This window comes from Haloarcula sp. H-GB5 (assembly GCF_054850705.1).
In genome coordinates this window covers 1-41,748 of the sequence record NZ_JBTWBG010000009.1, presented here as the reverse complement: position 1 = coordinate 41,748, position 41,748 = coordinate 1, and the positions used below count along the sequence as shown (strand labels likewise).

Annotated in this window: 50 protein-coding genes and 1 pseudogene; 36 read left to right on the top strand and 15 right to left on the bottom strand. The window is 54.8% G+C overall.

Annotation, left to right across the window (positions count from 1 at the left end; translation table 11 throughout):
* Positions 1 to 84: 84 nt before the first annotated feature.
* The 15 genes from ACYJ11_RS20335 to ACYJ11_RS20265 all read left to right on the top strand — a co-directional run bounded on the left by ACYJ11_RS20335 (position 85) and on the right by ACYJ11_RS20265 (position 9,982).
* The gene (locus tag ACYJ11_RS20335) at positions 85 to 612 is read left to right on the top strand and encodes a hypothetical protein (protein ID WP_461649227.1); all 528 of its coding nucleotides are present in this window, start codon (positions 85 to 87) and stop codon (positions 610 to 612) included.
* Positions 613 to 876: 264 nt separating this feature from the next.
* On the top strand, positions 877 to 1,533 hold the full coding sequence (locus ACYJ11_RS20330) for a helix-turn-helix domain-containing protein (RefSeq protein ID WP_461649226.1): 657 nt from the start codon (positions 877 to 879) through the stop codon (positions 1,531 to 1,533).
* A gap of 71 nt (positions 1,534 to 1,604) precedes the next feature.
* Positions 1,605 to 1,958: a HalOD1 output domain-containing protein gene (locus tag ACYJ11_RS20325; protein ID WP_461649225.1), complete on the top strand. Its 354-nt coding sequence runs from the start codon at positions 1,605 to 1,607 to the stop codon at positions 1,956 to 1,958.
* A gap of 6 nt (positions 1,959 to 1,964) precedes the next feature.
* Positions 1,965 to 2,366: a response regulator gene (locus ACYJ11_RS20320; RefSeq protein ID WP_461649224.1), complete on the top strand. Its 402-nt coding sequence runs from the start codon at positions 1,965 to 1,967 to the stop codon at positions 2,364 to 2,366.
* Between the two features lie 246 nt (positions 2,367 to 2,612).
* Complete coding sequence (locus tag ACYJ11_RS20315; protein ID WP_461649223.1) at positions 2,613 to 2,903, top strand: hypothetical protein; 291 nt, start codon at positions 2,613 to 2,615, stop codon at positions 2,901 to 2,903.
* Positions 2,900 to 3,214, top strand: a complete 315-nt coding sequence (locus ACYJ11_RS20310) for a hypothetical protein (protein WP_461649222.1) — start codon at positions 2,900 to 2,902, stop codon at positions 3,212 to 3,214. Before ACYJ11_RS20315 ends, ACYJ11_RS20310 begins: the two co-directional genes overlap by 4 nt.
* Positions 3,205 to 3,411, top strand: coding sequence for a hypothetical protein (locus tag ACYJ11_RS20305; protein WP_461649221.1), 207 nt, complete (start codon positions 3,205 to 3,207; stop codon positions 3,409 to 3,411). Before ACYJ11_RS20310 ends, ACYJ11_RS20305 begins: the two co-directional genes overlap by 10 nt.
* Positions 3,408 to 3,647: a hypothetical protein gene (locus tag ACYJ11_RS20300; protein WP_461649220.1), complete on the top strand. Its 240-nt coding sequence runs from the start codon at positions 3,408 to 3,410 to the stop codon at positions 3,645 to 3,647. The genes ACYJ11_RS20305 and ACYJ11_RS20300 overlap by 4 nt, the downstream gene beginning before the upstream one ends.
* A gap of 57 nt (positions 3,648 to 3,704) precedes the next feature.
* Positions 3,705 to 4,070, top strand: coding sequence for a hypothetical protein (locus ACYJ11_RS20295; RefSeq protein WP_461649219.1), 366 nt, complete (start codon positions 3,705 to 3,707; stop codon positions 4,068 to 4,070).
* A 233-nt stretch (positions 4,071 to 4,303) separates the two neighbouring features.
* Positions 4,304 to 4,507: a hypothetical protein gene (locus ACYJ11_RS20290; protein ID WP_064287788.1), complete on the top strand. Its 204-nt coding sequence runs from the start codon at positions 4,304 to 4,306 to the stop codon at positions 4,505 to 4,507.
* A complete protein-coding gene (locus ACYJ11_RS20285) occupies positions 4,500 to 4,715 on the top strand; it encodes a hypothetical protein (protein WP_127015208.1) in 216 nt (71 codons plus the stop codon). Before ACYJ11_RS20290 ends, ACYJ11_RS20285 begins: the two co-directional genes overlap by 8 nt.
* 279 nt (positions 4,716 to 4,994) lie before the next feature.
* The gene (locus ACYJ11_RS20280) at positions 4,995 to 7,592 is read left to right on the top strand and encodes a PAS domain S-box protein (RefSeq protein WP_461649218.1); all 2,598 of its coding nucleotides are present in this window, start codon (positions 4,995 to 4,997) and stop codon (positions 7,590 to 7,592) included.
* 284 nt (positions 7,593 to 7,876) lie between these two features.
* Positions 7,877 to 8,563 (top strand): hypothetical protein, encoded by a 687-nt coding sequence (locus ACYJ11_RS20275; RefSeq protein WP_461649217.1) that lies wholly within the window; start codon positions 7,877 to 7,879, stop codon positions 8,561 to 8,563.
* Between the two features lie 57 nt (positions 8,564 to 8,620).
* Entirely contained in the window at positions 8,621 to 9,520 is a 900-nt protein-coding gene (locus tag ACYJ11_RS20270; protein WP_461649216.1) for a transcription initiation factor IIB, read from the top strand.
* Positions 9,521 to 9,595: 75 nt separating this feature from the next.
* Positions 9,596 to 9,982, top strand: coding sequence for a hypothetical protein (locus tag ACYJ11_RS20265; RefSeq protein WP_461649215.1), 387 nt, complete (start codon positions 9,596 to 9,598; stop codon positions 9,980 to 9,982).
* An 8-nt stretch (positions 9,983 to 9,990) separates the two neighbouring features.
* Here ACYJ11_RS20265 and ACYJ11_RS20260 read toward each other — a convergent pair whose 3' ends face one another.
* Positions 9,991 to 10,359 carry a hypothetical protein gene (locus tag ACYJ11_RS20260; protein ID WP_461649214.1) on the bottom strand — a complete coding sequence of 123 codons (369 nt, stop codon included), beginning with the start codon at positions 10,357 to 10,359 and terminating at the stop codon, positions 9,991 to 9,993.
* A 106-nt stretch (positions 10,360 to 10,465) separates the two neighbouring features.
* Between ACYJ11_RS20260 and ACYJ11_RS20255 the strand changes: the two genes are divergently transcribed.
* From ACYJ11_RS20255 to ACYJ11_RS20235, 5 genes are all read left to right on the top strand, one after another.
* Positions 10,466 to 10,906, top strand: coding sequence for a hypothetical protein (locus ACYJ11_RS20255; RefSeq protein ID WP_461649213.1), 441 nt, complete (start codon positions 10,466 to 10,468; stop codon positions 10,904 to 10,906).
* 53 nt (positions 10,907 to 10,959) lie between these two features.
* On the top strand, positions 10,960 to 11,232 hold the full coding sequence (locus ACYJ11_RS20250; RefSeq protein WP_008313478.1) for a helix-turn-helix transcriptional regulator: 273 nt from the start codon (positions 10,960 to 10,962) through the stop codon (positions 11,230 to 11,232).
* A 57-nt stretch (positions 11,233 to 11,289) separates the two neighbouring features.
* Positions 11,290 to 12,114, top strand: a complete 825-nt coding sequence (locus ACYJ11_RS20245) for an N-6 DNA methylase (protein WP_461649212.1) — start codon at positions 11,290 to 11,292, stop codon at positions 12,112 to 12,114.
* A 62-nt stretch (positions 12,115 to 12,176) separates the two neighbouring features.
* Positions 12,177 to 12,452 (top strand): DUF7389 domain-containing protein, encoded by a 276-nt coding sequence (locus ACYJ11_RS20240; RefSeq protein WP_461649211.1) that lies wholly within the window; start codon positions 12,177 to 12,179, stop codon positions 12,450 to 12,452.
* Positions 12,453 to 12,614: 162 nt separating this feature from the next.
* The gene (locus tag ACYJ11_RS20235; RefSeq protein ID WP_461649210.1) at positions 12,615 to 12,767 is read left to right on the top strand and encodes a DUF7837 family putative zinc-binding protein; all 153 of its coding nucleotides are present in this window, start codon (positions 12,615 to 12,617) and stop codon (positions 12,765 to 12,767) included.
* Between the two features lie 177 nt (positions 12,768 to 12,944).
* On the opposite strand, the gene ACYJ11_RS20230 is transcribed toward ACYJ11_RS20235, so the two are convergent.
* A complete protein-coding gene (locus ACYJ11_RS20230; RefSeq protein ID WP_461649209.1) occupies positions 12,945 to 15,458 on the bottom strand; it encodes a PAS domain S-box protein in 2,514 nt (837 codons plus the stop codon).
* 204 nt (positions 15,459 to 15,662) lie between these two features.
* Positions 15,663 to 16,694, bottom strand: coding sequence for a tyrosine-type recombinase/integrase (locus ACYJ11_RS20225; protein ID WP_461649208.1), 1,032 nt, complete (start codon positions 16,692 to 16,694; stop codon positions 15,663 to 15,665).
* Between the two features lie 447 nt (positions 16,695 to 17,141).
* Here ACYJ11_RS20225 and ACYJ11_RS20220 point away from each other — a divergent pair, with 447 nt between their 5' ends.
* Genes ACYJ11_RS20220 through ACYJ11_RS20205 form a run of 4 tightly spaced genes read left to right on the top strand, consistent with a single transcriptional unit; the run spans position 17,142 to position 19,156 of the window.
* Positions 17,142 to 17,468, top strand: a complete 327-nt coding sequence (locus ACYJ11_RS20220) for a hypothetical protein (protein WP_461649207.1) — start codon at positions 17,142 to 17,144, stop codon at positions 17,466 to 17,468.
* Positions 17,469 to 17,473: 5 nt separating this feature from the next.
* Positions 17,474 to 18,343: an FAD:protein FMN transferase gene (locus ACYJ11_RS20215; RefSeq protein WP_461649206.1), complete on the top strand. Its 870-nt coding sequence runs from the start codon at positions 17,474 to 17,476 to the stop codon at positions 18,341 to 18,343.
* Complete coding sequence (locus tag ACYJ11_RS20210) at positions 18,327 to 18,614, top strand: hypothetical protein (RefSeq protein WP_121513561.1); 288 nt, start codon at positions 18,327 to 18,329, stop codon at positions 18,612 to 18,614. Before ACYJ11_RS20215 ends, ACYJ11_RS20210 begins: the two co-directional genes overlap by 17 nt.
* Positions 18,614 to 19,156, top strand: coding sequence for a hypothetical protein (locus ACYJ11_RS20205; protein ID WP_461649205.1), 543 nt, complete (start codon positions 18,614 to 18,616; stop codon positions 19,154 to 19,156). The genes ACYJ11_RS20210 and ACYJ11_RS20205 overlap by 1 nt, the downstream gene beginning before the upstream one ends.
* Here ACYJ11_RS20205 and ACYJ11_RS20200 read toward each other — a convergent pair.
* From ACYJ11_RS20200 to ACYJ11_RS20185, 4 genes and pseudogenes are all read right to left on the bottom strand, one after another.
* Positions 19,153 to 19,674 carry a winged helix-turn-helix transcriptional regulator gene (locus tag ACYJ11_RS20200; RefSeq protein ID WP_461649204.1) on the bottom strand — a complete coding sequence of 174 codons (522 nt, stop codon included), beginning with the start codon at positions 19,672 to 19,674 and terminating at the stop codon, positions 19,153 to 19,155. The genes ACYJ11_RS20205 and ACYJ11_RS20200 overlap by 4 nt on opposite strands.
* A 3-nt stretch (positions 19,675 to 19,677) precedes the next feature.
* Positions 19,678 to 19,965, bottom strand: coding sequence for a hypothetical protein (locus ACYJ11_RS20195; protein ID WP_461649203.1), 288 nt, complete (start codon positions 19,963 to 19,965; stop codon positions 19,678 to 19,680).
* Positions 19,966 to 20,301: 336 nt separating this feature from the next.
* Positions 20,302 to 20,481, bottom strand: a pseudogene (locus tag ACYJ11_RS20190) (transposase); the annotation flags it as partial.
* Positions 20,482 to 20,533: 52 nt separating this feature from the next.
* Positions 20,534 to 21,700, bottom strand: a complete 1,167-nt coding sequence (locus ACYJ11_RS20185; protein WP_461649202.1) for an inorganic phosphate transporter — start codon at positions 21,698 to 21,700, stop codon at positions 20,534 to 20,536.
* A 143-nt stretch (positions 21,701 to 21,843) separates the two neighbouring features.
* On the opposite strand from ACYJ11_RS20185, the gene ACYJ11_RS20180 reads away from it, so the two are divergent.
* Both ACYJ11_RS20180 and ACYJ11_RS20175 read left to right on the top strand, forming a co-directional pair.
* Positions 21,844 to 22,098, top strand: a complete 255-nt coding sequence (locus tag ACYJ11_RS20180) for an adenine nucleotide alpha hydrolase family protein (RefSeq protein WP_461649201.1) — start codon at positions 21,844 to 21,846, stop codon at positions 22,096 to 22,098.
* A 63-nt stretch (positions 22,099 to 22,161) separates the two neighbouring features.
* The gene (locus tag ACYJ11_RS20175) at positions 22,162 to 22,830 is read left to right on the top strand and encodes an AIM24 family protein (RefSeq protein ID WP_461649228.1); all 669 of its coding nucleotides are present in this window, start codon (positions 22,162 to 22,164) and stop codon (positions 22,828 to 22,830) included.
* A 127-nt stretch (positions 22,831 to 22,957) separates the two neighbouring features.
* On the opposite strand, the gene ACYJ11_RS20170 is transcribed toward ACYJ11_RS20175, so the two are convergent.
* The 5 genes from ACYJ11_RS20170 to ACYJ11_RS20150 all read right to left on the bottom strand — a co-directional run bounded on the left by ACYJ11_RS20170 (position 22,958) and on the right by ACYJ11_RS20150 (position 28,165).
* Positions 22,958 to 23,848 (bottom strand): S1C family serine protease, encoded by an 891-nt coding sequence (locus ACYJ11_RS20170; RefSeq protein WP_461649200.1) that lies wholly within the window; start codon positions 23,846 to 23,848, stop codon positions 22,958 to 22,960.
* 663 nt (positions 23,849 to 24,511) lie between these two features.
* Complete coding sequence (locus ACYJ11_RS20165) at positions 24,512 to 24,721, bottom strand: TOBE domain-containing protein (protein ID WP_461649199.1); 210 nt, start codon at positions 24,719 to 24,721, stop codon at positions 24,512 to 24,514.
* Between the two features lie 310 nt (positions 24,722 to 25,031).
* On the bottom strand, positions 25,032 to 26,060 hold the full coding sequence (locus tag ACYJ11_RS20160; RefSeq protein WP_461649198.1) for an ABC transporter ATP-binding protein: 1,029 nt from the start codon (positions 26,058 to 26,060) through the stop codon (positions 25,032 to 25,034).
* Entirely contained in the window at positions 26,057 to 27,034 is a 978-nt protein-coding gene (locus ACYJ11_RS20155; protein ID WP_461649197.1) for an ABC transporter permease, read from the bottom strand. The genes ACYJ11_RS20160 and ACYJ11_RS20155 overlap by 4 nt, the downstream gene beginning before the upstream one ends.
* Positions 27,035 to 27,091: 57 nt before the next feature.
* A complete protein-coding gene (locus tag ACYJ11_RS20150) occupies positions 27,092 to 28,165 on the bottom strand; it encodes an extracellular solute-binding protein (protein ID WP_461649196.1) in 1,074 nt (357 codons plus the stop codon).
* A 64-nt stretch (positions 28,166 to 28,229) separates the two neighbouring features.
* Between ACYJ11_RS20150 and ACYJ11_RS20145 the strand changes: the two genes are divergently transcribed.
* The 3 genes from ACYJ11_RS20145 to ACYJ11_RS20135 all read left to right on the top strand — a co-directional run bounded on the left by ACYJ11_RS20145 (position 28,230) and on the right by ACYJ11_RS20135 (position 31,228).
* The gene (locus ACYJ11_RS20145; protein WP_461649195.1) at positions 28,230 to 28,910 is read left to right on the top strand and encodes a TOBE domain-containing protein; all 681 of its coding nucleotides are present in this window, start codon (positions 28,230 to 28,232) and stop codon (positions 28,908 to 28,910) included.
* 203 nt (positions 28,911 to 29,113) lie between these two features.
* Positions 29,114 to 30,790, top strand: a complete 1,677-nt coding sequence (locus ACYJ11_RS20140) for a transposase (RefSeq protein ID WP_461649194.1) — start codon at positions 29,114 to 29,116, stop codon at positions 30,788 to 30,790.
* Positions 30,791 to 31,027: 237 nt separating this feature from the next.
* Entirely contained in the window at positions 31,028 to 31,228 is a 201-nt protein-coding gene (locus ACYJ11_RS20135) for a hypothetical protein (RefSeq protein ID WP_461649193.1), read from the top strand.
* Here the strand turns inward: ACYJ11_RS20135 and ACYJ11_RS20130 are convergent.
* Positions 31,225 to 32,574 carry a sodium/calcium exchanger protein gene (locus tag ACYJ11_RS20130; RefSeq protein ID WP_461649192.1) on the bottom strand — a complete coding sequence of 450 codons (1,350 nt, stop codon included), beginning with the start codon at positions 32,572 to 32,574 and terminating at the stop codon, positions 31,225 to 31,227. The genes ACYJ11_RS20135 and ACYJ11_RS20130 overlap by 4 nt on opposite strands.
* Positions 32,575 to 32,799: 225 nt before the next feature.
* Positions 32,800 to 33,537, bottom strand: coding sequence for a sporulation protein (locus tag ACYJ11_RS20125; RefSeq protein ID WP_461649191.1), 738 nt, complete (start codon positions 33,535 to 33,537; stop codon positions 32,800 to 32,802).
* A gap of 285 nt (positions 33,538 to 33,822) precedes the next feature.
* Here ACYJ11_RS20125 and ACYJ11_RS20120 point away from each other — a divergent pair, with 285 nt between their 5' ends.
* Positions 33,823 to 33,993 carry a hypothetical protein gene (locus ACYJ11_RS20120; RefSeq protein WP_461649190.1) on the top strand — a complete coding sequence of 57 codons (171 nt, stop codon included), beginning with the start codon at positions 33,823 to 33,825 and terminating at the stop codon, positions 33,991 to 33,993.
* Between the two features lie 2,550 nt (positions 33,994 to 36,543).
* Here ACYJ11_RS20120 and ACYJ11_RS20115 read toward each other — a convergent pair.
* Positions 36,544 to 36,921, bottom strand: a complete 378-nt coding sequence (locus tag ACYJ11_RS20115) for a hypothetical protein (protein WP_461649189.1) — start codon at positions 36,919 to 36,921, stop codon at positions 36,544 to 36,546.
* Positions 36,922 to 37,062: 141 nt separating this feature from the next.
* Between ACYJ11_RS20115 and ACYJ11_RS20110 the strand changes: the two genes are divergently transcribed.
* The 6 genes from ACYJ11_RS20110 to ACYJ11_RS20085 all read left to right on the top strand — a co-directional run bounded on the left by ACYJ11_RS20110 (position 37,063) and on the right by ACYJ11_RS20085 (position 41,406).
* A complete protein-coding gene (locus tag ACYJ11_RS20110) occupies positions 37,063 to 37,743 on the top strand; it encodes an IS6 family transposase (protein WP_461649188.1) in 681 nt (226 codons plus the stop codon).
* A gap of 111 nt (positions 37,744 to 37,854) precedes the next feature.
* A complete protein-coding gene (locus tag ACYJ11_RS20105; RefSeq protein ID WP_461649187.1) occupies positions 37,855 to 38,433 on the top strand; it encodes a hypothetical protein in 579 nt (192 codons plus the stop codon).
* A gap of 125 nt (positions 38,434 to 38,558) precedes the next feature.
* A complete protein-coding gene (locus ACYJ11_RS20100; protein ID WP_461649186.1) occupies positions 38,559 to 39,149 on the top strand; it encodes a hypothetical protein in 591 nt (196 codons plus the stop codon).
* A 108-nt stretch (positions 39,150 to 39,257) separates the two neighbouring features.
* Positions 39,258 to 39,830, top strand: coding sequence for a hypothetical protein (locus ACYJ11_RS20095; RefSeq protein ID WP_461649185.1), 573 nt, complete (start codon positions 39,258 to 39,260; stop codon positions 39,828 to 39,830).
* A 308-nt stretch (positions 39,831 to 40,138) separates the two neighbouring features.
* Positions 40,139 to 41,014: a ParA family protein gene (locus tag ACYJ11_RS20090; RefSeq protein ID WP_461649184.1), complete on the top strand. Its 876-nt coding sequence runs from the start codon at positions 40,139 to 40,141 to the stop codon at positions 41,012 to 41,014.
* Complete coding sequence (locus tag ACYJ11_RS20085; protein ID WP_080510005.1) at positions 41,011 to 41,406, top strand: hypothetical protein; 396 nt, start codon at positions 41,011 to 41,013, stop codon at positions 41,404 to 41,406. Before ACYJ11_RS20090 ends, ACYJ11_RS20085 begins: the two co-directional genes overlap by 4 nt.
* The last annotated feature ends 342 nt before the right edge of the window (positions 41,407 to 41,748 follow it).

The window sequence follows — 41,748 nt, the reverse complement described above, 5'->3', positions numbered from 1 at the left end:
GCCGATTCGTGAACGGTATAAATGGCGGTTTCTCTGCCCCGTGGACACTGCTCGCGAGCAGTCAACACTTGCACGGTGGTCTCAGTGACCGACGTCCAGCCCGAGGCAACGGCTGAGTGCTGTCGGTTCTGTGGAGACAAGGCTGATATCTCCGGCGAAGCGTACACCTATGTCCGGTGGCCCGACGAGGTCGACCGAGAAGACGGCGTGTTCCGGTTCACCATTTGTCGGGAGTGTGCGCTTCAGGACCGAGACAACGTCGAGCAGGCCGCTTCGCTCTTCCACGAGGCAGATCGAGACCATCTGCTTACCTGCGATGTCTGTGGAGCTGTAGGGTGCCGGTCTGCCAGTTCTCGTCGTCCAGCAGCGGAGACGTATCGGCTCGCAAGTATCATCTCCTGGTCGGTGAGTATCAACGGCTTCGACGGGGCAACGCACTCTTGCAGTGAGTGTAGTCCTATCATCACGCTCGACTGTGTGAAACGCCCCGACCGGACATACGACGATGTACTGCCGTGTCTCGTCGAGCCTCCGTTTGACTCAGCTCCGAAGACAGCAGGCGATGCTCCGGCAGACAGTACACAGGTCGAGATTGGCGGGTGGATTGGGTAGCCGGCGGTAGTTCCACGAAACCGGCAGGTCTGGTCCGCTAATGAGCAGTACAGATGACTCACTGACTGACCCCGAGCGCCAACCTACCGACACGGCGTTAAAAATACGGTGCGAAATACAGAGAGTGTATCGTCACAGAGTTTCGGTTGGTTAGACCTGTTTCATGCTGATTTCACGGGTTCTGTGCGTGTCAATCGAAGCCGATAGAACCGAATTCCGTCTCTTGAGTTGTCGCTTATCAGGTATCAGCGCGTAGTCCATTGCATGTCGACGATAGCCAAGTTCACAGTTCAAGCAGACACGTTTCCGCTGGGTACACTCTTTCGAGGGTATCCAGAGGCAGACATTGAGCTTGAGCGCATCGTTCCCACTCAACCAGCACTCATTCCCTATATTTGGATCAGAGGGCTGAGTCAAAGCGACATTTCGTCAGTTCTCACTGGCGTGAACCAAGCATCTGCTGTCAAAAGCATCGAACAACTCGACGAGGTCAACGGAGCGTACTTGCTCCGTATTGAATGGGAGTCAGAGAAGTACGGGCTCCTCCGAGCCATCAGTGAGATGAACGGGACGCTTGTTTCGGGAACCGGGACAGCCGACTCGTGGACCTTTGAAGTCCGTGGTGAGACCCATGCCGCCATCACGAGACTCCAAGACTACTGCCGCGACCACGATATTCTAATTTCACTTACGTCTATTCAGACCCTCTCCTCGGCCACAGTTGGACAGGAATACGGCTTGACTGACGGGCAACAAGAGGCACTGGTCTTGGCCCACAATCGCGGCTATTTTCAGTCACCACGAGAGGTGTCACTGGCTGACCTTGCAAGCGAATTCGAGATTACTGGCCAAGCATTCGGGTCCCGCCTCCGCCGGGGCGTCAACCAGCTTATCAAAAGTACACTAATCAATACTGAGTGACCTCCCTGTTATCAATATGTTTCACATGAAAAACCAAGACTGATACAGTCACTTAATCTTCAGTATACTGAATGGACTCACCAACAAAACAGAGCGAGTCGCCGGGCGGAGAGCCGGTTGCGCACGGCCACATGACATTTAATAGGGAAACTGGAACCTGCTGGGCAGAGTTCGATGGTTGTGCGCTGCAACCCGCGGTAGCGGTGGTCTACGCCGTTGCAGAAGCAAGCCAGACAGATCCACTCAGCCTTCCTCCCCTCCAGTCTGTTTTGGATGCCGAGGCACTAAATGCGCTCGTCGAGACCAACACGAACAGTCAGTCTCAGACCGAGATAACCGTCTCCTTCGAGTATGCTGACCATCATGTAGTTCTCAAGGAAGACGGGAGAATCGTGATTACACCACCATCCGCCGAGAAGCGGTAGGCAGTCGTGTCAGACTCATCATCAGATGTAGTATTAGTTTTGTACCTCGACGATGACAGTGAATGGCTTTCACTTGTCGAGACTTATCTTGAACGCGAGCGAGACTGCCTCTCTGTGCGAGGAGTGACCAATCCCGAAGTCGCCCTTGATATTTTGAATACTAGGCCTATTGATATGGTTTTGAGTGATTTTGAGATGCCAGACATCAACGGTCTTGACTTCTTAGATCAGGTCCGGCTTGACCACCCTAATATCCCATTCATACTGTATACTGGACACGGGGGCGATGAGTTTGCGGGTGAGGCCAGATCCCGTGGGGCAACCGAATACTTTCAAAAAAGGTCGGATACAGACCATTTTTCCATTCTGGCTAATCGTATTCTTACAATCTGCAAAGAACGGAAGTAACCGAGTAAGTCCTGATCGCATCGCGGCACAAATTCTATCGATTTCTCGCGGAAAGATGGTAGATTCACGTCCCCAATTCAGCAGGCCCGTGTGAATAATACCGAAATCTGATAGCATCTACAGCGGTACATTGGCAGTTTTATTGAGCAGGTATTTCAGCCAACGCAGTAAGTAGAAAGCCTCACCCACAGCAACAACGAGCCCCAATTTTGTGTTCCCCTGGCGGGTGAGAGGATGTCTCGAAATATGTCCTGCCGTCGTTCGGAAGACCTGTCGCAGCCACCCACCTCGCAGTTCGTCGAGTCCATCACGGCGACTGTTCGAAGACAGCCCGACAGCACCGATGTTGAAGCAGTTGTCCTCCGTGCGGTGGCCCGGCGATCAGACAGCATCGACCTCCCGGACGTACTCGAACTTCGCTCGCTCCTGGACGTCGACGGCGAGCAGGTAGACACGCTAGAGGAACAAGTTGCGACCATCATCAGCGCCATCGAAGCCGAACTCGCTGGCTGGGACCGCCGGGAGGTCGCTGCATGAACGCAGCAGGAACGGCCACGTTGGGCGACTTCGGTGCTGGTGGCCCACGCTCGGATGCGCTGATTGACACACAGAGCGCGGCACAGGAGGCCGTTGCGGGCGAATGGGAATTTCTCGCCGCTGGCAACGACACGATCGGCTGGCACATCCCCGACACCGGAGCGACAGTCTTGCTGAAACGAAGCGGTGCTGGCTGGACGCTCGAACGGGCGACCAAACTAGTCGGGACGCGAAGCACACTCGATGCTGGGCTGGAGCTTGCCAGTTCGTACATGGCAGACAGACCGGAGGGAGCGTCGGCATGGCGATGATTGAGCGCGAGCAGTGGCGTCGTGAGGAACGCCAGCGAGTTGGGGCAGCACTGGCACGCGCCCGGTTCTGGCAGTCGGTTGCACCACACAAAATCGGCTTCTGGGAGGCCGTCGACGAGACGCTTCTGGCTCACTACCCGGGCTGTCGGTACAGGTGCAGGACGACACTCGATGACTTCCGAGAGGAGGATTCATGAGCGACACTCCTGACCCAATCCTCGACAAACTCCCGCCAGAGCGGTTGCTGGACGCCGACCATCTCCAGCCAATCGTCGCCGGCATCAACTGTATGCACTCAATGGAGACGGTCAAGCGGTATCTCGCATACGAGAACAAGCACGAGAACCGGACGCCAGTCCAGTCTCGCCTTCGAGAGCGGGCACGGGAGATCCGTCGCGATGAATCGGATTCCGAGAAGCAAGCCGTCGCATAATTTCTGTGCCCCAGCGGGGTGAGGCGCGTCCCACGGAGGGAGCTCTGCCTACCGACTATGTGTGAAAACAAGACAGACGAGACGGCTGTACAGCAGTGCGACGCCCTCGATATCGACCCTGATGCCGTGGATATCGGTGATGGACTGAAAACGACCGAGGGCACGTCTGCACTCGCCGTCGTCGGTGTTGACGCTGAAAAGGAGCGGGTGAAGGTGTATTCCCCGTCCGGTGAGCTGACGGTCAATCGCTGGGTGAGCATGGACCTGTTCAGTGTGCATCAGCCCAACGAGGACATCCAAACCGACGCCGACCGCGAAGCGTGGCTGAACGAGACGCTGCCGAAGAAGGCTACGCATATCGACGGGAACGTGTACCCACTCAGGTACGCCATCGACGAGAACGGGAACGTAATCGCGGAATAATCGAGGAGCCGTACCAGCCACTCTTTCACTCACTCTCATGCTCACGGTTCCCGAGCGCAAGCGCTCGGGGGACACGCTCCACCTTGGACCGGCAGGCCGGTCCGGCGGTCCCGCTTCTGGAGGCAGGTAAGGCTCATCGCGATGAATCGGATGGCCGGGAACGAGCCGCCGTGTATTTTCTGTGCCCCAGCGGGGTGAGGGGCGTTCCATAGAGGGCGCTCTGCTGACCGATCATGAGTAAGAACAAGACGGACAAGACGGCTGCACAGCAGTACGACAACTACCCCGATCCCGACGCCATCGTTCACTTTGGCGATGTCTCGGAGGAACTGGTTGAGTTGATCGAGGAAACGCTAGAAACGTCCAAGTTCCTGTCGACCTCTCGCGACGACCTGCCGGAAACGACGCTGCTCGTCGAGGCGGTCGAAAATGAGTGACGACCACCTGTTCATCGTCGTGGAGGGTGTCGGGCCAGCAGATTTTCCTGAGAACGAGGCGAGTTCCAACACGCAAGACGAGGCCGTTGCTCTCGCGAACGATATCCACGACCTGATTCGTGAGGAGTACGGCAAAGAGGATATCGAGGGCGTCATCCCGGTGGTCAATCCCGACGCCCACGAGCAGATGCAGGCGACCGAACTCTGACAGGCGGCGAGAAGGCAGTTTCTTTGGCCGTGGTGCTGGCTGCAACGCCCGCTCAGCAAGTGTGCAAACTGATCAATAAAGAAACCACCAGATGAGAATGGTATTTATACCTAGATGGAAGATACAGGTCGCATATCTTGTGCAGAGATTGTACAGCTTTGAGTAGACTATTGACTGGTGGTTTCTATTCCTGATGGAATTCAAGAAATAGAACATGTGATTTTAATACATGATTTTGTTGGCAGGTGATTTAAACCGCTCTATGACTATTGTTAGTCTATGAGTAGCAAGCGTGAATCGCCTGAAGAAAGTGTGCATCAGAGAACACTTGAGAGGGTATCCGACGCCATTATTTCTGTCGATACTGATTTCCAGTATACATATCTCAACCAGAAGGCTGAGGAGTTACTCGGCAAAACCCAATCTGAACTGCTCGGTGAAGTTATCTGGGACGCATTCCCCGAAACCCAGAATACTATTGCTCAGGACCGAATCGAGAAAGCGTTACACACTAACCAAAAGCTCCAATACGAGCGGTATAACGAATCTGTTGGTTGCTGGTTCGAAGTCCGTGTGTTTCCCGATACGGGTGGTCTTTCAATCTTTTTTAGCGATATTACTGAGAGAAAGGAACGCGAAATTGAGCTTGAGCGCTATGAACAAATCATCGAGACGCTACCTATCGCTGTTGGACAAAATGCACCCGGCAGTGAGGGCAAATTCGAATACGTGAACCAAGGTATGGTCAAGATGTTCGGCCTCGAATCGAAAGAGAAGGCTAAGCAGTACTCGCCGGCTGATCTCTATGCAGACCCTCAAGCACGGGAGATGTTCAATGAAAAAATACAGGCGAAGGGGGAAGTTCATGACTTCGAGCTTGAGTTTGAGAGCCCTTCTGGGGAGCGTTTCTGGGGTTCGGCAACTGCGTCTCTCGATACAATTGATGGGGAGGAGTATTTTGTTGGTGTTATTCAGGATGTCAGCGAGCGCAGGGAGTACAAGCACAAGCTCCGGGATTTACACAATGCCACTCGTGAGATGGTATCCGCATTAACGCCCGAGGATATTGCGGATATTGTTACCCGAACAGCTGACCAATCAATTGGGTACGAAATGAACGGCGTCCATTTTTATAATGAGTCGGTTGATGGGCTTGTTCCGGCCAGCGTTTCTGAAACGAGTCAAGACTTGATCGGAGATGCACCAGTACTTGATGCCGGAATCGCATGGACAGCGTTCCAGACTGGAGAAACACAGGTTTGTAACAACCTGGAAGAAGCAGACAATGTGTTCAACGAGGGGACAGTGCTCAGAAGTGAGTTAGCGATCCCGCTTGGCAACCACGGCGTTCTGCTGGCCTCAGATACTGAAATTGAGGCCTTCCGAGACGATGACCTGACTTTGATTAAAATACTGGCAAAGAACGCGGAAACGGCGCTGAATCAGCTCCAAACTGAAGAAAGCCTCCGGAACAGAGAACGGGAACTAGCCCGGCAGCGGGAATTTCTCACACAGACACAAGAGGTAGCAAATGTTGGTGGCTGGGAGGTTGACATGCGGACGGAGTCACTCCGATGGACAGATGAGGTGTATCGAATCCACGGTAAGTCATTCGAGTATCAACCGACGGTTGAGGATGGCCTCAGTTTCTACCACCCGGATGACCGAGATACCATTCGAGACGCATTTGAGAGGGTGACCGCTGATGGAGAACCGTATGATTTAGAACTACGTATTGTCAGGAATGATGGCGAGGTGCGGTGGGTACGGACACGTGGCGAACCGTGGTATCAGGATGGGGAGATAGTTGGGGTTCGGGGGACACTCCAAGATATAACCGAGCGCAAAGAGCGCGAAAAAGAACTCTCTCGACATAAGGAACTGCTCAATACGCTGTTTGAGTACTCTCCAATCCACCTATTTGTCAAAGACCGAAAATGTCGTCACCTATGGACGAGTTCTGCACTTGTTGATAACCCGGATGAGTACAAAGGTAAACACGAATTGGAAGTTGACGGGAGTGGTAAAGAAGCGTTCTGTATTGAATCGTTGCGGGAGGACAGGCGTGTAATCCACGGCGAACATCACATTATCGACAAAGAAGAGTACAACGAGGAACTCGACAAATGGCTACTGACCTCAAAGGTCCCTTGGTACGACAAAGACGGTACTATTGCTGGGCTCTTGGGCTACTCTGTCGATATAACGGATCGCAAAGCGTATCAGGAAAAACTTGAACAACAGAATGAACGCCTTGACGAATTTGCGAGTCTCATCTCACACGACCTGCGAAATCCCCTTACTGTTGCTCTTGGTCGGACCACATTTTTGCAGGAAATGTGTGACGGGAAGGTAGCTGAGCAATTGGCTGTGGTTGCAGACTCACTGGATCGTATAGAACAAATCATTGAAAATACACTCACACTTGCCCGGAAGGGAGACGCTGTCGGGGATATGGCGGCCGTTTCACTGGCTGAAGTAGCAGGTAATTGTTGGCAAGCCGTGGATACAGCAGAGGCGACGCTTGATTTCAAACAGGAACTAACGGTCAGCGGCGACGCTAATAGGCTTAAACACGTGTTTGAGAATCTGTTCCGCAATGCTGTCGAACATGGAACTGCTAATGTGACAATCACTATCGGCCGGAATGACGGGACAGGATTCTATGTTGAGGACGATGGCCCAGGAATTCCAGAGGACGACCGTGATACCGTGTTTGAAGCAGGCTATACTTCTGAACGCGACGGGACAGGGCTTGGCTTGGCGATTGTCAAGCGGATAGCTGAAGCACACGGCTGGGAAGTCACGGTTACTGATAGGGCCAATGGAGGTGCCCGTTTTGAATTCGAGAACGTAGAATTTGCTGACATCCAATAGACAACAACCGAATATACTCGCAGACCGACTCGCCAGCCGTTCCTCTGGCTTCAGCGTGAACGAAATGTGGCTGCTGTGCTGCATACATATTTTGTCCTCTGCATATTTCACCGACCTTCTGATTGGTTTTCATAGAAGTCACCACTCATCACGGTACGTGTGCTTCCTGAACTGACTACTCCTGTCCGGGAATAGAATTACGCTTGCACAGACTCTAGTCGCCGAATTTTCTGTGCCCCAGCGGGGTGAGGGGCGTCCCACAGAGGGCGTGCCGCCTGTCATTCATGGCTACCACAGAATCCCGTAGCGACGACGGCAGCATCGACGAGAATGAAATGGAGGAGGCTGGCCCGAACAGCCGTACCGTTCGGGCGCTGACCGAAGTCATGACCGTGTTGGACTCGGTTGGTCGCGCACGAAACGCCGACAACCTCTTCTTGGTCAACTCCGGGTCTGGCTCAGAGTACCTTGTCGACACTCGGACAGAGAGTTGTGAGTGCAAGTGGAAGCAGTTCAACCCCGGCAAGGAGTGCAAGCACCAGAAGCGAGTCGCCTTCGCGACCGGCGAGCGCCCCATCCCGCAGTGGGTTGACGACGACGCTCTCGATGACCAGTTCGGGTTGCACGTCGACGGCGAACCCAGCAAAGCAGTCGCTGACGGCGGAGTCATGCAGGTCCGGTTCGACGACGGCGGCGTCACGGACCCCAACGAGGACCCCTTGGCTGTCACCTCCGAGGACGAACCGCGCACGAAACGAGCGAAGCAGGAAGACATCGACGTTTCCTTCCTCGCAAAGCCTGGTCGCTACGAGGTTCATTCAGCGTCAGATAGCCGGTACGAGGTGGATGTTCTTGAGGAGACGTGCAGTTGTCCCGATGAGGCCGAGCGATGCAAGCACCGTCGCCGGGTCGAGATCGAGATCGAAGCCAAGCGAGTCCCTCGCCCGGATGGAAAACTGCCAGACGCCTAACCGGGCGCCACAGCGTGTTTTCTGCCCCTCGGGTCAGGTGAGAGGATGTCTCGAAATATGTCTTCACAAACTGTCCAGACGGCGTTGTCTGCAGCTACGCCGGGCTGTCCCGAGTGTGGCGGCGAACTCGACAGCACCGGGCGAGAAACGAACTGCGAGGACTGTGGCCTGGTGACCGACCAAAACCGGATCGACCGCAGGCCAGCGTGGCGGACGTACGACAAGGAGGAACAGAAACGGACGGGCGCACCCCGAACAGCCACTCGGCATGACCAAGGCCTGTCGACGAACATCGGGAGCGTCGAGAGTGCAGACATCTCTCCGAGACGGCGTCGACGGCTTGCTCGCCAGCGACGACTCCACGGCCGGTCGAAGTTCACCAGCAAGCGCGACCGGAATCTCGCTCACGGGCTTGGTGAAATCCGACGCATCGCGAGTGCGCTGTCTGAGAGCAAGGCGGTGAAAGAGCAGGCAGCCACGTTCTTCCGGGAGGCACAGGAAAAAGACCTCCTGATCGGACGGTCGATTGAGGGCGGTGCAGCGGCCGCTGTATACGCTGCCTGCCGATGCAACGGCCTCGTGACGATGGAGACGGTTGCCGATGTTGCCCGGTGTTCTGCATCGCATATCTGGAACTGCTACCGGACGTTCCTGACAGAACTTGACCTCCCGATTCCGGTGTCGCTCCCGGTGGACTGGGTGGCGCGGATTTGTTCGGACCTTCCATTCGACGTTGCCCCGGACATTCGCCAGCGGGCGCTCGAACTCGCAGAACAGGCAACCGAGTCAACAGCGGTCAACGGACGACCGGATGGAGTCGCAGCCGGCGCTCTATATCTCGCTGGTCAGGAGTCAGACATCCGGCTCACACAAGCGACGATCTGCGAGCCACTGGATGTGCATATTACGACGGCCCGGCAGTGGTTCCAAGAGATCGAGGAGCATATCGTTGCGTGACCGCTCGCGACCGTTGTTTTGCGTGCCCCGGCGAGGGTGCAGGGCGAGCCAGCAAGCACGTCCTGAGTGAGACATATGTCAGTTACTGATACTCCAGAATCGGCGGCACAGCACGACTCTTCGAGTGTTTTTGCGTCGGTCCCAGCGCCACGGTCGCCAACGAAAGTCGCATCGTTTGTCGAACGAGTCCTCGTCGAACTTCGTCACGAAGCGGTGGCTGCTCGGTACGTGACTGATCTATACCGGGCTGGAGCGACGACAATATGGTGCCGGGTCGAGCACACGCCGTTGGACGTCGACGCAGAGTACGTTCAGATTCGAGACGACCCACGATTGGGTGTTGATATCGAGCCGTGTTCGCAGGCGACGGTTCGAGAACGACTGTGCCAGTGTCTTGACCACGACCGGGCTGGGCGCGTCGACGTTCGACCGCTGGCCGGCATCTCGATGGGCGACGACTGAGCTGTGCTTCAGGTCTGGTCTCGCATCGGCAGGTCGAAATCGCCGAGGGCAGCGTGCTGGCGGAGAACACAGAGATGCGGGCAGACGGTCGTCGCCTGGAAGACTTCGCAACTGCACCAGCCGGCGTGGGTCCCGTTGGGATGCTCGGCCAGCGAGCAGTTCACAGGACAGTCGTCGTCGACGGAGACGAGAAACAGGTCCGGGCGACCGCCCTTCGTTACGTCGACACTGGCATCGAGGGCGGCGTTCCACGTTGCTGACCGACGCTGTCGGATCTGCTGGAAGTCAAGATCGCGGGTGCCGCCGGGCTGGCGGGATATCCACTGGTCTGGGGGCGAACACTCGCTAGTCGTAGTGGGGGACTCGGCTGTTTTCATGATGAGTCCTCGTACTAATACATATATTCTCAAACAGCAAAAGAGTTGCTATAGAGGCGATACAGAGCGGATTTTGTGTTTCTCTAGTGGCTGAGAGAATCCAACAATGAGTAGTGGATACCGACGAGGGACTACCGGGCCGAAAAAGTTGAAGTGGCGCTGGAAAGATGAAACTGAGAATCGGTCGTTGCCCCAGTCGTGGGCCGACAACGGTCGCACAGAATCTCCCGAAGAAGATGAGGTGCAACTGTACGCAATCCAGTGTCGGGCTGGGCTCTTGCTTGAGTGGCTGGTCAATACACGAACGGGGAAGCTACTCAGAGGCCCGCTGAGCGAGAAGCCGGGGATTCGCGTTCTGTACGTTACCGCCGACGGTGAGTATGCGGTCATGAGGCAGTTGGAGGCCCGCGAAATTGATGACAGTTGGAAGCCGCCCAAGCAGTTTACCAGCATCATCGCGAAGCATCTGGAGGAGGCTGATCCAGTTCCAGACTCCAGCCAGGACTACTACCGACGGGGGGTTGAGGACCTGTACGACGTGGAGTGAAAACGGCGCTCTCATACCAATATGCTCATATATGTAATATTGTAACCGCGAATATGCACGACCTGACAGCATTTCAACGAGACTTATTGTTCGTAGTTGCTGGGAAATCCAAACCCGCTGGTGTCGCAATCAAAGACGAAATTGAAGAATATTACGAGAAGAAGATTCATTACGGCCGACTTTATCCAAATCTGGATACGCTCATCGACAAAGGTCTCGTCGAGAAAGGGAAGAAAGACGGACGGACGAATGGCTACATAATCACCAATCGTGGGCGTCGAGAGATTCAAGCCCGGTGCGACTGGGAGAATAAGTACTACAACTGACCAGATTCACGACTGTCGGCAGGCCAGATTTTGTGCCTCTCTGGTGGCTGAGAGAGCATGGCTTCGCCACAGATCGACGTCGACGAGATTGTTGAAACGCTTGAGGAAATCCGCCAGCGCGGGCACAGCGCGCACACGGTCTTCCGAGACTGGGTCAACCTCATGCTGTTCGCACTGCAGGACCGAGACGACCCGTATCTGGAGATCGTCGACAACTATCGCGAGCGCGGTGATATGGACCACCCACGCGGGCAGCGGTCGGTCGACCTCTTCGCCAAGGCGTTCGGCCAGCTCCAAGAACGGATGGCGGCCACTGACGCTGACGTTCTGGGTGCTGTTTACGAGGAGTACGGACTGTCCAGCGATGCGTTCGGCCAACACTTCACGCCCCACTCTGTTTGCGAGACGATGGCTGAGATCGCCGGCGTCGGAGACGAGAGCGATACCGAGGACCGGCAGACGGTCCTTGACCCGGCCTGTGGGAGCGGTCGAACACTGCTGGTCGCCGGTCGAAAGCAGCCAGACGCACTGTTTGTCGGGCAAGACAGGGACCCACTGTGTGCCCGAATGACGGCGCTGAACTGCTGTTTCCTGAATCTGGATGCCTACGTTATTCAGGGCGACTCGCTGACTGTCGAGTTCCAGCGAGCGTGGCAGACGTCGTACTCTTCGCTGGGTGGGAGTGTTCGCGAACTCGACGACGAGGAAGTTGAGGAGCTTCACGAGTGGGTGACCGACGCCTTCGAGAATACGGTCGAGGCGGAGAACGAGTCCAGCCCAACTCAGGGGACAGACACGGGCTCGGAAGATCGAACACCACCGGCTACGGTGTCCGTTCCGAGTGAGCAGGCCAGTCTGGGTGCGTTCGGGGGCAGCGATTGACGGCTGTTTTGTGTGCCCCAGTCGGGTGCGGGGCGTTCCAGTGAGAGCGTCCCGAGGAAACCATGTCAGAAGAATCAGACACAGAGCCAGACACGGCTCCAGACTCGGTTGAAAAGGTCGAACGAACGGACTTTGGATGCAGTATGGAAGCACGGTTGGATCGAGGCACTGACACTCGCGATCAAGACAGAGTGACCATCAAGTCGAAGGGTGAGACTGCTGCGGAGACGATTGCAGAGTTCTACAAGCTCTTGGAAGAGTACGAGCAGGAGATCGGTGGCCGGCTTCGGGATGTTCAGCCAGGGGAAGACGAGGCAGGCGAGGAAGACGGCGAGTAGGACTCTCCATTATACTGCCCAGCGGTTGGGTGGGTGTGACCGTGACGACGGAGCACACGGTTCTGTTAATTAGCGCGAGGCAGTGGCTAAACGCTTATATCCGAAGATAGGCAATTTTTGCGTGGAAGGAACACTGTCACACGCTCCTTCCATCCCCTTTCCATGTCTGATGACACCCAGCGTCTCGGTCGGTGCCCAGACTGCGACGAGCGTATCACATCTCCGTGGCTGCTGGTTGAATACGAGAAAGACGATGGTACGGAGGGTATCTGGGCGGAGTGTCCGACGTGTGAAGATGTCGTTGCGCTGGAGTAACGCAACATTCTCTCTGCGTATTCCACAGAGTGTGCGGGCTGACAGTACGGTGTTCTAGCCATCCGCATTGAGAGTTTCATACAACGGCTCTCACACCGGATTTTCGCGTCTTCGACTTGATCAGTACAGACAAAGAATTGACTACTCAGAGGTGACCGATATAACAAATGGACGTTTCTATGTATAAGCTGGTATATGGAGTGAAATGATACTACCCGTGGGTTCAGCATCGTTGAATTGGATATCGCCATCCAATCGAGACATGACTCGTTTGACTAACCACAGCCCCATCCCACTGCTGTGTGTCAACGAATCGATGTTGTCTTCCCCTGAAATCACGCTTCGTTCTTCCGGTGGGATTCCCGGCCCGTTATCTATAATCTGGAGTTCAACCATCGTCGCGTGTTTTGTTGCCGCTATCCTCACCTGTGCTGGCGCGTCGCCAGTATGTACAATCGCGTTCTCGACGAGTTCTTCGATGCCCCGTTGTAACTCAGGGATCAATAGTAGCTGTACGTCCGCCGGGACTTCGACTGTAATCTCTACGTCTGGATACTCCGTCATCACTCGTTTGACAGCGGTATCCACAACATCGGCGAGGTTGAGGTAGGTTGGATCCGATGGGTTTAACAGAATTTCAACGATTTCGCGCTGCTTGTCAGTTTGTTCAAGGATGCGATCGGCTACTTTTTCAATCGTCATAGCTAATTTCGCTACCTGATCTGAGCCCTGATCTTGAATCACCTCCGCGTGACCCAGGATCACGTTCAACTCGTTGTGAAGGGTGTGCCGTAGCATCCGATCAAGGGACGCAATATGTTGTTCCCGCTCGATCTGTTCAGTCAGATCATGCATCGTCGCAACGACTCCTTCGATGTGACCAGTGTCGTCTTTGAGCGGGTAATATCGGATGTCAAACGTGCGGTCTGCTCGTGCCGGCCGTGTTCGCGTCATCCGGTATTGGACTCTCTCGCCGTCGAACGCTTGCTGCAAGTAGGGTTCGACCGTCTCGTAGATATCTGAGCCAATGCCATCGCTGAGCACCAGCTCGGTCAGCGACTCGGTATCGAGGCCGTGGAACTCGCAGTATGCCTCATTAGCAAAGAGATAGTGCTTTTCTTCATCGATTGCGGCGATCAACTCCTCGGCACCTTCAACCGCAGATTCGTACTGTCGAAGCTTGAACTCCCGCTCTTTACGATCGGAGATATCCTGCTGAATGGCGACGTACGCCTCGATTTCACCATTGTCGTCAGTTAATGGTGCAATCGTCTGGTGCGCATAGTACACATCACCTGACTTCCGTTGGTCCTGAATCTCTTCCTCCCAGACGTCTCCACTGGAGATTGTCGACCACAATCGCTCGTAGTACTCGTCGGACATCTCGCCAGATTTGAGTATACGCGGAGTCTGGCCAACGACCTCCTCGCTTTCGTAACCTGTGGCCCGCTCGAAGGCTGGATTTACGTACGTGATAGTGCCATCGGGATCGGTCATATAGATCGAGTGGCCAGCCGATTCGACCGCTCGCTGGAACCGACGAAGCATCTGGTGGGATTCGACGCGTTCGGTCATGTCCTCCTGGAACCCGATGTAGTTTGTGACCTCGCCCGTACCGTCGGTAACCGGCGCAATTGTCACGCGGTTCCAGAATTCCGTCCCATCTTTGCGGTAATTCTGCAGTTCCACAGTCACGGGTTCTTCAGCGTCGATGGCCTCACGCATCTCGGCGACTGGACTAGGATCGGTGTTCTCACCTTGGAGAAATCGAATGTTTTGTCCGACTACATTTTCTTCCTGATAGCCGGTCAATTCTGAGAACTTGTCGTTCGCGTAGACGAGCGGATTGTCCGGTTGGTTGGCATCAGCTATCGTAATGCCGATGGGCGCTTCGTCGATGGCCCGATTCGTGAGGCGCAGTTCTTTCTGTTGACTAACATCCCGAAGAATGAGAATGACTGCCGGTGTTTCGGACCACATCACTTTGGCTGCGGTAATCTCAACTGGAATATGTACTCCATTGGAAGCGATGAGTTTCCCGTTACGGTGGTCAAGAGTCCGAGAACCGGACTGTACTGCATCAAGGAGAGAACTGATAGAAGTGCCGTCGTCTGAGAGGAGCACATCCGCTACAGAGTCGTTCGATATCTGACCGCGGTCGCCGCCGTAGATGTCAGTTACTCCACTATCGTTGAGATACGCTATTTCACCGTCCCGAACGATGACAATGATATCGTGTGCAGCGTTGAGGAGTGTCTTGGCTCGTGCTTCTGTATCGACGATATCACGCTGGTTGCGGTAGTATCTGACTGCATTGGTGATGAGTGTCGCAAGGTGATCCCACGGATTCTCGTGGCGTTCTTTGACCATATAATCGGTGACACCAGCAGAAATGGCACGACTGGCAACCGCTTCGCTTCCCTCATTTGTGCATAGGATAAACGGGAGTGTTGGATCCTGCGCACGCACAGCTTCAAGAAACGCGACGCTATCCGTATCTGGCAGGTCGTGATCGCTGACAATGCAATCAACCTGTGTCTCCCTTCCCAATATATCAATAGCCTCTCTGACCGACATTGCAGATATGACCCGGATATCGCCGTGATCGGGAAGCACACATTCACAGGCGGTGGCAAATTCCTTGTCGGCTGTAACTATCAGGACGCGAATTAGATCCACGATTCTATACATTACCAAACCCCTGTCTCTCAATCAAGTTGGCTATTCTCTCTTTGGTATCTCTGAGCGTGTCATAGAAACATCCTCATGAGATTTGTTCCATCGATATTCGACTGAATCACCAGTTCGGTAAGCACACCTATTGAGCAGGTAGTTCCTCCCAGAAGTCATGAAATAAATCTCCTTGTTAACCGAGTTATCACAGTACAGCCCACGTTAGTTGGTCTCCTCACTGGATATGATATCGTTCGCTTCGTCACGCGTGCGTTTTGCGGCCTCCTGAGCGTACCCTTCATGGGTCGTTTCGATCGATTTGTGACGGAGTACATCTTGCGCCAGCTGTGGGCTCTCGCGATAGATTTCTCGCCCGAGGCCACGGCGAGCGCCGTGGGGTTTCAGCGGCTCATCGAAATCGTACTCAGACCACTCACAGAGTTTGGCGAGGATATCCCGAGCCGACTGGGTTGTGATCGACGGCGTCGGGTCAAGTGCTTTTGCCGCGTTGTCGAGTCTGGGAAACACAGCTGCATTCTCGTCGGGCTCTCGAAGCTGCTTCCACCGCCGGAGTGGACGGATAGCATCGTCAAGGATCGGCGCAGACTCGCGGGTGCGGTTCTTGCCGAACACCTGCATCGTACCGGCTTCGAGGTTGACGTGCCGCCACCGCAGGCCGTTCCGCTCTTCGTCATCAGAGACAGCAACCAGTTCTGCACTCCGGGCTCCTGAGTATGCAAGTAGGAAGACGAGTGCCTGGTCGCGGTATGCCGCCGTGCGGTCGACGTCGTCGCTTTCGCCGGCGTCGTCGACGCGGGCGGTCGCAGTAGCGCAGATAGCATCGCGGTCGCGTGCCGTCCAGTACTGTTGGTCTGTTTCAGTCTCGTCGGTGGGAAGTGGTCCTTCGGCGTGGTTGGTCTTGGCTGGGTTCGTCGGGATCAGGCCCTCGTAGACGGCCCATGTGAGAAACGAGCGGACGTAGGCGAAGTAGCGTCGGGCGGTCTCCGGCGAGATATTGTCTCTATCGTCGGCCCGGGCCAGGTCACGAGCGTACTGCCGACAAAGGTCGTCGTCGATATCCTCGGGACTGGAGATGGTATGCTGGTCCCGAGCCCACGTTGCGAACTTCCGTAGCACGCTCGCGACGTTTGTTCGGTAGCGCCCGGAGTCGATATCGACGAGTCGTTTCTCGATGGCGGCTTCGAGGGCGTCATCCCCGGGAGTAGCGTCGTATGCAGGCGGAAGCCGATCCATGCTTCCCGTACAGCGGCGGTCCGGGTAAAACTGGTGGTGCTTATTATTCTAATACAAACCTATCTACAAAACCAGAATTTCGGTGTTTCAGTACCCTCTATAGTGCAATTATTGGCTCTGTCGGTGTTGATAAAGGATATATTGCTATACGGAATTCTGAAACTGAAGTTGAGACTACACCGAGTTTAGCGGGGCTATAATGCGTGGTTTCGGGAGATTCGTCGAAAGACAATGCGGCGAATCGCCAGACTGCCAGTTGCTCGATAACGAAGTCACATATATACTCAGAACCCACCTCGCGCTCTGAACCGATTCGATAACTGTACGAAGATTCGAGGGTTGGACGCGAACGACTTACTAAGGCTGTCTCAACCCTCTATTTGCAATGGCAAAACGCAACGACCGACACGTCAAAGCTAGCGGTTCTAAACCGAGGGACAGCTAACCATGCGCGTTCCCGTCCCGAAAAACAAACTCGTCGCCTTCACGCTCGTAGGTGCGCTCCTTACGGCTGGTGTCGCCGGGGCCCTTACTCTGCCCGGTGGCGGCCTCGCGCAGGCTGGCGACCAAACTGACTCACCTGGTTCGACGGCGTCGGACGTATCACAACAGGTCGCTGCGGATGTGCCGACGCCGAATCAGGACTTCACGCCAGCAGTCCAGACCCAGTCCGGCTACGAGGACGAGGAACACGAGGAGTACGAAGAAAACGACGACCACGAAGAGGAGGAGGAATACGAAGAGGAACACGACGAACACGAAGAGGACGAGTGACCGAGATGACGAGATCGCTCGCATCAGTGTGCGAACGGTTCGGGGACACCCACCGCGAGTTCGAGTGTTGTGACACGACGTTTCGGATTCAGGCGACAGGCATTCGGGCCGAGACTGCGGCAACCGCGGCCCAAGAATCGGCTGAATCACTCGAAGCACAGCTGAACGCCTTCGATGAGATGAGTGCCGTCAGTCAACTCAACCGTGAAGGGGAAATCGCGAACGAACACATCGCGCGTATCGTCCGGCGTGGGCTCGAATACAACGACCGGACCGACGGGGTGTTCGATATTTATCAAGGCCGCCTCGAACACGAACTCAAAACATTCCTGCGTGGTGACAGCGAAACACCACCAGACGGATTCGATACCGGGACTGTCCGGACCAGCGGGTCCCATGTCACTACTGACATCAAACTCGATCTCAATGGCCTCGCCAAAGGGTACATTGTTGACCGGGCAAGCGAGGCACTCGGCGGTGTTGGTCGACGTGGGTTCGTTAGTGGTGGCGGGGATATGTCTCCACCGACAGGCCCGGTTGCCATCGAGAGTCCGTACGGCGACGACACACCGCTGAAGATCCTCGACACGGACTGGTACGTCGCAACGTCCGGCGGCTACCGACGATCGCGAAACGGGACTGACCACGTCTACGATCCAACCACTGAATCCCTCGGCTCTCGTCATGAATTGGTCACTGTCGTGGTGCGCCGGGACTGTATGGAAGCCGACGCCCTGGCGACAACCATCGCAGCACTCCCACTTGCTAAGGCACGCGAATTAGCATCAGAATGGGAGGGTCTGGAGGCACTCATCATCCACGACGGCGTCTTTCACCCAACAGAAGGGTTTGAGACACATGTCCTGGACACATAAGCAACGAATTACCGTCGTGGCGATGGTCGTCTTAGTGGTGGCTGTCCCTGCTCTTTGGCAGATCGGAGACGTGCGTGCCGCCCAAGCGACCGAACAAAAACAAAGCGACCTTGTCGACCAGACCGTTTCAACGAGACAGGCCCCAGCTGATTACGACGGCGATAGTATCAACGACTCCGCCGACAAGTGTCCAACACGACCGGAAACGAAAAACGGATTCCAAGACGCGGACGGCTGTCCTGATGTCGTCGAAACGACGGGGGCATCGTAATGTCACAACTCGTTTGGCTCCTCGACCGAGGTGCCGCACTCGTGACGTATCCGGCGTTGTATCTGGCTGTTCTCACGGGCATTCTCTACAACACGGAGTCATTTGGAATGCTCCACGAGGCCGCTCAACGAATCCATATTGAATTATCCGTGTTCGCGATGATCGTCACGTTGCTACACGCAGGACTCGGTGTGCTTGATGCGTGGTTCGTCGTCACCGGACAGGTTCCAGCGCCGGCATACTCGATGCCGTACTTTCTCGGCGGCGTCGCCGTGGGTGCGGGGGCACTGCTCATGCTTGTCGTCGCAGTTCTAGGCTTTACTGACGCGAAACGCTTCCAGCGACCGTGGGGGCCACGCGTCGTCCACTCATTCGCATATGCTGGGTTCGCGTTCGGGACAATCCATGCTGCAGCGATCGGGACTGACCTGACGGGACTCATCCGTCCTCTGCTGGGGCCCTCAGTGGCGTTTCTCGTGTACGTGCTCCTGTTGCGTCTGTTGGTGCTTCGAGGGATTTCATCGAACGCGATCCCGGATTAGTAGCTGTCCCAGAGGCCGAGGATACGGTCGACGACTTTGTCCGTGAACGAGCGCCGGTGAACCGTGTAGAGGTACTTGACGCGATCGGGATCGCTGACCTCGTAGACCACACTTCGGCCGTCGCGTTCTTTCGTGACGAGGTCGGCCTCGGCGAGCTTTGATAGATGCCACGAGACCGTCGATTGCGCCTTGTCGAGGCGTTCGCTCAGTTCAGTCGTCGAAAGCGGGCTGTCAGTGAGAAGATGTGCGAGGATCCGGCGACTGTATTCCCGGCGCAACGCGTTCATCACTGTCCGATCGGCTTCGTCGAACTCGGCGGCTGGATAGTACCGCGTGTACTTGCCGTCGTCCGAAACGTCGATTAGGTCCTCGTCGGCGAGCCACCTGAGCTGGTACTGGAGTGTCCCCTGTGCGTACTTGAGCTCGTCGAGGAGCGCACGAAAGTGAACGCCCGGCGTGTCGGCTATCCGCTGGTAGATTTCCCGCCGAGAGGCCAGTTCGAGATCCGGATCCGACATTGCTCAGTCCCGCGTCAAAGCGACGAAGAACGCCAGGAGGCCACCAAGGATCAGAATCGCACTCCCGTGTTCAAGCAGTTCGAGCGTCGCGTACGGGAAATACGGAAGCAACGGATACTCGAGAAACACGATGAGCCCGTAGACAGCGAACATCACGTACCCGAGCGTGACTATCCGCATACGACCATCGCGTTCCCGTCGCCATGCGAGGAAGCTGAGAATGCTGAGCCCTGCAGCGAGGACGAAGATACCGAGACTGACGTACTGTTCGAGGAGTTGAGCGAGGGGCATACGTTGTATCTGTATACACAGCCGGAGCGACGTACTCGGCAATCGATACAATTCAATCGAAGGGTAGCGGGGAAAACGATTGCCGTCCAACCGTCGAATCCAATCTTATGCATTGAGACGACCAGTCTCAACTTCTGTTGGAATCGGGGAGTTGAGACTACAGCGGGTTTAGAGGGTCTATGATGCGTGGTTTCGGTCGAACCGACGAGCGGAATCTGTTTCAGATCCCTTTCCAAACGGTGATTCTTGTTGAACTGGAAACTAATCCGAGACATTTCCGAGACTTCGGATAGTGTAGCCACTCAGACGAGGCGCTAACACGGAGAGAGCCCCTCACTATCCGATTCCCATTTCCTTCTTCAACAGCGTCAGCGTATTGTCGGCTGTTGCGATCGGCGAATGCTCGTATTCACCAGTCAACTCGACCTGCACGAGTAGATCCACTGCTCGCTATATCGAGAACAACAGGCAGGCAAATGCGAGGGAGAAGAACTGCAGCCCGAAATCCTTCGAGGTCTGGCAGCCAGGAACCACTTAGAACAGAGTATTCGAGTGCCGTGGCGGTCGTTTATGCTATTGGGAGGACGACGAACGAGAGATACGACAGGCCAGTCGCGACCGACGGGCCGATAATCCAAAACGAAACAAACCGCACCACTGCCGACGGGTCAAACAACTCGCCAGCATCCTGCAGGTCTTCTGCGCGTTCATCACCGATCCCTGGCACCTCCTCATCCGTTTCCACCGTTACAGCATTAACTGATACACCACCTTCGATTTCACCTCGGGCGAGGTCAGGCACAGTCGCGATACGTGTCGCTCGCCCCCATCCAAGACCGACAATAGTCATGACGGTCGAAAGCGCGAGGCTGATCGGAATACCGAGCCACGAGGCGACCGTCGTGATCGTCGCAGCGACGACCATCACAATCGTTGCAGCCATCAGTGGAAGATCGGTGAGCCCGTTCCCAACGGATTCCATCGTCCGCCGGGCAATCGTGAAGGCCCCGATACCGATAGCGACGGTTCCGAGACCAACCGCCCAGTCCGGACCGAGGAGACCGCCACCGACCAGCGGCGCAACAGCGTTCGCGATATTGCTTGCGCCTGCGCTGAACGACATATAACAGGCGATGATCAAGACGAGAGTCGTACTGACGAGTTCACGCGGTGTCGTTCCAGGGCCGAGTACCGGCCGTGGAACCGTTCCTGTCGAGTCATACGTGATGAGCGGCCCCTCAGTCTGCTGGATCGCAAAGAGGCGATCTAAGTGGGGGTAGAGGTAGCGCCCAATCACGGCACCACACCAAAACCCGATGATCGGAGCGATAATCCACCAAACAACGATTTCGCCCATCACGGCCCAATTCAACGAGTTCGTCGCGAGACCAAGTCCCGCAATCGCACCGACAGCCGTCATCGAGGTCGACACAGGGACGCCATAGATATTGGCAAACAACATCCCCAACCCGATGAATGAGAGCACAACGATACTCGCCTCGATGGAGAACGCGGTTTCAGGAACAATCTCACCTCCGAGTGTATTGATCACGTTGCGACCTACAGTCCACCCACCGAGAAAGACGAAAAAAGTCATCAGCGCCGCAGCAGCGGTCTTGTTGACGACTTTCGCGCCGACCGAAGGCCCCCACGCGACACCCGTCGACGACCCACCGATATTGAAGCCAACGAATATCGCTGCCAACAGACCAATGAGGAAAAGGATAGAGATCATATTGAAAAATATTCCTCAAATACACGTATAAGTTCCGAATCCAACGTCGAGTATTGAGATAAGTTATCTACTACATTTATCAGCTGACTGTCCGTGTGTCGAGCACGAATTCACATGTTCTCATTCCGGTAGCTGATTCAGAGATGGCTAAACAGGCGCTAAAGTACGCTTTAGAAGCTCACCCGAATGCTGAAATTACACGTGGTCGGCGAGCCGTCGAAGATGATGGCAACGCAGTGGGACTAACTCTGGAAGACGTTATCCAACAGGTAGCTAAGGTCACTGCAAAAAAGGTTTTCGCTGAGGCTCGTGAGATCTCCGATAAGTACGATGCCGAGATCGACACCGATGTCGGGTGGGGAAGCCCGAGAAAAGTGATATGTTCTATCAACCGATGAACTGTATTTTTATTTTATTCGCTGTCAAATCCTACAGTAGGGTCCCCGTGCCCTGGTACACAAATAGAACTGAACGATTTCGTCTCTCAGAACGCACCAGATGAGAGTCAAGGGCGGTTCGAACTGGAGAGCAGCAAACTGCTTGATATAGACGTTGACGGTACAGTACTAACCAAAGCCGGAGCAATGGTTGCCTACGAAGGAGACCTTACATTCACCGGCAAGTCCTCTGCCGAGGGTGGATTAACTGGGTTCATCAAGGACCAAGTCTCAAGCGAAGGGACGCCTGTCATGGAAGTCGAAGGCGATGGTCACGTGTACGTCGCTGATCAGGGGAAAAAGGTTCAAATTCTTTCTCTCGGCGAATCAGAGTCACTTTCAGTCAACGGCAACGATGTGCTTGCCTTCGAGGACAGTGTGGACTACGAAATCGGCACTATTGGCAGTCTCGGTGGAGCTTCAGCGGCTGGACTCACAAACGTATTCCTCTCGGGTCCCGGATTGATTGCGGTTACCACGCACGGCGATCCGTTAGTGCTTGAGCCACCAGTCAAGACCGACCCGGATGCGACTGTCGCGTGGTCAAATGACCTGTCGCCAAGCATCGATACGGACCGCAGCCTGAGCGACTCTATCGGGCAGTCATCTGGTGAGACGTATCAGATGTCTTTTGAGGGCGAGAGCGGTTTTGTCGTCGTGCAACCCTTCGAGGAAACCACCCAACGCGCTTGAGCGAGTAGATCCTGCAAGCGTCTATCATCAACTACCATTCTCAAGACAGCAAGAACGTACCGTGCTCACGGTGGTGGGTAGAGCCACTGACGCTCTCAGCAGTCGTGAACCATCTGTCGTTACTCACCTATTGGAGTGGCGACTGCGATTGTTCGGGACGCGCTACAAGTGAGAGCTCAACCATTCGCTCTTCCCCATCACGAAGGATTGTCACTTGGAGTGTATCACCGGGACGTGTTTGCAGTGCTAAGTAACTCGCCAAGTCCTCAAATGAACTCATCCTTTCGCCGTCAATTGCGAGAATAACGTCCCCGCCAACCGGTATCTGTACTCCGTCCACAAACTCGATATCGCTTGGTTGGAGCACACCGTCAGCTGGCCCGCCGCGAACTGTCTGTACGATCAGTAAGCCGCGAGGCTCACTCATATCGTTTGCCTCCGCAATCGTCGGTGTGACCTTTTGTAGTGATACGCCCATGTACGCGTGCTCGTAGCTGCCTGACTCGATAAGTTCTGGAACAACACGCTGGGTGAGCGCAGCCGAAATCCCGAACGCGATGTTATCGCCCTGTTTGGAATTGACGACACCGATGACGTTCCCGTCAAGCGACATCAACGGTCCACCACTGTTTCCGGGGTTCACCGCAGCGTCCGTTTGGATTGCATCCGGAATCCGGTATCCAGCAGGTGACGGAATCAATCGATCGAGACCGCTAATGATGCCTGACGTGACTGTCCCATTCAGATTGTATGGGTTACCGATTGCGACGACCTCCTGCCCGATAACGGGGAGATCCTGGACGAAGGCAAGTGGCTGTGCCGAATCAGGGGCATCGGTCACAGAAATAACAGCGAGGTCGCTGTGCGAATCGGTGCCCTGTACTATTCCGTCGCTCCACGTACCGTTGTGGAACTGGAGTTGTGCCTCTGTTGCGTTGCCAGCGACGTGTGCGTTCGTGACGACGTGTGTCTTGTTGTACAAAAACCCGGTACCCTGCTCCTGTCCTGTATCAACCAATACAACTGATGGGATCGTATCACGGTAGACCTGAGTGTACTCGGTCCCCTCGGTTTGTGGGGACGGATCATCCTGTGGGTCCCCCGCTTGTGATGACTGTGATGGCTCAGGGAATGACGACAATACGCTGCTACAGCCTGCAAGCCCTGCCGTGAGAGCGACACTCCCGAGTTTCAAAAACTGACGGCAGGTAGATGTCTCTCTAGACATCGCTAGCTGGCAATCTTGGTTTGAATGTTGTAGGCTTTCTGTCCCTGAAACCGACTCGGTAGATTCTCGTCCTGATTTACCAGCTATATCACCATAGCTCTGGAACGATACGTGCGGTATTCATTAGTTCCTCATTTTCACGAAGTCAGAAATAGTGGAAGAGTGCCTGTTGCGGTTATGTTTTGTAATCTCGAAGCGCGTATCTCACATTAGAGGTGACTGCTGATTTTGACTGTTCTGTCATTTATGCAGAAGTTGAGACTGGCCATCTCAATGCATACGGTTCTGAACCAGTTCGTAAGGAAGAACTCTCATCCTTCGTTGACCTCTCTCGGGATCGCCGCCCTCGGTATTTGCACTCGAGGACGCTCCGTCAGTCAACCGATGTGAGTTGATACATCAATAATGAGTCACTAAATCGGAGTGATTCGCTACAAGCAGGGTGAGACGGTTTCAGTCCTTGTTTACCATCACTTCGCTGGCTTTAATCACGGCATCTACTTCGTCTCCTTCAGCCAGCTCTAGTCGATCGGCTGATCCGCGCGTAATCGTGGAGGTAATGGTCTGTCCATCACCCAGCTCTATCACGACTTCCGCCATAATATCGCTCTTTTCAACGGACACGACGGTGCCGGTGAGCTTGTTGCGTGCACTAAGTGCCATAGTGTGTACACGTTCACGACAGAGAAATACCTACCGGGGACCAAGCAGTCGGAGGTCACAGCCTCAATTCGAGGGGCATCGGCAGAATCGGGAGACGAACACTTCCTCCGAACGACAGTCCGATGCATTGACGTGAGTGCCGTATAGTCCATCGGCTCAGCCGGTAGCGCACATGACCACGACACGACGGCAGTGGGTGCGACTCCCACTACTGTTCTCAATACATCGAACACGGATGCCGCTGGCATCACCCGGTCAAACTGGTTGAAACGAACGGCTGAACAGGCTACCGAGCCAAATGGGCGTGCCGCTAACAGGGATGGAGGCGATCGCGCGGGAACGACAGGGTGACTTCTGCGCCTACGACCGGTGGCGAGGTAGCGAACGCTTCAACAGTGACGTCGTCGAACGCGAGCGTCACGCGGTTCGTTGCATCCTCGCGAACGACGCGCTCGACGGTCGCAGACAGGTCCCCGTCAGCGTCGCCGAGTGTGATTGCCTCCGGTCTAATGGCGACCTGGGTCGCTGCGTCGGTATCGCTGTCGCGATCGACTGGCCCCCGACCGCTCCCGTCGGAGCGTGCCTGGGGGTCGATGCCCTCATCGAGAATGCGGCGTAGCGAGGGCGCTACTGAGAGGTCGATGACGTTCGCCCCGGTGAACCGGGCGACCATCGGCGAAGCGGGCCGTTCGAACACGTCCTCGGGCGTGCCACGCTGAACGACCCGCCCGTCCTGCATCACGACGATCCGGTCGGCGACAGCGCGGGCGGTCGTGCGGTTGTGCGTCACGTATACCGCAGTCACGTCGTCAAGTACATCGACGAGATCGTCTCGCAGGGCCTGTTGTGTCGGGACATCGAGTGCTGCCAGCGGTTCGTCAAGCAGCATCACAGAGGGGCGAATCGCGAGCGCTCGGGCGAGGGCGACCCGCTGTTTCTCTCCGCCCGACAGGGTCGGTGGGTTTCGCTCCGAGAGATGGGCCACACCGAGTTCAGCGAGCAGCTCGTCGGCATCACGCGACGATTCCCGGTACCGGGTGCCGTACTCGACGTTCTCTCGGACGGTCATATGCGGGAAGAGCGCGTAATCTTGGAACACGAAGCCGAATCCCCGCTCCTCCGGCGGTTGCCCCGTGATATCCGTTTCGTTCGCCGTCACTACCCCGGTGTGCTCGTGGAAGCCGGCGATCGTCTCTAACAGCAGCGTCTTGCCGCTCCCACTCGGACCAAGTATTACACAGGTCTCGTTGGACTCGACCTCGATTGCGGCATCGACGGTAAACGGTTCCGCACCGTCGGCGGTAAACGTCGAGCGGATGTCGGCAGTGAGCCGGGTCATGGCATCCCTCCTGTTGTGCCATCGTCGGTCAGGTAGCGGACGAGGAGGAAGATTGCTGCCGAGACGGCCAAGAGTAAGAACGCGACTGCTCCGCTCTCCTCGAGGCCACCTTGGAGGTACGTGTTGTACACGAAGACGGGTGCGTGTTGGGCGGTTACCTTCCCGCCTGCGAACGGATAAAAGAACTCCACAGAGTAGGCAACCACCGCGACGGCACCGAACTCGGAGACGGCACGGGCCCACGCGAGCACGCCGCCGGTGATCATGCCTCGGACAGCCAGCGGGCCGGTTACCCGTCGGAAGGTCTCCCACTTGTTGGCGCCGTGGATGCGAGAGGCGTACTCAAGACGGTCGTCGATGGCCTCAAACGCCTCGCGGCTGGCGTTGACCGCGTACGGGGCCGAGACGAACGCCATCGCCAACACCATTCCAACCATCGTTCCGAGGACCGAGAACTGCGGGAAAGCGCCGCCCTTCCCAAAGCCGAACAGGATAATAATACCTGCGACAGAGTGGGGAACGACAAGCGGGAGATCGACGAGACTCTCGACGAGTGGCTGACCTGAGAACCCTTTTGCCAGCAGGTGTGCCAGTGGGACACCAAACAGGAGGCTGAGCAGGGCCGCCAACAGTGGACCATACACACCGAGATAGAGTACGCGGTGGACGTCTGGATCCAGTGCCTTCTCGATGACGAGTGAGGGAGTCTGCCGTGCGACGAACATGAACAGGGGCAGCCCCAAAGCGACCATGAGGAGACTACCGGCGGTCGCCGTCGCGACCGTGAACGAGGTGCCGTCGAGCGCGTACGCGGTGACAGCCGTGCTGCCGACGATGAAGTAGGCGTACCAAGTCGGCTGGCCGACCGAATACGCAGCGGCGAATGCCAGTGCCTGGACGACGACGAATGCCACGACCAGTGGCGTCCGCCCGACTGCAGTAATCTCGAAGCGGCGTTCAGTCTCCGTTGCCATAGTCTGTGAAGCGGGGAACGTTGTGCATAAATATCGGTGAAATGGCGACAGACCCCGCTACAGCTCCAGTGGCCCGAGTGTGCTCTGTGCGCTGGCGACGTTCATCACGTTGTCGGGGACGGCGTCCTCCGAACTCGCGGGAACGACGATGGGGTCGACGGGGACGAGTCCCTGTTCTTCGAGGATCGCCCGACCCGGCTCGGTGGCGAAATACTCGACCCACTGGGCGCCGCGACCAGGGGCCTCGGCAACGCTCGGAACGGTCAGACCATAGGCGATCGGTGCACCGGTGAAGGTGCCGCTGTCGGTCTCGACCTCTGCCTTCGCGTAGTGCTGTGCGTACTCACTCGTCGCCTGCGAGAGGTCAACCTCCGGCTGGAGGTCGACGTACGGCAGCCCGGAGGTCGCCGAGATGGACTGGTAGTACAGCACGTAGTCGAGCTCACCAGACTCGAGTTGGCCCTCGAGGTTCGTCTCGGTGCCCGTTGGGACGGTCGTGTTGCTCATCAGGGCGTCGAGGGTCCCCTCGTCGTAGAGCCGCTCGCCCTGGAACTCCTCGGCGCCCAACTGTAGCGTCATCACCGCGCGATAGCCACCGGGGTCGACCGCAGGGTCCGAATGCCCGATGGTGACGCCGTCCCGCGAGAGCACGTCCCACCAGTTGTCGGCCGAGATGTCATCTGCCCCGGGGGAGTCCTCTCGGTACTGGATCGACATCGAATTCGTTGTGAAGATGGCGTACCAGTCGCCGTAGTCGGGGAGTACCCGGTTGCGGATGAGCCGGAAGTCGGAGGTACCGAGCACGTCGGCTGACCGACCCTGCTGGGTGATCTTCTGTGTCGAGGCCACGGATCCCTTAGCTTCTCGGTTCACGTCGACGTCGAACTCCTCCTCGAACTGCGGTTCGGCAGCCGAGAACGGCGGCGCGAGCGATCCGGCGTGGAAGATGGTCATGGAATCCGACATCGGCGTGTCTGTCGGGGTCCCGTCGTCGCCGCTGGTCTCCGTCGGATTATCAGTCGCCGTGCTGCCACCGCCGTTACTACCGTTACCAGAGCAGCCCGCAAGGCCAAGCGCCGCTGCTGTTGCACTACTCGCGAGGAACGCACGTCGTGTACGATGTTCTGTCATCGATACATCGGCGTTATTTCGATACCGGCATAATTGTTTTGCTCCCTGCCCATCTTGACCCGGTATGGACGCGAGCTTCGACGCACAGCTTCGGGCAGATAGTGTGGAATTCACACAGCAGGACGTGTCACTCCTCGAAGCTGTAGACGAGATCGGATCGATTCATAAGGCTGCTGACGAACTCGGCCGGTCTTACTCCCGCTCGCACCAGCGCATAACTGTACTGGAGGAAGCTTTCGGGACGCTGGTCGAACGACAGCGCGGAGGATCTGGTGGTGGCGGAAGCACTCTCACTGAAAATGCATACGAGTTACTCTCCCGATTTGAGCGGCTTTGTACGGGATACTCGTCGGTTGCGGAAACCACCGAAGCAGTATTAGACGGGACCGTCGTGACGCGGACTGGCGAACTCGGAACTGTAACGACCGCTGCTGGAAATGTACGGGCAATCGTCCCTGCAAATACTGACACGGTGCAGGTGAGTCTTCGTGCTGATACGGTAACGCTACACGATCCGGCTGAGACGCCGACGGAAAGCGCAACGAGTGCCCGAAACCGATTCGACGGGCACGTACGCAGTATCGACCGCGGTGACGCGATTTCGCTGGTTTCTGTCGATATAGGGCCCGAAGACCCTCTGTATGCTCTTGTAACTGAAGACAGTCGAGAGCGGCTCCAACTCGAGTCGGGTCGTCACATCATCGCGTCGTTCAAAGCGACAGCAACCCGTGCAACCCCCAAATAGAGGAACGATCGCTCTCAGCGGACTCTTCCACCCGGAGCTGTGGCAGGCAATTGAGGTAGTTGGTCGACACAAACCAGACGAGGCGCTCCGTGGAAACTATATCCGGGTCTCGTACAGAACGGTTACAGAGTCCTGTAGTCCGTACGTCGGCGTATCTAAAGATGTGGATGCGTTCTTGAGCGTGCCCTATCCAGCGTCTGTTGATGGCTCCGACTCTTGAGTCTCGACGAGCCGTTTTTCAATCTATCGCGCAACGACCGTACGCCAACTGGCCAGCCTACGATACGTCGCCGTCGTATGATCGGACGTCGCTTACCGGACTAGAATCGGATGTTCGGACGGTCTCGGAGACGTGGTTCGGTCACAAGAGTCACGACTCGGTTGAGCAGCTCGTCTGTTCACTTCCTATGGCGTACTTCCAATTCAATGTCCACGACCGCTACGAGGGCTCAACCCGCTACGAGATGGACACACTCTTTCGGATGTTTGTACTGAAGGAACTCCACGGCTGGGAGCACGAAACGGCCCTCGTTGATTATTTGGGAAACGCGCCAGCCGTATGCGATCAGTTGGGGTTAGAGACGGTTCCAGATCAATCGACGCTGTGGCGCAGTTGGAACACCCGGTTCACCGCCGACCTTCGTGAGACGGTGGAGACAACTGCCCGGACTCTTCTCATTAAAGCCCAGAATGCAGATGTCTCGGTTCCACGCGACCCTGAGCAGAAGCTCTGTTACCGGGACAGCGACGTCGAGGATTCGGCACCGAACGAGCAACGCATCTTGGGCCGGACAGAGACGATCATAGAACAGGTCAGCCGCGTTGTCTTCCCGGCGTTCTCGCTAGACCGTGGTAACGGGTGTGAGATTCACGAGAACGCCTTCTGGGGTTTACAAACCTATCTCGGACTGCGTGAGAACTTGGCCGCCAACGAGGGCGCTCGCAGCTTCATCTACGAGTCAACGCGAGAGCGGACACCACTCGGACATGCTCACCGCGACCACCTACGTGACCTCTCGATACCGGAGGTTCGAGCGATGTATCGACGGGCGATCCGGCAACTCATCGGCAAGGTCGCAGAGACGGAGGAGTTCTTTCGCGCAGGCATCGTCGCGATCGACATCACCGAAGCTGACCCCTTCACGGGCGACCGTACGGGCCACGAGGACGAGATCATCGGAACGAAGGAGAACACCGACGAGTACGCCTACCAGTGGGCTACAGTCCAGTTGGTCGGTAACGCTGTTCCACTCGTCATCGATGCTCGCCCCGTGCGGAAAGGCGAGTCACGCAAGGAAATCGTCGAGGACTTGCTGGAGTCGGCTGAAGAGCTCGTCCACGTCGATAACGTGCTGATGGGTCGGGAGTTCGATAGCCAGCATGTCCTGGAGATGATCAGCCAGCGCGGGCTCTCCTACGTCGTCCCGAAACGGATGCAGACCAGCGAGAAAGCCCAGGCCAAGCGGTTGCTCCAACGGAATCAGGACCGATACGAGACCGATCGCAAGCTCCATCTGGGCAAGAATGAGTGGCACGAGACGACGCTGATCTACCGCCGGAAAGAAGACTCCGAGCACGACGATCACCGGCAGTATTCGGTGTTCATGACGAATCGGGGGAGTGGGCACCTTACAGAGTATGGATACAGGTGGGAAATCGAGAGTGGCTACCGATCGATAAAGCGGTTCATGGCGGCGACAACGTCGAAGAATTTCGGGTTGCGGTTCTTCTACTTCGCGTTCGCATGTCTGCTCTACTCGATTTGGCGAGCGATCGATCTGCTTGTGCAGGTCGAACTGAACGGCGAGTACGAGCACGCGCCGGTCGTGACGGCCGATAACACACTGACGCTGCTGAAGAAGGAGACAGGTATCGGATAGTAGGGTCCTCGGTCTGGGTCAGCGCAGATTTCTGAGTGGCAACGCTATCGAGAGTCTCAGAAAACCACGATCTAGTCGATAGTTCGACAGGAAGACGCACACGAGAGGAGATTTGAAGCAGTTCCCGCTCCCTAATTCGTCGGAAACAACGCATCACAGCCGCGCTAAACCGCCTATAGTCTCAACTTCCACATTTATGTGGTTCCAGAGCGATATTTCCAGAAAGAGGCTCACCATATGAGTGACACTGTTGAGGGAGAGTGCATCGGCTGGATGGAGCTACGGGCTGATAACGAGATTCAATCCGTTGGTATTGCTGGAATCGCTACTGATGACGACGACACTATATCGCCGATACCGGGCCCTGCATTCGCTGAAGAGGCGAGATATGTTTTAGTCAGACAAGACTTACCAGAGGACAAATCCGTCGACGACTAATCCGCCACTTCAGCCTGCTCCGTATTGCTCCAAATCGCATCACGTGCCGTGGTGATGGTCCGTGAGACGAGAGACTCGACACTTCGGCGGCGCATGCCGAACAGTACGGCCCCGAGAAGAACGTAGACAGCGGTATAGGCATATAAAATGAACATACTGATTTCGGTCGCGGCAGGCTCCGAATATGTCTGAATGACGTAGAACTCCGCGAGTACCTGGGTGGTAAATAGTACGAGCAACGCGACGGCTTCACGAATGCTGATTTCGAAGTTCGTTAGAATAGCGATGGCAAAGAAGCTTTGAGCCGCTGTAATCCATATTTCAGCCGCCTGTTTTGAATCGAATGGCAGCGTGCCAACCTGTCCAGCGGAGATAGAGTAAACTACGGCGAGCGTCCCGATGAGAAGTGTCCACTGGTTGAGCTTCGACGAGATGAGAGCATTGAACCCTGCTGTCGTACGGGCCTTGTTTACAAGATAGGCGACAACGATGAGTTCTGGACTTTCAGAAGCCAGTGGGGCAAGCCATTGAATCATAAAGAATTCGGGAACCCCGTATTGCAATCCGAGTTGCTCAAGCCCCTCTGCGAACGGATGAACTGCGGTAAAAATGATTGCACCCGAGAACGCGAATCCAATCAGCACAGCAGCAATACGGGGGAGTTGTGATAACGACTGGAAGTACGCGGGGACGCCTACGTGTTGTTCAGTCTCATCAACGTCACCACGGATGATGATGAGGAGGTACAACAGGTATAGCCCGACAAGAATGAGCGTATCAACCGGGCCGATACCTCCGCTGAGTGGAATAAAGAACGCGAACACCGTCGCAGCGAGGAGGAACATGATTTCCAACGCAATACCTCGATCAAGCGTGACAACGTCGGCAAAGAACCCGTCGCGATCTTCAACGGCAGGGTCGGAACTGTGCGTTGCACGATAGATGCTGAATAAGGCAATCCCTGACCAGCCAAGGCCGATGAGGATGCGGTTCGCACCGGTCATATTTGCGACGGCTAGATTTGCCGCCTCACTAGAACCGGCACCCGCTTGCCATGCATACAGCGCGTCGACGGCGTACTCGGGTGCCACTGCAAGAACTGCGAGGACGGCAATAGCAAACGCCCGAGGCACGTCTTTTTCGGCGGTTTCGGCCGCCCAGGCCAAAAGGAACGCTGCCCCAAGAATGGCTGCACCACCGACAAGGACAGCCGTTCCGGCTGTGATGTTCTCACCCGGATGGACCGTTCCGTATCCACCATATGAGAGGAACACTCCAATCCAGGGAACGGTCAAAACCAAGGCCACGCCGACAGCAACTAGGGGGTGACGTAGTCGTGAACTCATCGTCGTTATAGGCGTGAAGTTGAGGATAGCATATAATTCACAGGACATAGCTCAGCCGGTCCAAATGCCCTGGATATATTCTAAGTCACAAGCGACGGTTTGATTCGCATTCGACAGTTCTGATGCCCAAAATCCGAAATAATTGATAACACAGAGCGCGTGTTGAAGACTCTCGTTCACCACGACTACACAGAGGTCAATCTATGAGCGTGGTACTGACCGTTCTCAGGTGTGTGCTTCGATCAAAGACTTGAGTTGATCGCGGATGGTTGCAACGTCGGTACTCTTGATCGTTGTACTTGTGGTTCGCTCGTCGGCATCGGTCATCTCTGATAACAATCCACCGTGACGGTCGATTTCGACATAGATGGTGAGAGCCTCAGCAGCGGGCTGAGCGATAAGCTCGATTTCATCTAGGACAGAGACGAACGGTCCGGACTGTGGGCGGAATTCGAACTCCTGAACGAATGTGTGGCCTGCGGTATAGCGGCCACGTTGGTCAAGTTCACAGTCGGCAGTTCGAAACGAAAAGCCCAGGTTGTCCATCGCGTCGAAGACTGCCTGAAGCCGTGGCGTCGGCTGGACATCGAGATAGTCGGTGTCCTCGGGGTCAACTGCGAGGTCTATGTCGAGTTCCGTCTCAATCCATACCTGCGTGTTGCCGAGTGTTACCGGAGTTTCATACGGGATATCGAACTCAACAATGCGAGTTTCTTCCGTGTCGGGCTCAATAGTGAGTGAATCGGTCAGTGCGAATCGATCAATATCGACATCCGTATGCCCCTCGTCAGTTTTCGCACGGGTTTCTAGTTCGAAACGGATGGCTCCAACATCTTGTGGAGCGTTGCCGCCGGTGATATGCACCTCAGCATTGACGGTTTCGCCAGGTGTGACAGTCGTGGAGGGCAGGATGGTATCAACGGTTGCATTACCGATACCGACGCTTGCGAGGATTTTCTTCATGGGTTTGCATCTGAGGTATGTAACTGATTACAACTGAAACTTTTCATCGAATTAACGCAACTCCGATATCTCCAATCGAAGTCAGACTTGTTGGTAGGTTAGCCTATCAAGCCGGTTTGTCAGTGACTTCTGAAACCTGGTTTAGGTAGATATGGGGCAATATCGAGACTGACCGGTTCAATCACAGTAAATACAAACAAAAGACTATACAGCAGTGCAATGGCTCAGTTCTTGGAAATGTGTCTCTGCACCAACTGTTATTTACTTGGATAAGAATGGCTACGTGTGCACCGACGCAAATTTCTTGCCACCTCATCTGCTGTCACAACCGGGATGCTTGCTGGCTGTGGTCTCCCTGGTGAAGGCGATGAAGAGAACGAAGACGACGGAGAAGGCGGTGATGGTGGTGGGGAAGAGGGAGAAGAAAATGAGGAAAGTCTCGCCAGACCGAATTAGACCCGTATCTATCAGACTAGTTTTGATCAGGGGCCTCTCAGACTGACCAACACGATCATTCACTGATACCTAGCTTGCGATGTCATCTGTACCGTGTGACTATCAAAAATCTCGGAGCTTCAGCTCCCGTTTGCAGCGGCGCTTGAGGCTCTCGGTTCTTGTGAGGTCAGCAATTCTATTGGTACAGGATGTCAGCCTTCGGACCGAGTTGTATCGTCGCTGAGCGTCCCAAGTATTCGCAATCCTGCAATCACAGAGACGAGCCCACCTGCACCACCTGCCACAGCAAAGAGTAGTCCATTTTGATAATCGGTGGTAATAAAACCGGTGTTGGCAAGCGTGAGTACACCGATGCCAAGTGTAAACACTGCAGCCATTATCCAGCGTCGGATTGACCGGAGGAGTACGTCTGTGTCGGAGGGCACATGCTGAAACTACCGAATCACGACATTAGTTCCAGCGATATGGACTCGTTTTACTCGCTCTTTGGATCGATGTTTCACAACTTTCACTACCATGTTCCACGGATTTACAACAAGGGTTATTCTGGTGCTGCTGGTGTGTACCGACCGGTGTTTTCCGTAGTGATGACTGCTAGTTCAATGCGACCCGAGTCTCTGAGGAGTGCGTGGAGGTAGTTCACGTAGGTTCTTTCTGGCGGAGCTGGATGGAATAGTGCCTGAGCCATGACCTCTCTATCTGCTGTCTGGCGGTGATCGACAGTACATTCGATCTCATACCAAACCGGGTCGGTGAACACGTCAGTGTACTCCGTTGAGGTCTCGGGTGATAACTGCTCCGTAGCAGTCAGGTTGCGTTGTGGAGCCGGGACAGTTACCGTCCCAGTCAGTGTTCCAGTGTCAGTATTTAGTTCGCTACCGACATCTGTTACGGCCAGTTGTATCGTGTGTGGCAGGGAATCTTGGTTCGTAAACCGGAGGCTTCCAGCGGGGGGTGCCTCCTCTGTGATAGTCCGACAACCAGCGAGACTTCCGCTGACGGTCGTTCCAAGTGTCGCCAGCAACGTACGTCGATTCATCGGTGAAGGGCGATAGAAGTTGCTTGTCGGTGGGTGAAATCATTTGTGCAACCCTGATGGGGACAGATAGTGCATCCAGGGTAGTTTTAGACCCTGCCCAAATTTATTCAGGTACCTCGAAAGCTGTAAACACCGCAAAAATGATCGCTAATGGGGTCCCGTAGACGAATGAGATAAGAATAGGAATAGAAATAAAAATCATGATTCCGACAAACAAGATTTCTGCGAATACACCTATTGTTAGGATAGATTTCAACACACCCATCGTTTCGCTATGCTCTTCGTCAGTGTGATTCATCCATAGCCGCTTCTAGAAGCTAGATTAAATACTTTCATATCTAATATGCTTACAAGATAGCAAAAAATAAATTAATCTATCTGAGGGGTAATCAACCAGTTGTATCAGATAACTCTTGAGTCATAAACGATGAGTAGAAGGGTGACCTGCTGCCGTCGTCCACCAAAGACAAACCACTGGTAGACTGGCTGGAGGCTAACGCTGCCGGCTGGCGGCGATGCACGTCTCAGGGTATATTTGATAGATATGAATTTATATACCTATCAGCAGGGTCCGTATCTGTCAACCTATGTGCGTCGGAACACCTACTCGAAAACAATGCTCTTCTCAAATTCAGTTCGCATTCGGATCACAACTCCAAAACTCCGCAGAGTCGCTGGTTCGGAACGAGATCGAGAGGCCCTCGTCTTTGGGACTCCGTATCAACAGTCGGATGCGAGCACAGGAAGAGTCGTGTTCTCTGGCTGCAGTGGCAACATCGTAGGTTACAGGATCCACTCCCGGAACATCGACTAACCGAGCGGCAGCGACGTATTCGCCTGGAGTCTCCGGGATACCCTGAAGTGTTACTCCACCTGCCTGTAAACCAGGCGAATTTCCCTCTACCTGAACGATCTTCCAATAGGCAGTTTCGTCGCCATCAAGGAGATGTACGGCAACATCGAAGTCTTCATCAACGCTATTGATAATATGCGCTCGCACAAGTCGTACTCCATCCGATGACGGCGTTCGAAATGAGCTACACCCAGCCACAGAACTTCCCAGAGCTAGTACACCGAATTTTAATAATTTTCTCCGGTTGTATGGAGTGGACATATTATAGAGAGACACTCAATCTCCTTGAACTTGCAGAACTTTCTTGCACTGAGAACTCTCCTTATTACCATCGTAGTGAGTTCACTTACGCATCAAATATCGTATCGAGTTAGGACCATCGCGCTTATCCACAACTCTCGAAACGCTATGGATAATGACTGATCTTAAGCGCCGCCTGAATGTCCTCATTATACTCTGCTCAGCACTCCTTGGTTTGGCGGGAACATTTCTCATATTTTCCGAGTGTACTTCATTATGATTCCTTGTGTATACGCTCGTTCCAACTGGAATGGTTGTATTAGTAGCATCCAGAAACTTGTCAGACTAATCGGAGACATCCGTTAGTAAAGTTCGGAACGTCAACTATCCATTCGACATCGGCGCTCTATGAGCCGATTCATGTCCCACTTGTCGCGGTCCAAGTTGCACTTGCCTCAACAGCTGTCTCGAAAGTAAGGTGAGCTACTTCTGGCGGAGTATCTTCACCACTGCCTGCGGGGAGAAACTGGAATCTGATTGTTTCACCAGTCTTTCCAAGCAGAGCTTCAAGCGTCACGATATCACCCGATTCAGCGGTAACAAATTCACGACGAACAACCGTTTCACCTCCTGTGACCACTGTGTCAAGTGTGGCATCAAACAACTCTAATTTTGTGTTTACCGAGACTTTCACAGGGCTGTCACCGGTATTCTCCACGACCAGTGTCCCACCCGGATATTCCGAGCCCCCATTCCCACCCGGAAGCATTTCCACACACCCTGTGAGTGACAGCATTGCAGAACAGGCTCCAATCGTCTGTAAATATCGCCTACGCTGCATACCTATACAATTATATTATAACCGATATATCCTTTTATAGGGCACTGTCTAGTTGAGCGAGTTTGAGAAGCGAGGAGGTCGTAGCGAGAAGTGCCTATGCAACTCGCAGACCTCCTCAGAGAAACGTTGGATGAGGATAGTCAAGACGTTTGGGAGAATGAGCGCACCCCGACACCCGTCCGGCGGTTTGGGGTGCGTCTCCATACTGCGGGGCTGTCGATTAGGGAGACGGTTGCTGTCCTAGACCTGCTGGGTGTCGATCGCCCTCACGGAGCAGTCTGGAATTGGGTGCATACACTGTCTGAAGCCCAGAGCGACCCGCCGACTGCGGAGCCGTCGCGGGTCGCGGTCGATGAGAAACAAATCGAGATTGACGGAGAAAAGAAGTGGTTGTACGCCGCTGTCGATACCGAATCAAAATTGCTGCTCGAAGTGGACGTGTTCAGCCGCCGCGGGACTGACCCCGCGGCGGCGTTCCTGCATCGACTCACTCAGAAACACGATGTCGATGATACAGTGTTTCTCGTCGATGCTGGCGGCTATCTGACTGCCCTCTCACGTCATGATTTGAGCGGTCGGCTCGACTATCGAATCCGGAACCACATCGAAAAGTGGTTCCAGACTGTGACCATGCGCATCGACCGCTTTCACTCTTACTGGCGGGGCAGTCAATCCAGCGCGAAACAGTGGTTACGACGCTTCAGACACCACTACAACCACGAACGACCGAACCAAGCATTCAACGGACGAACGCCAGCTGAGGAGATTCAGAACTAGACAATGCCTTTTATAGAGAAGTACCTGATACAGTTCCTACGTTTGAATCGTCCTTGCAGTATGTTGAAACAAATACACCGATTATAAATCTTGGTGCCGTCATCTGTGCGCATGGTCCCTGAATGGTCACGACGCAAAATCCTCCACCTCTCTAGTGCAGTAGCTCTTACCGGTCTTGCTGGTTGTAGTGCTGGTAGCGACGCCCAGCCACAAGTCGATTCATCGCTCGGAACGACTGCCTCGGATGCAATTATTGATCAGCAACCAACACCTTCAGAGGGTGTCCCCGCAGTCTGGGGGACGATATTCGCGCATCCAGATGCCGCGCGCAAACTCATCGACTGGGGAGCACTCACGCCAACAGAAGGCGACAACGGCCCCAGAACGGATTTCAGAACGTTTGACCCGGATAGGCAGTTTATTTCGGTCATTGTCGGCGTCCTTCCAACAGGTGAGGGCCTTATGGACTATAGCAAAGAGAACGAATATCTCGTTGAAGATGTCGTTGATGACTTCACCGACGAATCCGTCTATCAAGACGGGCAACTCCGATATGATGTTACCTCATATCAAGCCTTCCCGCCAGATCCAGACACCACTGAGTATCATTACGACTATTCGTTCACTCTCTGGCATCTGAACGGTGCCGACCGGCCGACTGAGATCACCATCAATTATCACGACGCCTGAAACGATCCAGTAGTTCCGATGACCGCCGTAGAGTTTCGATGTTCAATACTCAAAAGAGCGTGCTCAAGTTCGGGATTGATAACAGATTCTTAGCATTCTTGATACCGCCGGTGAAATCGCCATTTATGCGCCGTCGTACATTTCTCGCGTCCGCCCTGACCGCTGCCTCCACCACCGCTGCGGGGTGTAGTGCTGTTGACTCGCGAACCGAACACGCGGACCCGACAATAAAAACCGACGACAATCCTCGGGATGATGGGAAATATCTCGAATTTCGCGAGGACGGTACTGATTTCGCTACCGTGGGCGTTGATCCCAGGTTTGCCCCCTTGCCGGACCATTTCCACACGTCGATTTCGCACCCTGAGGATACCGAACTGCAGTCGCTCACACAGCGGTTTGTGGCACTGGGAGGTGACGGCACCCCGCCACAGCTCTCGCTCCAAGGACCGTTTATGGGCGACCACGAACCCCATCCGTCCGTCTCACTGTTCCGAGAGGGGACGGCTGCAGTCGTCGAAGTCCACCGGTTCGGCGAGATCACCAATGAGACCGTATTCATCGACCTCCCGGTCACCCGATGGCCGGAGTCGGCCGGTCGGTTCGTCGTTGAAAACACCGTCAAACTCGTCAAGCCGGGGCTACCCGACCGAACACACGTCCTCGATGGACAACTCGAATTCGAGGTCCCCGCTGAAACTGAAGCCGGCGAATGAACCGCTCAACACGGGTGATATACATAGCACTTCTCATATTCAGACTGAATTACTACCAGTTCACATAGCCCTCACAAAGCACTTATATACTCATTTCCACACGACAGTATGAATCGTCGACAACTTCTTTCAGTCTCAGCGCTTTCCATGTCTCTTACCGGTTGTATGGGGGTGAGTTTTGATGAAGATACTGAACATAACCCTCCAACCTCGACCGCGACAGAAACCGAAAGGGAGACATCGACCCTCAACTCCGAGACAAAATCCCCCGCACCGTCACAGACGCCGGAACAGCCACACGATCTCTACGTCGTAAACTACACCACCACAACAGAAATCGCAACCGTTCGTGTCCTCGGTGAGACCGGGAACGCCGTCGTAGAGGGCCAGTACGAACTCCCATCTGAACGCGGTATTGAGTTCGAGGATATCGGTGCTTGGGAGACAGAGTACACAGTCGAACTAACGATAGACGGTACCGAGTTGACACCGCTAACGTGGTTTACAGCCAGTTGCGCCTCAGTCGACGAAGCTCCACAGGGCTCTCGGGACGGGTATGTTCAGCTCCATCGAGACGGTTCCGACAGGCTCCAAGCGACCCTCGCCGTGGACAACTGTGACGCGATAATCGGCCCGGAATATCCTACCGGGCCCGCAAAGGGATTTCGCGTCGAAGAATGAGATCAGCAACGACATGTTCGGATAGTCCCTGCCGTGGTCAATACGCATCCAGATTGAACAGTTATCCCAGCCAAGATTTCCCTGAATCTCATTTCGTATGCATTGAGACTGCCAGTCTCAACTACTGCGCTCAAATTCTGTCCTTTGACAAACAACATAATTCTAGGACTCTAAGATAGGCCGGCTAGTTCGTGGGAATTCAGAGGTCTCAGCGGTTACGATAGCTCGGAGACGATTCCATGTCTGACTATATTTTATATAGCATGAACCTATAGGATATACCTATATGGTACAGTTACAGGGTGGTAATGATGTCTGAGACACGCCGTGCAGCACTATACCTCGATAAAGGAGGTACCGGAAAAACAACAAGTGCGGTTCATTTGGGCGCTGCACTCAATGACCTCGGTTATAGTGTGCTTGTAGTAGACTTAGCCGGGAAGCAGGGGGATTGCGCTGATGCACTCGGCATTCTCGGAGAGGTCCAGACTGACATTGAGAATGAGGACGACTTCCCAAATGTTGCGACAACGATGGGAAGTCGGTGGAGCGACGTAGCAGATATGGTCGGAGACGAGGAGGCTGTTGACCGACTGGTCTACCAGACTAACGCCGGCATCGATCTTATTCCGGCACACCCGGATCTTGATGGACTGGATGCAGACCTAGGCAACATTGATAACGTTGACGAACGGTATAATCGACTCCAAACATTCTTAGACGAGTTTGTGGAGCCAGTCAACCGGTGGGACGTAGTCCTACTGGATATGCCAGGACTCGCTAACAATATCACTTATAATGGCCTTTGGGCCGCTCAGAACGTTGTGACACCAGTCAGTATGGGTAGTTTCGAGCTTAAGCAAGCGCGCTCGCTTGAAGATGATCTTGAACAGATCCGCTCGAACTACGGGCAAGAAGTACGACTAAGAATGCTCATTCCGAATCTGTTTGACAGGCGGACTACGCTTCATGCTGACCTCTTGGAACGCTTCGAGAACGAGTTCGCGGATCTCGTGGCTCCAGAATTTGTCGTTGACTCACAGCAAATTCGGACCGTCACTGAAGCGGGTCAAACGTTGTTTGATCTCAATGAAGATAACCTTCTAAAGACTGGCAAAGATGCGCGTGATGCATTCCTTGCAAACGCTGAAGAACTGTACTACCGACTTGGAGAGAGCCAATGACAGATAACGATATTGATGAGAGATTGGATGAACTGCGAGAAGAGGAATCAACCGGAAACCGCTTAGATCGCGATGATCCCCAAAATCAGGCCTCTTTCGTTGATGTCCTTGTTGACGCGCTTGACTCAGCCGAAGCTGGGGACCTCTCTGAGACAGTTACTGCATATGACCCGACACTTGCAGCTGTCCTTCAGGCACTTGAGGAGGATGATCGAATGGACGATATATTTAATCAATTACGTGAGGCGTACGACGGAGAGTCAGGCCTCACAGACGAAAGCCGAAGCGCTATTATTCGACTAGCCGTCCGTGTAGGGCTTCAAGAGGGTACTGACGATGTCATGGATGACCTCAAGCAAGCCGTTGAAGATCGCCGGACAACCACCATCTAGTCCCTGTTAGTACAGCTGTAGCCAATGGAATTGTCCTATACCTAAACCCTATAGCAAAAACCTATAGTTTTAGCCTATAGCTTGAGACTCAGGGTTGAAGTCGTGTAACCGCTTCTTGAAAACTATCACTAACCTCGGTCACGTAACCAATTCTCTGGAAAATTCCGATCTACACTCTTTCAAGATCACTACACAGAAAGCTCGTCAATCGGAGCCAGATACTGATTTTCCCACTCTCGATGGCCTTGGAGGTCTCGCACGCCACGCCTTGTCAGTCGATACTTGTTTCCTCGTCCGTTCTTATCCATTTTCTTGATAAGCCCTTTCTCAGCCATTTCGTCT

Coding starts and splice junctions, on each gene's coding strand:
- ACYJ11_RS20090 (WP_461649184.1), top strand. CDS start 40,139: ATGATGTCTGAGACACGCCGTGCAGCACTATACCTCGATAAAGGAGGT.
- ACYJ11_RS20115 (WP_461649189.1), bottom strand. CDS start 36,921: ATGCTGTCACTCACAGGGTGTGTGGAAATGCTTCCGGGTGGGAATGGG.
- ACYJ11_RS20240 (WP_461649211.1), top strand. CDS start 12,177: ATGTCAGAAGAATCAGACACAGAGCCAGACACGGCTCCAGACTCGGTT.
- ACYJ11_RS20160 (WP_461649198.1), bottom strand. CDS start 26,060: ATGACCCGGCTCACTGCCGACATCCGCTCGACGTTTACCGCCGACGGT.
- ACYJ11_RS20200 (WP_461649204.1), bottom strand. CDS start 19,674: ATGTCGGATCCGGATCTCGAACTGGCCTCTCGGCGGGAAATCTACCAG.
- ACYJ11_RS20255 (WP_461649213.1), top strand. CDS start 10,466: ATGAGTAGTGGATACCGACGAGGGACTACCGGGCCGAAAAAGTTGAAG.
- ACYJ11_RS20220 (WP_461649207.1), top strand. CDS start 17,142: ATGCGCGTTCCCGTCCCGAAAAACAAACTCGTCGCCTTCACGCTCGTA.
- ACYJ11_RS20310 (WP_461649222.1), top strand. CDS start 2,900: ATGAACGCAGCAGGAACGGCCACGTTGGGCGACTTCGGTGCTGGTGGC.
- ACYJ11_RS20100 (WP_461649186.1), top strand. CDS start 38,559: ATGCGCCGTCGTACATTTCTCGCGTCCGCCCTGACCGCTGCCTCCACC.
- ACYJ11_RS20270 (WP_461649216.1), top strand. CDS start 8,621: ATGTCTTCACAAACTGTCCAGACGGCGTTGTCTGCAGCTACGCCGGGC.
- ACYJ11_RS20185 (WP_461649202.1), bottom strand. CDS start 21,700: ATGATCTCTATCCTTTTCCTCATTGGTCTGTTGGCAGCGATATTCGTT.
- ACYJ11_RS20085 (WP_080510005.1), top strand. CDS start 41,011: ATGACAGATAACGATATTGATGAGAGATTGGATGAACTGCGAGAAGAG.
- ACYJ11_RS20140 (WP_461649194.1), top strand. CDS start 29,114: ATGGCTCCGACTCTTGAGTCTCGACGAGCCGTTTTTCAATCTATCGCG.
- ACYJ11_RS20110 (WP_461649188.1), top strand. CDS start 37,063: ATGCAACTCGCAGACCTCCTCAGAGAAACGTTGGATGAGGATAGTCAA.
- ACYJ11_RS20125 (WP_461649191.1), bottom strand. CDS start 33,537: ATGAAGAAAATCCTCGCAAGCGTCGGTATCGGTAATGCAACCGTTGAT.
- ACYJ11_RS20150 (WP_461649196.1), bottom strand. CDS start 28,165: ATGACAGAACATCGTACACGACGTGCGTTCCTCGCGAGTAGTGCAACA.
- ACYJ11_RS20260 (WP_461649214.1), bottom strand. CDS start 10,359: ATGAAAACAGCCGAGTCCCCCACTACGACTAGCGAGTGTTCGCCCCCA.
- ACYJ11_RS20205 (WP_461649205.1), top strand. CDS start 18,614: ATGTCACAACTCGTTTGGCTCCTCGACCGAGGTGCCGCACTCGTGACG.
- ACYJ11_RS20155 (WP_461649197.1), bottom strand. CDS start 27,034: ATGGCAACGGAGACTGAACGCCGCTTCGAGATTACTGCAGTCGGGCGG.
- ACYJ11_RS20330 (WP_461649226.1), top strand. CDS start 877: ATGTCGACGATAGCCAAGTTCACAGTTCAAGCAGACACGTTTCCGCTG.
- ACYJ11_RS20265 (WP_461649215.1), top strand. CDS start 9,596: ATGTCAGTTACTGATACTCCAGAATCGGCGGCACAGCACGACTCTTCG.
- ACYJ11_RS20300 (WP_461649220.1), top strand. CDS start 3,408: ATGAGCGACACTCCTGACCCAATCCTCGACAAACTCCCGCCAGAGCGG.
- ACYJ11_RS20180 (WP_461649201.1), top strand. CDS start 21,844: ATGGCTAAACAGGCGCTAAAGTACGCTTTAGAAGCTCACCCGAATGCT.
- ACYJ11_RS20095 (WP_461649185.1), top strand. CDS start 39,258: ATGAATCGTCGACAACTTCTTTCAGTCTCAGCGCTTTCCATGTCTCTT.
- ACYJ11_RS20225 (WP_461649208.1), bottom strand. CDS start 16,694: ATGGATCGGCTTCCGCCTGCATACGACGCTACTCCCGGGGATGACGCC.
- ACYJ11_RS20295 (WP_461649219.1), top strand. CDS start 3,705: ATGTGTGAAAACAAGACAGACGAGACGGCTGTACAGCAGTGCGACGCC.
- ACYJ11_RS20280 (WP_461649218.1), top strand. CDS start 4,995: ATGAGTAGCAAGCGTGAATCGCCTGAAGAAAGTGTGCATCAGAGAACA.
- ACYJ11_RS20145 (WP_461649195.1), top strand. CDS start 28,230: ATGGACGCGAGCTTCGACGCACAGCTTCGGGCAGATAGTGTGGAATTC.
- ACYJ11_RS20235 (WP_461649210.1), top strand. CDS start 12,615: ATGTCTGATGACACCCAGCGTCTCGGTCGGTGCCCAGACTGCGACGAG.
- ACYJ11_RS20250 (WP_008313478.1), top strand. CDS start 10,960: ATGCACGACCTGACAGCATTTCAACGAGACTTATTGTTCGTAGTTGCT.
- ACYJ11_RS20305 (WP_461649221.1), top strand. CDS start 3,205: ATGGCGATGATTGAGCGCGAGCAGTGGCGTCGTGAGGAACGCCAGCGA.
- ACYJ11_RS20325 (WP_461649225.1), top strand. CDS start 1,605: ATGGACTCACCAACAAAACAGAGCGAGTCGCCGGGCGGAGAGCCGGTT.
- ACYJ11_RS20275 (WP_461649217.1), top strand. CDS start 7,877: ATGGCTACCACAGAATCCCGTAGCGACGACGGCAGCATCGACGAGAAT.
- ACYJ11_RS20285 (WP_127015208.1), top strand. CDS start 4,500: ATGAGTGACGACCACCTGTTCATCGTCGTGGAGGGTGTCGGGCCAGCA.
- ACYJ11_RS20135 (WP_461649193.1), top strand. CDS start 31,028: ATGAGTGACACTGTTGAGGGAGAGTGCATCGGCTGGATGGAGCTACGG.
- ACYJ11_RS20195 (WP_461649203.1), bottom strand. CDS start 19,965: ATGCCCCTCGCTCAACTCCTCGAACAGTACGTCAGTCTCGGTATCTTC.
- ACYJ11_RS20290 (WP_064287788.1), top strand. CDS start 4,304: ATGAGTAAGAACAAGACGGACAAGACGGCTGCACAGCAGTACGACAAC.
- ACYJ11_RS20245 (WP_461649212.1), top strand. CDS start 11,290: ATGGCTTCGCCACAGATCGACGTCGACGAGATTGTTGAAACGCTTGAG.
- ACYJ11_RS20130 (WP_461649192.1), bottom strand. CDS start 32,574: ATGAGTTCACGACTACGTCACCCCCTAGTTGCTGTCGGCGTGGCCTTG.
- ACYJ11_RS20230 (WP_461649209.1), bottom strand. CDS start 15,458: ATGTATAGAATCGTGGATCTAATTCGCGTCCTGATAGTTACAGCCGAC.
- ACYJ11_RS20165 (WP_461649199.1), bottom strand. CDS start 24,721: ATGGCACTTAGTGCACGCAACAAGCTCACCGGCACCGTCGTGTCCGTT.
- ACYJ11_RS20105 (WP_461649187.1), top strand. CDS start 37,855: ATGGTCCCTGAATGGTCACGACGCAAAATCCTCCACCTCTCTAGTGCA.
- ACYJ11_RS20315 (WP_461649223.1), top strand. CDS start 2,613: ATGTCCTGCCGTCGTTCGGAAGACCTGTCGCAGCCACCCACCTCGCAG.
- ACYJ11_RS20215 (WP_461649206.1), top strand. CDS start 17,474: ATGACGAGATCGCTCGCATCAGTGTGCGAACGGTTCGGGGACACCCAC.
- ACYJ11_RS20210 (WP_121513561.1), top strand. CDS start 18,327: ATGTCCTGGACACATAAGCAACGAATTACCGTCGTGGCGATGGTCGTC.